Origin of the sequence: Ilumatobacter coccineus YM16-304 (assembly GCF_000348785.1) — a bacterium.
Classification (GTDB): Bacteria; Actinomycetota; Acidimicrobiia; order Acidimicrobiales; family Ilumatobacteraceae; genus Ilumatobacter_A; species Ilumatobacter_A coccineus.
The window spans coordinates 3620993-3677988 of the sequence record NC_020520.1 but is presented as its reverse complement, the minus strand read 5'-3'; the positions used below and the strand labels follow the sequence as shown (position 1 = coordinate 3677988).

At 66.9% G+C, this 56996-nt stretch carries 52 protein-coding genes, 1 tRNA gene and 1 pseudogene (2 of these 54 running past the window's edge); 22 read left to right on the top strand and 32 right to left on the bottom strand.

Annotation, left to right across the window (positions count from 1 at the left end; all coding sequences use genetic code 11):
• The 4 genes from rsmA to metG form a co-directional block, all read right to left on the bottom strand.
• Positions 1–290 carry the 5' portion of a 16S rRNA (adenine(1518)-N(6)/adenine(1519)-N(6))-dimethyltransferase RsmA gene (gene rsmA / locus YM304_RS16580; protein WP_015442866.1) on the bottom strand. Its footprint begins 544 nt before the window's first position, so only the first 290 of its 834 coding nucleotides appear in the window; its start codon is at positions 288–290; the stop codon falls past the left edge of the window.
• A gap of 34 nt (positions 291–324) precedes the next feature.
• Entirely contained in the window at positions 325–915 is a 591-nt protein-coding gene (locus YM304_RS16575; RefSeq protein WP_015442865.1) for a hypothetical protein, read from the bottom strand.
• A 126-nt stretch (positions 916–1041) separates the two neighbouring features.
• Positions 1042–1806 carry a TatD family hydrolase gene (locus tag YM304_RS16570; protein WP_015442864.1) on the bottom strand — a complete coding sequence of 255 codons (765 nt, stop codon included), beginning with the start codon at positions 1804–1806 and terminating at the stop codon, positions 1042–1044.
• A 304-nt stretch (positions 1807–2110) separates the two neighbouring features.
• Complete coding sequence (gene metG, locus YM304_RS16565) at positions 2111–3649, bottom strand: methionine--tRNA ligase (protein ID WP_154723505.1); 1539 nt, start codon at positions 3647–3649, stop codon at positions 2111–2113.
• 93 nt (positions 3650–3742) lie between these two features.
• Between metG and YM304_RS16560 the strand changes: the two genes are divergently transcribed.
• Positions 3743–4540, top strand: a complete 798-nt coding sequence (locus tag YM304_RS16560; protein WP_041298386.1) for a thioesterase family protein — start codon at positions 3743–3745, stop codon at positions 4538–4540.
• Between the two features lie 53 nt (positions 4541–4593).
• Here YM304_RS16560 and YM304_RS16555 read toward each other — a convergent pair whose 3' ends face one another.
• The 6 genes from YM304_RS16555 to YM304_RS16530 all read right to left on the bottom strand — a co-directional run bounded on the left by YM304_RS16555 (position 4594) and on the right by YM304_RS16530 (position 10096).
• Positions 4594–5406, bottom strand: a complete 813-nt coding sequence (locus YM304_RS16555) for an HAD family hydrolase (RefSeq protein WP_015442861.1) — start codon at positions 5404–5406, stop codon at positions 4594–4596.
• Positions 5403–6278: a 16S rRNA (cytidine(1402)-2'-O)-methyltransferase gene (rsmI, locus tag YM304_RS16550; protein WP_015442860.1), complete on the bottom strand. Its 876-nt coding sequence runs from the start codon at positions 6276–6278 to the stop codon at positions 5403–5405. The genes YM304_RS16555 and rsmI overlap by 4 nt, the downstream gene beginning before the upstream one ends.
• Positions 6275–6634, bottom strand: coding sequence for a DUF192 domain-containing protein (locus tag YM304_RS16545; RefSeq protein WP_015442859.1), 360 nt, complete (start codon positions 6632–6634; stop codon positions 6275–6277). Before YM304_RS16545 ends, rsmI begins: the two co-directional genes overlap by 4 nt.
• Positions 6635–6748: 114 nt before the next feature.
• On the bottom strand, positions 6749–7837 hold the full coding sequence (gene ychF / locus YM304_RS16540; RefSeq protein WP_015442858.1) for a redox-regulated ATPase YchF: 1089 nt from the start codon (positions 7835–7837) through the stop codon (positions 6749–6751).
• 128 nt (positions 7838–7965) lie between these two features.
• Positions 7966–8904, bottom strand: a complete 939-nt coding sequence (locus tag YM304_RS16535) for a DUF559 domain-containing protein (RefSeq protein ID WP_041298385.1) — start codon at positions 8902–8904, stop codon at positions 7966–7968.
• 121 nt (positions 8905–9025) lie between these two features.
• Positions 9026–10096, bottom strand: coding sequence for a hypothetical protein (locus YM304_RS16530; RefSeq protein WP_015442856.1), 1071 nt, complete (start codon positions 10094–10096; stop codon positions 9026–9028).
• A 385-nt stretch (positions 10097–10481) separates the two neighbouring features.
• Between YM304_RS16530 and YM304_RS16525 the strand changes: the two genes are divergently transcribed.
• Positions 10482–11501, top strand: a complete 1020-nt coding sequence (locus YM304_RS16525) for a PHP domain-containing protein (protein ID WP_015442855.1) — start codon at positions 10482–10484, stop codon at positions 11499–11501.
• Between the two features lie 18 nt (positions 11502–11519).
• Here the strand turns inward: YM304_RS16525 and YM304_RS16520 are convergent, their stop codons facing one another.
• Positions 11520–12680, bottom strand: a complete 1161-nt coding sequence (locus YM304_RS16520) for a serine hydrolase domain-containing protein (RefSeq protein ID WP_015442854.1) — start codon at positions 12678–12680, stop codon at positions 11520–11522.
• A 348-nt stretch (positions 12681–13028) separates the two neighbouring features.
• Here YM304_RS16520 and YM304_RS16515 point away from each other — a divergent pair, with 348 nt between their 5' ends.
• Positions 13029–13652, top strand: a complete 624-nt coding sequence (locus YM304_RS16515) for a VOC family protein (protein ID WP_015442853.1) — start codon at positions 13029–13031, stop codon at positions 13650–13652.
• A 37-nt stretch (positions 13653–13689) separates the two neighbouring features.
• Here the strand turns inward: YM304_RS16515 and YM304_RS16510 are convergent, their stop codons facing one another.
• Positions 13690–17550: an nSTAND1 domain-containing NTPase gene (locus tag YM304_RS16510; protein ID WP_154723504.1), complete on the bottom strand. Its 3861-nt coding sequence runs from the start codon at positions 17548–17550 to the stop codon at positions 13690–13692.
• Positions 17551–17592: 42 nt separating this feature from the next.
• Here YM304_RS16510 and YM304_RS16500 point away from each other — a divergent pair, with 42 nt between their 5' ends.
• From YM304_RS16500 to YM304_RS16480, 5 genes are all read left to right on the top strand, one after another.
• Positions 17593–18117, top strand: coding sequence for an RrF2 family transcriptional regulator (locus tag YM304_RS16500; protein ID WP_015442851.1), 525 nt, complete (start codon positions 17593–17595; stop codon positions 18115–18117).
• On the top strand, positions 18114–19121 hold the full coding sequence (locus YM304_RS16495) for a 3'(2'),5'-bisphosphate nucleotidase (protein ID WP_015442850.1): 1008 nt from the start codon (positions 18114–18116) through the stop codon (positions 19119–19121). Before YM304_RS16500 ends, YM304_RS16495 begins: the two co-directional genes overlap by 4 nt.
• 195 nt (positions 19122–19316) lie before the next feature.
• On the top strand, positions 19317–20210 hold the full coding sequence (gene cysD, locus YM304_RS16490) for a sulfate adenylyltransferase subunit CysD (RefSeq protein ID WP_041300350.1): 894 nt from the start codon (positions 19317–19319) through the stop codon (positions 20208–20210).
• A 78-nt stretch (positions 20211–20288) separates the two neighbouring features.
• Positions 20289–22190 carry a sulfate adenylyltransferase subunit CysN gene (gene cysN / locus YM304_RS16485; protein WP_015442848.1) on the top strand — a complete coding sequence of 634 codons (1902 nt, stop codon included), beginning with the start codon at positions 20289–20291 and terminating at the stop codon, positions 22188–22190.
• 78 nt (positions 22191–22268) lie between these two features.
• On the top strand, positions 22269–24080 hold the full coding sequence (locus YM304_RS16480; RefSeq protein ID WP_015442847.1) for an SLC13 family permease: 1812 nt from the start codon (positions 22269–22271) through the stop codon (positions 24078–24080).
• Positions 24081–24124: 44 nt separating this feature from the next.
• Here YM304_RS16480 and fcl read toward each other — a convergent pair whose 3' ends face one another.
• Positions 24125–25090 carry a GDP-L-fucose synthase gene (gene fcl / locus YM304_RS16475; protein WP_015442846.1) on the bottom strand — a complete coding sequence of 322 codons (966 nt, stop codon included), beginning with the start codon at positions 25088–25090 and terminating at the stop codon, positions 24125–24127.
• Positions 25091–25161: 71 nt separating this feature from the next.
• The gene (locus YM304_RS16470) at positions 25162–26133 is read right to left on the bottom strand and encodes a PD-(D/E)XK nuclease family protein (protein ID WP_015442845.1); all 972 of its coding nucleotides are present in this window, start codon (positions 26131–26133) and stop codon (positions 25162–25164) included.
• A 100-nt stretch (positions 26134–26233) separates the two neighbouring features.
• Between YM304_RS16470 and YM304_RS16465 the strand changes: the two genes are divergently transcribed.
• The 3 genes from YM304_RS16465 (at position 26234) to YM304_RS16455 (ending at position 27270) form a co-directional block, all read left to right on the top strand.
• On the top strand, positions 26234–26788 hold the full coding sequence (locus YM304_RS16465) for a LytR C-terminal domain-containing protein (RefSeq protein WP_015442844.1): 555 nt from the start codon (positions 26234–26236) through the stop codon (positions 26786–26788).
• Positions 26789–26814: 26 nt separating this feature from the next.
• On the top strand, positions 26815–27150 hold the full coding sequence (locus YM304_RS16460; protein ID WP_015442843.1) for a hypothetical protein: 336 nt from the start codon (positions 26815–26817) through the stop codon (positions 27148–27150).
• Between the two features lie 34 nt (positions 27151–27184).
• Positions 27185–27270: transfer RNA gene (locus tag YM304_RS16455), tRNA-Leu, on the top strand.
• 52 nt (positions 27271–27322) lie between these two features.
• On the opposite strand, the gene YM304_RS16450 is transcribed toward YM304_RS16455, so the two are convergent.
• Both YM304_RS16450 and YM304_RS16445 read right to left on the bottom strand, forming a co-directional pair.
• Positions 27323–28087, bottom strand: a complete 765-nt coding sequence (locus tag YM304_RS16450) for an enoyl-CoA hydratase/isomerase family protein (protein ID WP_015442842.1) — start codon at positions 28085–28087, stop codon at positions 27323–27325.
• Complete coding sequence (locus tag YM304_RS16445; protein WP_197536896.1) at positions 28084–28851, bottom strand: dienelactone hydrolase family protein; 768 nt, start codon at positions 28849–28851, stop codon at positions 28084–28086. The genes YM304_RS16450 and YM304_RS16445 overlap by 4 nt, the downstream gene beginning before the upstream one ends.
• Between YM304_RS16445 and YM304_RS25795 the strand changes: the two are divergent.
• The 3 genes and pseudogenes from YM304_RS25795 (at position 28852) to YM304_RS16430 (ending at position 31710) form a co-directional block, all read left to right on the top strand.
• Positions 28852–29786 (top strand): annotated as a pseudogene (locus YM304_RS25795) (TIGR03619 family F420-dependent LLM class oxidoreductase).
• Positions 29783–30457 carry a TetR/AcrR family transcriptional regulator gene (locus YM304_RS24130; protein ID WP_015442838.1) on the top strand — a complete coding sequence of 225 codons (675 nt, stop codon included), beginning with the start codon at positions 29783–29785 and terminating at the stop codon, positions 30455–30457. Before YM304_RS25795 ends, YM304_RS24130 begins: the two are co-directional and overlap by 4 nt.
• Entirely contained in the window at positions 30355–31710 is a 1356-nt protein-coding gene (locus tag YM304_RS16430) for an acyl-CoA dehydrogenase family protein (protein WP_083908424.1), read from the top strand. The genes YM304_RS24130 and YM304_RS16430 overlap by 103 nt, the downstream gene beginning before the upstream one ends.
• A 98-nt stretch (positions 31711–31808) precedes the next feature.
• On the opposite strand, the gene YM304_RS16425 is transcribed toward YM304_RS16430, so the two are convergent.
• From YM304_RS16425 to YM304_RS22875, 5 genes are all read right to left on the bottom strand, one after another.
• On the bottom strand, positions 31809–32012 hold the full coding sequence (locus tag YM304_RS16425) for a hypothetical protein (protein ID WP_015442836.1): 204 nt from the start codon (positions 32010–32012) through the stop codon (positions 31809–31811).
• Between the two features lie 41 nt (positions 32013–32053).
• Complete coding sequence (locus YM304_RS16420; protein ID WP_015442835.1) at positions 32054–32602, bottom strand: Asp23/Gls24 family envelope stress response protein; 549 nt, start codon at positions 32600–32602, stop codon at positions 32054–32056.
• Between the two features lie 3 nt (positions 32603–32605).
• Entirely contained in the window at positions 32606–33169 is a 564-nt protein-coding gene (locus YM304_RS16415; protein ID WP_015442834.1) for a hypothetical protein, read from the bottom strand.
• A gap of 45 nt (positions 33170–33214) precedes the next feature.
• The gene (locus tag YM304_RS16410) at positions 33215–33655 is read right to left on the bottom strand and encodes an Asp23/Gls24 family envelope stress response protein (protein WP_041298380.1); all 441 of its coding nucleotides are present in this window, start codon (positions 33653–33655) and stop codon (positions 33215–33217) included.
• 172 nt (positions 33656–33827) lie between these two features.
• Entirely contained in the window at positions 33828–34433 is a 606-nt protein-coding gene (locus YM304_RS22875) for a TetR/AcrR family transcriptional regulator (RefSeq protein WP_162142094.1), read from the bottom strand.
• A 129-nt stretch (positions 34434–34562) separates the two neighbouring features.
• Here YM304_RS22875 and YM304_RS24840 point away from each other — a divergent pair, with 129 nt between their 5' ends.
• Entirely contained in the window at positions 34563–37361 is a 2799-nt protein-coding gene (locus YM304_RS24840) for a flavin-containing monooxygenase (protein ID WP_015442831.1), read from the top strand.
• A 63-nt stretch (positions 37362–37424) separates the two neighbouring features.
• Here YM304_RS24840 and YM304_RS16395 read toward each other — a convergent pair whose 3' ends face one another.
• From YM304_RS16395 to YM304_RS16375, 5 genes are all read right to left on the bottom strand, one after another.
• Positions 37425–38354 (bottom strand): hypothetical protein, encoded by a 930-nt coding sequence (locus tag YM304_RS16395; RefSeq protein ID WP_015442830.1) that lies wholly within the window; start codon positions 38352–38354, stop codon positions 37425–37427.
• A gap of 68 nt (positions 38355–38422) precedes the next feature.
• Positions 38423–39133, bottom strand: a complete 711-nt coding sequence (locus YM304_RS16390) for a nitroreductase family protein (protein WP_015442829.1) — start codon at positions 39131–39133, stop codon at positions 38423–38425.
• A gap of 51 nt (positions 39134–39184) precedes the next feature.
• The gene (locus YM304_RS16385) at positions 39185–40231 is read right to left on the bottom strand and encodes a zinc-binding dehydrogenase (protein WP_015442828.1); all 1047 of its coding nucleotides are present in this window, start codon (positions 40229–40231) and stop codon (positions 39185–39187) included.
• Between the two features lie 9 nt (positions 40232–40240).
• Positions 40241–41284, bottom strand: a complete 1044-nt coding sequence (locus tag YM304_RS16380; protein ID WP_015442827.1) for a phosphotransferase family protein — start codon at positions 41282–41284, stop codon at positions 40241–40243.
• A 25-nt stretch (positions 41285–41309) separates the two neighbouring features.
• Entirely contained in the window at positions 41310–42608 is a 1299-nt protein-coding gene (locus tag YM304_RS16375) for an acyl-CoA dehydrogenase family protein (protein ID WP_015442826.1), read from the bottom strand.
• 93 nt (positions 42609–42701) lie between these two features.
• Here YM304_RS16375 and YM304_RS16370 point away from each other — a divergent pair, with 93 nt between their 5' ends.
• A complete protein-coding gene (locus YM304_RS16370; protein WP_015442825.1) occupies positions 42702–43382 on the top strand; it encodes a TetR/AcrR family transcriptional regulator in 681 nt (226 codons plus the stop codon).
• On the top strand, positions 43379–44134 hold the full coding sequence (locus tag YM304_RS16365; RefSeq protein ID WP_015442824.1) for an SDR family NAD(P)-dependent oxidoreductase: 756 nt from the start codon (positions 43379–43381) through the stop codon (positions 44132–44134). The genes YM304_RS16370 and YM304_RS16365 overlap by 4 nt, the downstream gene beginning before the upstream one ends.
• Positions 44135–44285: 151 nt before the next feature.
• On the opposite strand, the gene YM304_RS16360 is transcribed toward YM304_RS16365, so the two are convergent.
• Positions 44286–45887, bottom strand: a complete 1602-nt coding sequence (locus YM304_RS16360) for an MFS transporter (protein ID WP_162142093.1) — start codon at positions 45885–45887, stop codon at positions 44286–44288.
• 109 nt (positions 45888–45996) lie between these two features.
• Between YM304_RS16360 and YM304_RS22870 the strand changes: the two genes are divergently transcribed.
• On the top strand, positions 45997–46635 hold the full coding sequence (locus YM304_RS22870) for a TetR/AcrR family transcriptional regulator (protein ID WP_051071471.1): 639 nt from the start codon (positions 45997–45999) through the stop codon (positions 46633–46635).
• Positions 46636–46786: 151 nt separating this feature from the next.
• Here the strand turns inward: YM304_RS22870 and YM304_RS16350 are convergent, their stop codons facing one another.
• On the bottom strand, positions 46787–47854 hold the full coding sequence (locus tag YM304_RS16350) for an ABC transporter substrate-binding protein (protein ID WP_041298378.1): 1068 nt from the start codon (positions 47852–47854) through the stop codon (positions 46787–46789).
• A 56-nt stretch (positions 47855–47910) separates the two neighbouring features.
• On the opposite strand from YM304_RS16350, the gene YM304_RS22865 reads away from it, so the two are divergent.
• Positions 47911–48783, top strand: a complete 873-nt coding sequence (locus YM304_RS22865) for a sucrase ferredoxin (protein WP_015442820.1) — start codon at positions 47911–47913, stop codon at positions 48781–48783.
• 21 nt (positions 48784–48804) lie between these two features.
• Here YM304_RS22865 and YM304_RS16340 read toward each other — a convergent pair whose 3' ends face one another.
• Positions 48805–49485, bottom strand: a complete 681-nt coding sequence (locus tag YM304_RS16340) for a TetR/AcrR family transcriptional regulator (RefSeq protein WP_083908421.1) — start codon at positions 49483–49485, stop codon at positions 48805–48807.
• A 90-nt stretch (positions 49486–49575) separates the two neighbouring features.
• On the opposite strand from YM304_RS16340, the gene YM304_RS16335 reads away from it, so the two are divergent.
• Both YM304_RS16335 and YM304_RS16330 read left to right on the top strand, forming a co-directional pair.
• Positions 49576–50835 carry a cytochrome P450 gene (locus tag YM304_RS16335; protein WP_041298376.1) on the top strand — a complete coding sequence of 420 codons (1260 nt, stop codon included), beginning with the start codon at positions 49576–49578 and terminating at the stop codon, positions 50833–50835.
• A 106-nt stretch (positions 50836–50941) separates the two neighbouring features.
• Complete coding sequence (locus tag YM304_RS16330; protein ID WP_041300328.1) at positions 50942–52231, top strand: NAD(P)/FAD-dependent oxidoreductase; 1290 nt, start codon at positions 50942–50944, stop codon at positions 52229–52231.
• Between the two features lie 36 nt (positions 52232–52267).
• On the opposite strand, the gene YM304_RS16325 is transcribed toward YM304_RS16330, so the two are convergent.
• The 3 genes from YM304_RS16325 to YM304_RS16315 are packed head-to-tail and all read right to left on the bottom strand — an operon-like array spanning position 52268 to position 55517.
• Entirely contained in the window at positions 52268–53824 is a 1557-nt protein-coding gene (locus YM304_RS16325; protein WP_041300326.1) for an alpha-amylase family protein, read from the bottom strand.
• 11 nt (positions 53825–53835) lie between these two features.
• Positions 53836–54489, bottom strand: a complete 654-nt coding sequence (locus YM304_RS22860) for a uridine kinase family protein (protein ID WP_015442815.1) — start codon at positions 54487–54489, stop codon at positions 53836–53838.
• A gap of 59 nt (positions 54490–54548) precedes the next feature.
• Positions 54549–55517 (bottom strand): glycoside hydrolase family protein, encoded by a 969-nt coding sequence (locus YM304_RS16315; RefSeq protein ID WP_015442814.1) that lies wholly within the window; start codon positions 55515–55517, stop codon positions 54549–54551.
• Between the two features lie 269 nt (positions 55518–55786).
• Between YM304_RS16315 and YM304_RS16310 the strand changes: the two genes are divergently transcribed.
• On the top strand, positions 55787–56996 hold the 5' portion of the coding sequence (locus YM304_RS16310) for an ABC transporter substrate-binding protein (RefSeq protein ID WP_015442813.1). It continues 149 nt past the right edge of the window; 1210 of the gene's 1359 nt are visible here — the first part of the coding sequence; the start codon lies at positions 55787–55789; its stop codon lies beyond the right edge, outside the window.

Here is a 56996-nt window from a genome sequence, read left to right as displayed (position 1 = left end):
TCGACCACCGTGACGTTGCCGCACTCGGCGACGATCTCGGTGAGCAACGGCACGACTCCGCTGTCGACTTCGACGGCGGTGACCTCGGCACCCGTCTCGGCCAGCGCCAACGTCAGTGAGCCGAGGCCGGCTCCGATCTCGACGACTCGGTCGCCGGGGCCGACGCGTGCGAGGTCGGCGATACGGCGCACCGTGTTGGGGTCGGTGACGAAGTTCTGCCCGAGGTCACGACGCGGCGCGAGCCCGTTGTCGTCGAGGAGCTCGCGGATCGTGGGCCGGGAGTGCGTCATCGGTCGCGGTCGAAGCCGGAGCGGCTCGGACGGATCACTGGCGGACCTCGACCGGAATCGGTGCTTCGGTGAGGTCGGCGAGCTGCTCGAACTGGCTGGTGTGCAACACGATGTCGTCGGTCTGGGTTCGTGGTGCGAGCAGCGTGACGCACGTGATCGATCGACCGTTGTCGAGGTTGACCACCGTGACCGTGCGGCCGCTCTCGAGGTCGCGAGTGAGGCACGAGCGAACGCCGGGAATGGTGCTCAGGTAGGTGGCCGAGAGGCGGATCGGGGCGATGGCGGGCTGCGCCGGAATCGCGACGTCGGCGGTCGTGTCTTCCTCGCTGGCGATGGGGCCTTCCATGAAGGTCGGGTCGTCGTCGGGAGCTTCGGCCGGCGGGAGTTGCGAGCGGTTGCTCGTCGGCACCTCGCTGTCGACGGGAACCTCGTCGTTGATCGAGGCCGGCTGCGGGTTGATCACGTTGGGGTCGGCCGGCGCGGTCGCCACGACCTCGGTGCCGGAATCGTCGGCGGTCGACCGTTGGTAGAAGAAGAACGCCGGCAGGGCGACGAGGGTCACGACGGCGGCAAGCAGAAGGCGTCGGCGGTCGGTGTCGTACATCGGATCAGTCGTGGCGGCCATCGTCGCGAGGTGCCCCGACCGCCGCGGAGAGGGGCATCACATGGTACCCGAGGGGTGGTCGGCCGCTCGGGCAGGTGACCGCTGTCGCCCAGTGGTCGCCTGCCGGTTGCTCGGGGCTTGCCGGTGTCAGGCGGTGTGCAGGCGGCCGGCGAACGCGTCGTGTGTGGCGGCCACGGTGGCAGCGGCGAGCACGTCGAGGGGTTCGTCTCGGAGGTCGGCGAGGAACTGGGCGACGTGAGGCACCCACGCCGGGCGGTTCTTCTTGCCGCGGTGCGGGATGGGCGCGAGGTACGGGCTGTCGGTCTCGACGAGCATCTTGTCGGCCGGGCAGCGCAGCGCTGCCTCCTGGACGTCGCTCGCCGAGTTGAACGTGACGATGCCCGAGAACGACAGGAAGATGCCGCGTTCGAGCCCCCGGTCGGCGGCGTCGGGGCCGCCGGTGAAGCAGTGGAAGATCGTGCGGTCGGGTACACCTTCGGCGTCGAGGATCTCGAAGGTCTCGTCCCACGCGTCGCGAGTGTGGATGACGAGCGGGAGTTCGTGCTCGTGGGCGAGACGGATGTGCTCGGCGAACACCTCACGCTGGACGTCTCGGGGGGAGTGTTCGTAGTAGTAGTCGAGTCCGGCTTCGCCGATGGCGACGATGCCGGGTGTGTCGAGCAGGTCGGCGATCGAGTCGGTGCCGTGTGTGGCTTCGTGCGGGTGGAGTCCGACCGTGGCGAACACGTTGTCGTGGCGACTGGCGACGTCGATCGCGGCGAGCGACGTGGCCCGATCGCATCCGACCGTGACGAGGATCTCGACGCCCGTCTCCATCGCCGCGGCGACAGCGCCGTCGGGCCCGTCGGGAATGCGCTCGTCGTGGATGTGGCAATGCGAATCTATGAACACTTGATCGGCCTCCTCTGTCTGATCGGCCTCAGACCAGGTCGGTGCGTTCCACGTACGATCGGCCGATCGCCAGGCTTGGTCGCTGGCGCTCCCGGCGCCGGCCGCGTCGACATCGAGGCGTACGGTCTGGCGGCGGGTTTCGAGGCCGATGCAGCGAGCGCGGCAGCGAGTCGCCGTGAGGCCGAACAAGGCACAACAACTGAACGGGGCATCGGGGCCGACGCAGCGAGCGCCAGCGAGCAAGTCTGGCGTTCGGCCGATGAGACGTGTTCGGCAGCGGGTCGGTGTGAGGCCGAACAGAGCATTACAGTTTGATGCGGGGGAACAGGGGATCGCCCTTGGTGACCGTGGCGCCGGCGGGGTACTGGCCCCAGGTGGCGGCGTCGGGGAGTCGCTGTTCGAGGACGTTGCCGGTCATGCCGATGCGTTCCCAGACCGCTTGGGCGGTGTCGGGAATCGCCGGGGCGCAGAGGATCGCCACGATGCGCAGTGCTTCGAGGGCGTCGCCCATCACGGTGTCGACCTCGGGGCCGGGCTCCGACTTCCACGGCTCGTTCTGTTCGAGGTGTCCGTTGGTCGCGCGGATGAGTCCCCACGTCGCGTCGAGGGCGCGGCTGGGCTGCATGTCGGCCCACCACTTGGCGGTGTCGTCGAATGCGGTGGCGGCGGCTGCGGCGAGCGGGCTGTCGGGTGACGGTGCGGTGCCGACGCCGTCGCACTTCTTCGACACGACGGTGGCCACGCGGGCGGCGAGGTTGCCGAGGTTGTTGGCGAGGTCGGAGTTGTAGCGACCGACGAGGCCTTCGTAGGTGAAGTCGCCGTCGCTGCCGTACGGGGTCTCGGCGAGCACGTAGTAGCGGAATCCGTCGAGGCCGACGTCGTCGATGAGGTCGAGCGGGTTGACCACGTTGCCGGAGGTCTTGCTCATCTTCTCGCCACCCGACAGGAGCCAGCCGCCGATTGCCCAACTCTTGGGCGGTTCGACTCCGGCCGAGAGCAGCATGGCGGGCCAGTAGACGCAGTGTTGGCGCACGATGTCTTTGCCGATGAGGTGTGTGCCGGGCCACCAGTCTTCGTAGTTCTCGCCACCGGCGTCGGGGTCGGAGCCGAACCCGATCGCCGCGAGGTAGTTGGTGAGTGCGTCGAACCACACGTAGGTGACGTGCTTGGGGTCCCACGGGAGCGGGATGCCCCATTCGAGCGACGTGCGGCTGATCGAGAAGTCACGCAGCCCGCTGCGGATGAGGCCGAGCGCTTCGTTGCCGCGATGTTCGGGCTTCATCGCGTCGGGGTGCTTGGCGTACCAGTCGAGCAGGCGGTCTTGGAAACGGCTGAGGCGGAAAAAGTAGTTCTCCTCCTCGAAGTACTCGACGGGGCGGTGGTGGATCGGGCAGTTGTCGCCCTCGCCGACCACACCGGCGTCGGAGACGAGTTCGTCGTCGGAGTAGTACTCCTCGCACGCCACGCAGTACTTCCCGGCGAACGTGTCGAGTTCGATGTCGCCGGCGTCGTAGCAGCGTTGGAGCAGTTCGGCGACGGCCGCCTTGTGGCGTGGTTCGGTGGTGCGGATGAAGTCGTCGTTGGCGATGTTGAGCCGTTCCCACGCCTTGGCGAACTTGGGTGCGATCTCGTCGACGAATTCCTGGGGCGTCTGACCGTTGGCTTCGGCGGCTTGCTGGATCTTGAGGCCGTGCTCGTCGGTGCCGGTGAGGTACTTCGTCTCGTTGCCCATGAGCCGGCTCCACCGGGTGATCGCGTCGCCGACGATCGTGGTGTAGGCGTGACCGAGGTGAGGCTCGGCATTCACGTAGTAGATCGGGGTCGTCACATACGTCCGGGTCACGCACCGCACGGTAGTGCCATGGTCGTCCGCCGCCACGCTGCGAATGGTCGGTTCGGCTTGGAGGCGGCATCTCGGGCTTCGTACGTTGCTGTGATGAGCGATCGATTCGCACGAGCGACGGCAGTGCACGAAGTCGAGCGGACCGCGGAGCGGGTGCTGTTCGACGCCGAGGTGCACGATGGATGGGACATCGGTGGAAACGCCAACGGTGGGTATCTCCTCGCGATCGCCGGGCGGGCGATGGCGACGGCGATCGGCCGGCCGCCGCTGACGATCACCTCGCACTATCTTCGTCCGGCGCCGGCCGGGCCGTGTCAGGTCGACGTCCGGATCGTCCGGTCGGGACGCCGGTTGGCCACGGCGACGGCGACGCTCACGTTGGGCGGTGCGATCACGCTGCAGCTCGTCGGGACGTTCGGCGATCAGCAGGAGGGCGGCCCGGAGGTGTTGATGGAGGAGCCGGTCGACATTCCGTCGTACGACGAGTGCATCTCTCGGCCGCAGACCGCCGAGTCCCCGGCGCTCATGAGCAACCTGGCCTGTCGTATGGCTCCCGACGATGCCGGGTTCGGCGACGGTGAACCGTCGGGTGTCGCGATGGTGCGCGGCTGGTTCGATCTCGCCGCCGGTGAGCCGATCGATGCCTACGCGATCCTGCTGGCCTCCGATGCCTTCCCGCCGCCGGTGTTCAACACGGCGATTCCGGTCGCGTGGGTGCCGACGATCGAGCTGACCGTGCACGTCCGCGGTGTGCCGGTGCCGGGTCCGCTGCGGTGCCGATTCCGTTCGCGTTTCATCCGCAACGGTCTGATCGACGAGGACGGCGAGATCTGGGACTCGAGCGGCGCGCTCGTGGCGCAGTCGCGTCAGCTGTCGTTGATGCCACGCTGATCAGGCGCCGAGACCGTGACGGTCGGACGTCGAGAGGCATTGGGCCGAGCCGGTCAGCGTCGGAAGCGTCGCTGAGGTGGTCGGCCGATCGTGCGGCCGGCGGCGAAACCGGCCACGCCGATGCCGGTTGCGGCGATGCCCGACAGCGTGCGGCGCAGCATCGACTTGGTGCGCTGGCTGAAGATCACGATCGGCCAGCCGTCGGCCCGTGCGCGCCGTTCGAGCGCCGCATCGGGATTGACCGCCACGGGGTGACCGACCGCTTCGAGCATCGGCAGATCGGATGCCGAGTCGCTGTACGCGTACGACTGTTCGAGGTCGTAGCCGTTCCACTCGGCGAGCTCTTTCATGGCGTCGACCTTGCCGGTGCCGTAGCAGAACGGCCCGTCGAGTTCGCCGGTGTACACACCGTCGACCACCACGCTGCGGGTGCCGATGCCGCCGGTCATCCCGAGGGCGGTGGCGAGCGGTTCGACGATCTCCTGCGGCGCGGCGGAGACGATGAAGCAGTCGCGGCCCGCTCGACGGTGCCGGTCGACCAGCCGTTTCGCTTCCGGACGGACGCGGTCGATCAGCTTCGGGAGCACCTCGGCGTTGAGCGCGACGAGCCCGTCGCGTTCCATGCCCTCGACCGCACCGAGGATGCGCTTGCGGACTTCGTCGGTCGTGTTGTCACTCGCACCGAACAGCTTGAACAACGCGGCCCCGGTGGCGTCTTTGGCGAACTGGCGCGTCGGAACGAGCCCGGCGCGGCGAGCTTCGATGGCGAGCGTGAACGCCGACGACCCCGAGATGAGCGTTCGGTCGAGGTCGAAGAACGCAGCGCTGGTGTTGCCGGTGCCGGCGGTGAGTGTGTACTCGCTCATGCCAGGCCCACCGTGTCGTTGCGTCCCGCCGTGTCACCGCGGCCCGCTGTGTCGTTGCGGAGCGCGTTGGCGATCTCGTACACGTCGCGCTTGCGGCGACCGGTCGTGTCGCTCACTTCAGCTGCTGCGTCGCGAGCGGTCGCGCCGTCGGCCAGCAGTGCGGCGAGCGAGCGGCGCACCTCGTCGTCGGTCGCTTCGGCATCGTCGACCGGCGCACCGTCGAGCACGATCACGTACTCGCCGCGCGGTTCGCCGAGATCGACGGTGGCGAGCGTGCCGTGCACCGTCTCCTCGTAGAGCTTGGTGAGTTCGCGTGACACCGACACACGGCGGTCGGCTCCGCAGGCGGCGGCGAGGTCGGCGATCGACTTGACGACGCGCTGGGGAGATTCGTAGATCACGACGGTGCGACGTTCGGCCGCGATCTCTGCGAGGCGTTCGGTCCGGTCGCGACCCTTCCGGGGCAGGAATCCTTCGAACACGAAGCGGTCGGTCGGCAATCCGCTCACGGTCACGGCCATCACGGCGGCGCTCGGTCCGGGGACGGCACTGACGTCGTGACCCGCATCGAGCGCGGCGGCGACGAGTCGCTCACCGGGGTCGGACACGCCGGGGGTCCCGGCATCGCTGACGACGGCGACGTCGCGACCCGATCCGAGTACGTCGAGCATGTCGTCGATGCGGGCGTACTCGGTGTGCTCGTTGCAGACGGCGAGCCGCTCCGCTCGGATGCCGGCGTGTTGCAGCAGGAGCCCGGTGCGACGCGTGTCTTCGCAGCAGACGAGGGCGACGCGGTCGAGGATCTCGACGGCGCGCGGTTGGAGGTCGCCGAGGTTGCCGATGGGTGTCGCCACCAGCCAGAGCGTGCTCATGCCTGGTCGGCCGTGGTGGCGGTGGAGTCGCAGCGCACTTCGATGGTGTCGCCCACGCACAGACCCCACCGGGCGAAGGCCCCGGCCTCGGCTTCGATCACACTGCGCGCTCGGAGCATCGGGAGACCGACGCGGTGGCGCGGCATCTGCGCGGTTCGAACGACCACGCCGTCACCGTCGAGGAACGCGACGTCGATCGGGAACTTCATGCCCACCGTGTGCACCCACCGACAGGGGTCGATCACGTACGCGCCTTCGATCCCGGTGCGTCCGAGCAGGCCGCGTCGACGCTCGGTCCGAGTCGTTGCCGACTCTGCCGATGCGAGTACACGAGCCTCGCTGACCAACCACGACATGCTTCTGCATCCTAGAAGCGATGGTGCCGGGTCGGGTCGCGTTGCGGGGTTGCCGCGTCGGGGTGACGGTGGATCGTCTGACGAGGACGCACGGTCGGTCGGCCGCTGCCGGGGTCAGACGTTGAAGCGGAACTCCATCACGTCGCCGTCCTGGGCGATGTAGTCCTTGCCTTCGACGCGCATCTTGCCGGCTTCCTTCGCCGCGTTCCACGAGCCGAGTGCGAGCAGTTCTTCCCAGTTGATGACCTCGGCGCGGATGAAGCCGCGCTGGAAGTCGCCGTGGATGCGTCCGGCGCACACGGGTGCGGTCGAACCTTCCTTGAAGGTCCAGGCTCGCGACTCCTGCTCGCCGGTGGTCATGTACGTGCGCAGACCGAGGAGGTGGTAGGCGCTGCGGACCATGCGGAACAGAGCGCCTTCGCCGAGCCCGAACCCTTCGAGGATCTCCTTGCGTTCGTCGGGGTCTTCGATTGCTGCGGCTTCGGCTTCCATCTGGATGCACATGCCGATCACCTCGACGTTGTCGCCGGCGTTGTTGAACTCGTCGGAGACCAATTTCTCCTTCTCGGGGATGGAGTCGATGTCGTCTTCGCCGACGTTGACGACCGCGAGCACGCGACGGTTGGTCAGCAGGAAGTACGGGGCGAGCGTCTCCTTGACGTCGTCGCTGAGGCCGGCGCGATACAACGGGAGCCCCTCCGACAGATGGTCGAACGCGGTCTGGAGCGCTTCGGTCTCGGCGACCATCGACTTGTCGAGCTTGGCGGCCCGCTTCGTCTGGTGGAGCCGCTTCTCCACGGTCTCGAGGTCGGCGAGCGCCAGTTCGATCTCGACGATTCGCAGGTGTTCGAGCGGATCGGACGGCCCGACGACGTCGTCGTCGACGAACGCTCGGAGCACGAACACGATCGCATCGACCTCGCGAATGTTGGCCAGGAACTTGTTGCCGAGGCCTTCTCCGGTGCTCGCTCCTTCGACGAGTCCGCCGATGTCGACCACCTCGACCTGAGCGTGGATCGTCTTCTTGCTCTTCGACATCTCCGACAGGCGATCGAGGCGGTCGTCGGGCACCATGGCCACGCCGATGTTCGGGTCTTTCGTGGCGAAGGGGTAGGGAGCGGCGAGCGCGCCGCCACCCGTGAGTGCGTTGTAGAGCGAGCTCTTGCCCGCGTTGGGGAGGCCGACCAGTCCGAAGCGTTCCATGCGGCAGTCGAGGCTAACTGCGTCGTCTCGACTCTGGTCGGCGAGCAATGGTCTGGTCTGGGTGTACACCGTTTTCCGGAACGGAGCCGGACCAGACCAGAGCGAGCGAGCGAGAGCGAGTGCGAGTGTCAGGCGGCATCGGGGCTCGGCAGGCCGCCCCACCGGTCGACGGTCGCACGGATTCTCTCGGCGACGGTGGCCGGCCGTGACGTGATCGCTCGGTAGGTGAAGCGGAGCACGATCCAGCCGAGCGCGGTGAAGCCGGCGTCGCGCTCGCGGTCGCTCTCGAAGTTGTCGCGCTGGAGTCCGTGATACGCCCAGCCGTCACACTCCAGGATGATCGGCGTCCCGATGATTCGGAAGTCGACCTCGCGTCCGGCGATGACGGGATGGAAGACGACCGGGGGCAGCTCGAATCGGCCGATCAGACGCGCCATCGCTGGTTCGAGCACGGAGTCGGCGGGCATCTGGTCGATTGCCCAGTCGTCGATGGCATCGCGGAGCGCCGTGATGCCGGAGCGGCCTGGGCGAGCGTGTTCCACGACCACGGTCTCGAGCGCGTCGAGGGTTGCCAGATCGTTGGTGATGGCGTGCCCGACCGCTCCCGACACGGCTGGGCGATCGACCGCACCGAGATCGAGCAGCGTGCGCAACACGTTCGTGCACCGGATGCCGTCGATTCGATGTGGGGCGAGACGCACGAGATCGCGAGGGCGGTGAACGTCGACGCCGGCGAGTCGGGGTGCGGTGCGGGCTCGACTCGGGTTGTGCTCGTCGTGCGGCACGATGATGTCGACCGGCGCCGAGTCGAACCCTGGGATGCCGTGCAGGTGAGCGGCCGATCGGTGCGATGCGAGTGACCGGTCGCCGGCCGCCGCTGTCGCGGCTGCGATTCGCTGCTCGGGGGTGTCAGGGGTCCCGACGAGGCGTACGACGCCAGGATGAAGGGGGATCAGGGTTCCGGAGGCGATGGCCCGGTACCAGGCCGACTTCGACAAGCCAGATTGTCGCAACGTGACGACACCGTGTTGTCGGCGGGCGAGTGGGTCGAGAGATTTCAGTTCCACAGACGGCCAGTGGGTCACCTTGAACCGAAAGCGGAAATCACTCTGGTCTGGTCCGCCTTCGTCCCGCCTTCCGCTGTTCCGCCGGACCGGACCAGAGGCCGTGGCCGCGGGCGAAGGATGGTCAGGGTTGGAGGATGGTGAGCTGCATGCCGGGGTCGCCGAGCGACGCGGTCACGATCGTGCCATCGTCGAAGATCGTTGCTCCGGTGAGGCAGGGCATGATCGTGCCCGCCCGCTCGAGCTCGGCGCGTTCCCGTTCCTCGGTGGCCGGGTTGATCGGGTCGGCGTCGGCGCCGTCGATGATCTCGTAGGCGCGGAGTTCGTTGTCGAGGAACCCGCAGATGGCGAGTCGTCCGTCGGGGAGCGGGATCATCGCGGTGGGGGCGCGGCCGGGTTCGGTGGTGCGCGTCATGTCGGCTCGGTCGGCGAGCAGGTCGGCGCGTCCGATTCGTTCGATGTCGTCGACGGTGTCGTCGGCAGGGTCGGGGCCAGCGGCGTTGTCGGCGACCCAGATCTCGTCGCCGATGGCCGTGAAGGCCCAGGGGTTGGTGTAGCCGACGCTGATCACTTCGGGCTCCTGGTCGGCGGTGCCGTCGGGGTCGAGTGCGAGGATCGCTCCGCCGACTCCGGTCTCGCGGTCGAAGCCGGTGTTGCGTCCGACGCCGACGAGGATGCGGCCGTCGAGTTCGCCGAGCACCCCGCCGATCGCGCCCGACGACGCTTCGCCCGCGCTCCAGATGATCCGGGCGTTGCTGTTTGGTGTGTCGGTGTCGGCGTTGCCGCCGGTGATCTCGCCGACGACGAGTTCGAACGTGTCGGGCTGCGTCCACGCCGCGAAACGGCGACCATCGACGACGACCTGTCCGAGCAAGCCGCGTTGTTCACCGTCGGCGCCGACGGGAATCCGGGCGACGACGGTGGAGGTGACGGTGTCGTTGCCGACGCTGAGACGGTGGATCGTGCCGTCGAGCCGATCGATCCATTCGACGGCGGGCACGTCGAGGTCGTCGCGGGCGACGAGTCCGACGATGTCGCCGGGTGATGCGTCGGGCAGGTCGAACAGGAGCTCCGGCTCCCGGGACGTGTCGTCGGCGTCGCATCCGCTGCCGAGGATCGCGAGGGCGGCGAGTCCGACGAGCGCGCCGCCGAGACTGCCGACGAATCCCCGTCCGATCATCCGTTGCCCGAGCACACGTCGACGGTAGCCCTGCGACCGTCGACGGGGAGCTCACCCGACCCGTCCCGAATCGTCTCACGCCTGAGATCGGTCGCCATTCCGAATCGTCTCACTCGGTGGATCGGGCGCCGTTCCGAATCGTCTCACCAGCGCGTCGCACCTGGTCAGCGACACCACGCGACCGAGTGAGACGATTCGTGATGAGCCCTCGCCAGCGCGATGAGACGATTCGTGATGGGCTCCAACCGGCCCGCTGAGACGTTTCGTGATGACGTCCAGCCGGCCCGGTGAGACGTTTCGTGATGACCTCCAGCCGGCCCGGTGAGACGTTTCGTGATGAGCTTCCGCCAGCCCGGTGAGACGATTCGGGACGGCATCGATGGGAGTACCATCTGAGCTCATGACACCCGAAGCGGCACTGCTCAAGGTGATCCACTACCTCGATCGAGCGCACGAGAAGGGCTACAAGGCCAAGGCCTTCACCCGAGCCCTCGACGTGGTGCGCAACACGCCGCCCGACGAACTCGAGCGTCGAGCGGCGTCCGACACGCTGACCGAACTCGACGGCATCGGCTCGTCGACGGCCGCCGTCATCTCCGATGCGATCGCCGGTCGAGAACCGGCGTACCTGACCAACATCGAAGCCGAGTCACAGGTACCGATCACTCCTGCCGGGCAGGTCTACCGCGACGCGTTGCGCGGTGACTGCCACCTGCACTCGACGTGGAGCGACGGCGGGGCCCCCGTCGAAGCGATGGCGGCGACGGCGATGGCGCTCGGGCACGAGTACATGGTGCAGACCGACCATTCGGCTCGTCTCACGATCGCCCACGGGCTCAACGAGGAGCGCCTCGCCGAGCAACTCGACCAGATCGCCGCAGTCAACGCAGCGATCGCCGATGCCGGGCACGACTTCCGGGTGTTGTCGGGCATGGAGGTCGACATTCTCGAAGACGGTGCGCTCGACCTGTCGGACGAGATGCTCGGTCGCCTCGACGTGGTGGTCGCGAGCGTGCACTCGAAGCTCCGCATGGAGAAGCAGCAGATGACCGAGCGGATGTTGCTCGCCATCGCGTCGCCCCACGTCGACATCCTTGGCCACTGCACCGGACGGATGATCGGCAAACGGCCGCCGAGCGACTTCGACGCCGACTACGTGTTCGCGGCGTGTGCCCAGTTCAACACCGCGGTCGAGATCAACTGTCGACCCGAACGTCTCGACCCGCCTCGCGAACTCCTGCGTCTCGCGGTCGAACACGGCTGCTGGTTCACGATCGACACCGACGCCCACGCGACCGGACAGCTCGAATGGCAGCCGCTCGGTTGCGATCGCGCCGCCGAGTGCGAGGTCCCGATCGACAAGATCTTGAACACGCTCCCTGCCGAAGAACTCCTCGCCTGGACCGGCGCCGCCGCCTGACGCCCTACCAAGCGACGGTCAGCCGCCGGCGAACAACGCGCCGTACATCGCCATGAGCACACCGGCACCGCGGGCGTCGCCGGTGAGCGACGCCTCCATGCGGTTCATCACGTAGCTGAAGCTCATCTTCTGATCCATGTCGATGATCGCCAGCGAGCCACCCCAACCTCCCCAGAAGCAGACCTTGCTCTCGGGCGGGAGCGGCAGCATGGGGCTGGGCAGGCCGAAGCCCATCCCGAGCTTGAGTTCGGTGCCGAGCAGCACCTTGTCGAAGCCTTCGGCCTGCACGTCGAAGATGCGTTCGAGTCCTTCTGGCGAGATGATCTGCTTGCCGTTGGCCATGCCACCGTTCGCGGTGAGGGTGTGGATCGCAGCGACCGATCGAGCGTTGCCGTGCCCGCCGGCGGCCGGCACTTCGGCTCGTCGCCAGTCGATCGTCGACGAGTAGCTCGCGTCCATCATCGGGTTGGACAGCGTGCGCCAGGCGATGCTGGTCTCGTCGGGCATTTCCACGGACGGGTCCTGACCGAGCCCGAACGCCGGTGGGATGACGTGGGCGATGCGCTCGTCCGCTTCGGGCGGCGTGCCGATGTGGAAGTCGGCGTCGAGCGGTCCGGCGATCTCGTCGGCGAAGAACTGCCCGAGCGACCGTCCGTCGATGCGCTTCACGATCTCGCCGAGGAGATATCCCTGGCTGATCGCGTGATAGCCCGAACCCGACCCGGGCTCCCACCACGGCGCTTGGGCGGCGTGGAGCGTGACCAGCTTGTCGTGATCGAGCAGATCGGCGACCTCGAGTGGCTCGTCCCAGCCCGACAACCCGGCCGTGTGGCCCATGATGTGACGCGTGGCGACGTGCTCCTTGCCGCCGGCCGCGAACTCGGGCCAGTAGTCGGCGACCGGTGCGTACAGGTCGAGTTCGCCCCGGTCGGCGAGCAGCAGACAGCAGAGGAACGACATGGTCTTGGTGGTCGACCACACGTTGACGATCGTGTCGCGCTCCCAGTCGCGTTCGCCGTCGTCGTACGTGGCCGTGCCGCCCCACAGGTCGACGACGGTCTCGCCGCCGACGGTGGCGGACACGGAGGCTCCGACTTCGCCACCGGTCTCCCAGTTGGCAGCGAACGCGTCGCGCACCGCTTCGAATCCGGGGGCAACGGTTCCATGAATCTCGGTCATGGCGACACCGTACGCGTCCGGCAACCCGCCGCCGGACAGCGGAGCAACGCGCGCTCTGTCGAACGTCACGGTTGGGGGAGGCCTGAAGCGGTCATAGGATCAAGCCCCTTATGTCGAAGAAGACCAAGAAGCGCAAAGCACGTCTCCGCCGTTCCAAGGCGAACCACGGCAAGCGTCCCAACATGGGTCGCTGAGACTCGGCAACCGCCGGTCTCGACGCGTTCGACCTCGTAACCGAACTCATCGTCCAAGCGCTCGCGAACCGATCTCTCCCCGTCGGAGGTGGTCGAGGACCGGGCGCTTCGTCGCGTCTGGGCATCGGTCAATCGGGTCTGCGATGATCGGATCATGACGGCGCTCGTGGAATGGCTGACGATCTCCGGTGATGCCGAAGCATGGCGGTCGATCGGCCTGGTCGTCGCCGACGACGGGTTGATCCCGCTGCACGGCACGTCGCTGCGCATCATCGAGACGGCGCCCGAACGGACAGGTATTCGTGGATGGGCGCTGAGCGGCGTCGACACCGGGCTCGACGGAACGGTGATCGACGGTCTCGACACCAGGGTGGTCGAGCCGATGGGTCCGACGTTCGCCCAGCACGACCTCGGCGCGAGCGGTCTCGATCACGTGGTGGTGATGACCAACGACCTCGAGCGAACGTCGACGGCGATCGCCAACGCGACCGACTGTGAGCTGAAGCGGGTGCGCGAGGTGGGCACCATGAAGCAGGGATTCCACCGCATCGGTCGCGGTGGGCTGATCGTCGAGATCGTCGAACGACCCGAGGTCCCCGACGGTCCGGCCCGCTTCTGGGGTGTGGTCGTCAACGTCGAGGATCTCGATGCCGCGTGCGAACGGATCGGAACCGACCTGATCAGCGAACCGAAAGACGCCGTGCAGCCGGGCCGCCGCATCGCGACGGTGCGCGACGACGTCGGTCTCGGCCTCCCGGTCGCCCTGATGACGCCCTGACCGTCGAGCGTGGGGCGCCGCTTCGACCGACCGGACGTCACTCGTCGTCGGTCGACCGAAGGTCTCGAAACGGGATGCGTTCGGGAATGAGCCGTGACCATTCGGCCGGGGTGAGCGTGTCACCGCACCGGTCGAGAATGCGTGCGATCGCCTCGTCGGGGTCGAGCACCCAGCGGTTGATCCGCTCGTGTGGCCCGGCGCCGAGGACGTGGCGATCGTCGGCCGACAACGCCACGGCGTAGACACCCGCTTCGCCCGACGGGATCGCGGCGATCTCGACCGGATGGGTCGGCGACGAGAGATCCCAGAGCCAGACGTTGCCGTCGGTGGATCCGGCGGCGAGGCGTGTCCCCGATCGACTGAACGCGACGCTCATCACGTGCCCGGTCGGGCCCGAGACCCGAGCGATCTCCTGCACGCCGGAGCCGGTGAGGTCCGCTGTCGACCAGATCGACGCGGTGCGGTCGGCGTTCCCGACGACGAACCACGGTTTCGACGGATGAGCCTCGACACAGAGTGCAAAGCTGCTCCCCGTCGACCACGACACCGGGCTACTCAGCTGATCCTCATCGATCTGCCAGAGGGTCGCCCGGCCGGACTCCGACACGGCGCACAGCTGTCCGGCGGTCGACAGCGCGAGACCGAGGCCGGGCGGTTCGATCCGCTGCGAGGCGACCAGGCGAAAGCGATCGGCGAGGTCGGTTCGCCGCCAGACGTCGACGATGCCCGCCCGGTCGACGGCGGCGAGCGTCAGCCCGTCAGGCGAGTGTGTGATCGCCTCCACCAGTTCGTACATGTTGCTCTCGAGCCGCTCGAGGTCGGGCAGGACGTCTCCACTGGTCTCGGCGACGAACATCTGGCCCCGGCGTCCGCCGATGTATCCGACGCTCGCGTCGGTGGACAGCAACGTGGTCCCCGACAGCAACCCCGGACCGTCGGAGCCGTTCGACGTGAGTTCACGCACCACCGCGACGGGGCGATGATCGTCGTCGAGGGCCCACAGTCGAGTGTGATCTCGCGATCCGCTGAGGGCGTACCTGCCCGACTCGTCGAGCGTGAGCGACCAGATGCTCGCAGGCGGGCGATCGAGCGCGCCGGCGTCGTCGGGGCGCCTCCAGGTTCGAACGATGCCGTCCTCGCCGGCGGTGATCACGGTGTCTGCGGTGATCACCACGTCGGTGACGACGGCGGGATGTCGGAGCGGAGCGGGGATCTCGCTCCACGTCTCGGTCGACCAGAACCGTACGGTGCCATCCGAACTGGCCGACGCCAGCAGTGCCCCCTCGGGCGAGATGGCGAGCCCGTTGATCCACGACGCGCAGGGGACCTCGGTGAGCCGTTGCGAGTCTGCCGGAGCGGTCGGGTCGAGCGGGAGACGCACCACGTGGCCGTCGTAGAAGCCGGCGATGAGCGAGTGCAGTTCGGGGATCAAGAGCAGTGCCCCGCAGGGTGTCTCGCTCGGGCACCAGGTGCGATCTCTGCTCGGTGCCGAAGACGGCGCCGAGTCGAGGTCATCGACCCGGACGCGGCCCGAATGTGATCCGGTGGCGACGAGACCCGATGCAGCGGAGATGGTCAGCGTCTTGTCGTCGACCTCACCGACGAGCAGTCGTTCGACTCCCGAGTCGAGGTCGAGCGCGACGATGCGATCGGCGAACGCGACCACGGCCTCGCCGCTGGCCGAGGTCGTGACCGCGAGCGCGCCGCCGCCCGGGTCGTGCGTCAACGCTCGCGAGGCTCCGCTCGCGAGGTCGATCGCTTCGACGCCGGCGGACGAGACGACGAGCACGGTGTCGTCGACCAGCGCAGCCGCACCGATCTCGTCGGCGCTCGCCTCGCGCACGAGGCGTCGACCGCCGCGAGGATCGGTGACCGTGACACCGCCCACCGGGTTGTTCGCGACCACGATGCGGCCATCGGCGCCGACGAACGTGTGGAACGAACCGGGATCGAAGATGGAGCGCGGGCCGGGCAGCGACTCGGCGGTGGCCAGGAGCACGGCCGTCGCCTCCGAGGTCGCGGAGGTGCGGTACGCGGCGATCGCGACCTGGGCAGCGATCGACGGCTCAGACGAGGTCAGCAACGTCGACTGCATCGCCAGTTGTCGCGAGAGCAGCGCCGCCTCGGCCGCCTCGTCCTCCGCTCTCGCTCCCCGGCTGGCTTCGACGAACGCTCGGTGGAGCGGACTGAGTTGGCCGTGGGTGGTCGGTGAGCCGATCGCGTGGATGGCGTCGTCGAGCAACGAGCCACGCAGGAGGCCGTCGCGAGGGCGGCCCGTCTCGACCCACTGTTCGGTGGCGTGGCGGATTCGCTGGGCCGCGATCAGGTCGACGCGGGCGTCGTCGATCCAGACGCGTAGGCGCGGCCACGCTTGAACGAGCGACTCGTGTGTGATGCACACGATGTCGGCATCGACGGTGAGCAGGCGTCGACGGGCGAACTCGGCGATCACCATGCTGCGCTCGTGCGAGTCGATCGACTGGGCCCGGTCGAGGGTGAGGTGTCGTCTCGTCGGGCGACCGTCACCGTTCATCTGGACGAGCTCGATGAAGAGGTCGCGAATGACCTGAGCGTCGACGTGGGGGACGAGTCGTTCGTACGCGGCATCGGCGCTCTTGCCCATTGCGTGGTTGAGCCCGCCGAGTTCGGCGTAGCGCTCGAAGGTGAGCGTGTCGCCGTCGCGTGACTCGGCGAGCATCCAGAGCACATGCGACAACAGGGGGAGTGTTGCCGAACGGTCGAGCGCTCCGGGCCGGGTGAACTCGCGCATGATCTCCGCGTGCAGGCGAGGCTCGATGATCAGCCCGGCTCGCTCGGCCGGTCCGTAGATGCACTCGGTGATCGCCGAGACATCGGGAGGTCCCACGACCACGGGTCCGGCCGTCACACCGACCGCCAACGCCGGCACCGACGCGATCTCCTGGAAGAAGTCGGCTCGGGCAGCCACGACCAACTGGACGTCGGTGCGCCGCGCCAGTCGTTCGATCGCGTCGAGATACGTTCCGACGTCGGGTGCGTCGACAGCTGTGCGTTGGGTGGCCGGGTTGGTCGGCACCCGTCCGGTCGGAGCGAAGACCTCCTCGAACTGGTCGACGAACACGACGATCGGCTGTCGGCGTCGGTGAGATTCGGGTGTGGCCAGGATGTCGTCGATCGGGTCCAACCCGTCGTATGGGTGGATGCAGACGACCTTCGAACCGTCGTCGGTCGCTCGGGGAATCAGACCCGCTTGGATCAGCGAGGTCTTCCCGGACCCGGACGGGCCGAGCACGATCGTCGGCGTCGGAGGTTCGGTCGAGCGCGACGTCTCGATCCGCTCGGTGAGGAGATCGACGAGCTGCTGACGCCCGAAGTACAGCGACGCGTCGTCGGCCGTGTAGGCAGCGAGGCCGCGATAGGGATTCTCCGGCGAGTCGTGCCGGTCGGCGCCGGAGCGCAGGTCGTTGAGCCAACGCATCCACTCGGCGCGATCGGAGCGCTCGACCTCGAAGAGTTCGAGGAGGCGCTCGAAGTCGTCGTTGTCGCGCTGGTACGGCAGGTGCTTGCCTTTGCACCAGTCGTTGATGGTCGACGCCGGACGGCCGAGCTTGCGTTCCAAGAGGGCGTAGCTGAGCGACGAGTGCTTCTTGAGCCCGGTGAGGCGTTCGGCGAACTGTTCTTTCGACCCCCTCACTGCCAGAAACATAGATGACCGGACGCCGGCCATTCGCAGTTGTGGCGATCTGTTCGCCGAATTCCCGTCCGAAGTTGTCCGGACTCCGCCCGATTCTTCGACTCCGGACGAACGCCGTGGTGTACTCATCTCGTCCACATCGGGCGGATGTGGATGCAACCGGAGCTTCCGTTGCGCCGCACCCGTGTCGCGGTGCAACGGAAGCTCACCGGTTGGTTCGGTCATCGGCACAGTGCGCACAGCGACCTCAGATAGCGTCGGCCGGCGATGAGGATCTCGGAACGTGTCGACAACGCCGTCAGGGCGATGGCCGAACTCGCTGCGGCCGACGGCGTGCTCCTCACCGCCGAGGTGATCGGCTCGCGACAGGGTGTGTCGACGAAGTACCTGCACGACATTCTCCGTGACCTCAAGCGGGCGGAGCTCGTCCGGACCAAGCGTGGCCCCGACGGTGGGTTTAGCCTGTCGCTTCCCGCCGACGACATCTCGCTCGCCGACGTGTTCCGCGCGATCGACGGACCGCTCGCCGACATCCACGACGAGAGTCTCCGTTCGCTCAGCTACGAAGCACCGGCCGAATCGCTCCCGGTCGTGTGGATGGCGATCCGAGCGAGCCTGCGTCGTGTTCTCGAGACCGTCTCGCTGGCCGACCTCGTCAACGGCGAACTGCCCGACGAGGTGGTCGCGCTCGCAGCCGAGTACGGCAACGACACGCGGTACGCATCGGGATCCGACGCACCTGAAACCAGCCAGGGGCGCGGCCTGCCCTCCCACACCACGAGGACCCCATGAGCTCGATCAGCCCCGCCACCGTCGATGCAGCCGTTCGTGCCGTGCGCCGAGCCGCCATCGCAACGAGGTGGGCGCAGGGCCGTCTCGTCAGCGGGAACACACTGACCAAGAGCGACGACAGCCCGGTCACCGTCGCCGACTTCGCTGCGCAGGCGATCGTGTGCAACACGTTGGCCGAGGAACTCGGCGATGTGGCGGTGGTCGGCGAGGAGACGCCCGACGACCTGGTCGATCGGCCCGACCTGCTGGACGGAGTCGCGTCGCTCGTCGCCATGGGCGTCGGGACGTCGAACGTCACGGCGACCGATGTGATCGAAGCGGTCGGGCGAGGAGCGTCGGACGCGCCGCGCGACGGCACGTATTGGACGCTCGATCCGATCGACGGCACCAAGGGATTCGTTCGTGGCGACCAGTACGCCATCGCCCTGGCGTTGATCGAGGGCGGCCGCGTCGTGTTCGGCGTGCTCGGCTGCCCGAACCTGCCCAACCCCGACGGAACCCGGGGAGCGCTGCTCGTCGGCTCGGGGGAGGGCGCCGTGATGTACCCCCTCGACGACGCTGCTGGGGGTGATGGCGTCAGCGCTTCGGAGGGACGACCGATCCGTGTCGACGCCGCGGCGGTGCTCAGCGAGGCGCGCTTCTGCGAATCGGTCGAGTCGGGCCACTCCGACCAGACGCACTCGGTCGCGATCGCCCAACGGTTGGGCATCACCGCAGAGCCGTATCGCATCGACAGCCAATGCAAGTACGCCGCCGTCGCTCGTGGCGACGCGTCGATCTACCTCCGGCTGCCGACCCGTGCCGACTACGTCGAGAAGATCTGGGACCACGCAGCCGGCAAGTTCGTGGTCGAGTGCGCCGGGGGCGTGGTCACCGACGTGGCCGGTGCGCCGCTCGACTTCTCCCACGGCAAGTTGCTGCAGGCCAACCGGGGCGTGGTGGCGACGAACGGCCGATTCCACGAGCAGGTGCTCGACGCGGTCGGCGCCGTCCTCGACCTCTGACCGAACCAGACAACGGTCGACAGCCGATCCGTCGCTCTTCTAGAGCGTCGCTCTTGCAGAACGTTGCTCTTGCAGAACGTCGCTATTGCATATTGTCTACCGAAACGGTAGACAATATGAACTATGAGCGCATCCTCGAACCAGACGAGTACCGCGACCGGTGATACGGCAGCGGGAGGACTCACCGCTGCACGCCTGACGCACCTGCAACGGCTCGAGGCCGAGGCGATCCAGATCATGCGTGAAGCCGTGTCGGAGTCCAACCGGCCGGCGATGCTCTACTCGATCGGCAAAGACAGCTCGGTGATGTTGCACCTCGCCCGCAAAGCGTTCTTCCCGAGCATCCCTCCGTTCCCGCTCGTCCACGTCGACACGACGTGGAAGTTCAGCGACATGTACGAGTTCCGCGACCGCACGGCGGCGGAGGTCGGCATGGACCTCGTCGTGCACCAGAACCCGGAGTGCGTCGAGCGGGGCATCAACCCGTTCGACCACGGCTCGTCGGTGCACACCGACATGTGGAAGACCCAAGGGCTGAAGCAGGCCATCGACCTCAACAAGTTCGACCTCTGCTTCGGCGGCGCTCGACGCGACGAGGAGAAGTCGCGAGCCAAGGAGCGAGTGTTCTCGATCCGCTCGCCGCAGCACCAGTGGGATCCGAAGCGCCAGCGCCCTGAACTGTGGCGGATCTACAACGGGCGCCGCAGCCCGGGCGAGTCGCTGCGGGTGTTCCCGATCTCGAACTGGACCGAACTCGACGTGTGGCAGTACATCCACCTCGAGCAGATTCCGATCGTGCCGTTGTACCTGTCGGCGCCGCGCCCCGTGGTCGAGCGTGACGGCACGCTGATCATGGTCGACGACGATCGCTTCCAGTTCCGGGAGGGCGAGACGCCCGAGATCAAGTCGGTGCGCTTCCGCACCCTCGGCTGCTACCCGCTGTCGGGTGCGATCGAGAGCGAGGCGACCACGCTGCTCGACGTCGTGCAGGAGATGCTGCTCGCCACCACGTCCGAACGCCAGGGCCGTCTCATCGACACCGACTCCGACGGTTCGATGGAGAAGAAGAAGCAGGAGGGCTACTTCTGATGCTCATCTCCCTTCCCCACCCGTCATCCGGTGTCAGACACCGAATGACCGCGACGATCGACTCGAGGAAGCACTGACATGGCGCACTCATCTGAACTCATCGGCGAAGACATCGAGGCCTACCTCACGTCGCACCAGTACAAGTCGCTGCTGCGCTTCATCACCTGCGGCTCGGTCGACGATGGCAAGTCCACGCTCATCGGCCGCCTGCTGTACGAATCGCACCTGGTGTTCGAAGATCATCTGGCGTCGCTCGAAGCCGACTCCGCTCGGGTCGGCACGCAGGGCACCGATCTCGACTTCGCCCTGCTGCTCGACGGGCTGACCGCCGAGCGCGAGCAGGGCATCACGATCGACGTCGCGTACCGCTTCTTCTCGACCGAGAAGCGCAAGTTCATCGTCGCCGACACGCCGGGCCACGAGCAGTACACGCGCAACATGGTCACCGGTGCCTCCACGGCCGATGTCGCGGTGATTCTCGCCGACGCTCGCAAGGGCGTGCTCACGCAGACCCGTCGACACAGTTACCTCGTGTCGCTGCTCGGGATCGAGAAGGTCGTGGTGGCGATCAACAAGATGGATCTCGTCGACTACGCCGAGGACACGTTCGACACGATTCGCCAGGAGTACCTCGACTTCGCCGGGCAGATCGGGCTGAGCGACATCACGTTCATCCCACTCTCGGCGCTGAAGGGCGACAACGTCACCGAATCCAGCGCGAACACGCCCTGGTACGAGGGGCCGTCGCTGATGGAGTTCCTGGAGACGGTCGACGTCGAAGCCCATCCCGAGACCCAAGCGCTGCGGATGCCGGTGCAGTGGGTCAATCGGCCGAACCTCGACTTCCGTGGCTTCTCGGGGCAGATCGTCGGCGGCAGCGTTCGCCCGGGCGATCCGATCCGGGTGCTTCCGGCCGGCACCACCAGCACCGTCGACCGCATCGTCACGATGGACGGCGACCTCGACGAGGCCATCGCCGGCCAGTCGGTCACGCTGACCCTGACCGACGAGATCGACGCCTCCCGTGGCGACGTGATCTGCGCGGCCGACGCCCCGGCCGAGGTGGCCGACCAGTTCGAGGCGCACATCGTCTGGATGCACGAAGACGAGATGCTCCCGGGTCGTCCGTACTTGATGAAGATCGGTGCCCGCACGGTCGGCCTCACGATCGACAACCCGAAGTACCGGGTCGACGTGAACACGCTCGAACACCTCGCCGCCGACACCCTGTCGCTGAACGAGATCGGTGTCTGCAACATCGGCCTCGACCGCGCCATCCCGTTCGACCCGTACGAAGCCAGCCGCGACATGGGCGGCTTCATCATCATCGACAAGCTCACTCAGAACACCGTCGGTGCCGGACTGCTGCACTTCGCGTTGCGTCGCTCGCACAACATCCACTGGCAGGACGTGCGGGTCGACAAGGCGGCCCGGTCGGAGATGAACGATCACCGCCCGGGCGTCGTGTGGCTGACCGGTCTGTCGGGATCGGGCAAGTCGACCGTGGCCAACATCGTCGAGTCGAAGTTGCACGCGATGGGCGTGCGCACCTACCTGCTCGACGGCGACAACGTGCGCCACGGTCTCAACCGCGATCTCGGCTTCACCGACGCCGATCGCGTCGAGAACATCCGTCGTATCGCCGAGGTGACCGGCCTCATGGTCGACGCCGGCCTCGTCGTGCTCGTGTCGTTCATCTCGCCGTTCCGAGCCGAGCGACAGTTGGCGCGAGACCGTGTCGACGACGACGAGTTCATCGAAGTGCACGTCGACGCGTCGCTCGAACTCGCCGAGTCGCGAGATCCGAAGGGTCTGTACGCGAAGGCGCGTGCCGGTGAGCTGTCGAACTTCACCGGCATCGATTCGCCGTACGAAGCACCCGAGCAACCCGAGGTGTACGTCGACACGGGCACCACGTCCCCCGAGGACGCAGCCGACCGGATCATCGAGTCGTTGCGCTCCAAGGGCATCGTCACCTGAGTCGAGCGGCCATCCGGCCGCAACGAGTCCGACGCCGACACCGGTCGGTGACGGCGGCCCCGAGAAACGAGAGAACCGATGAGCGCTGATGCGTGGATCACCTTGGTGGCGATGATCGTCACGGTCGGTGTGTTGCTGCTCGACCGGTATCCGCCGGTCTTCGTGCTGGGCGGAGCCGTGGGCGCGCTGATGTTCGCCGACGTCATCGACACCGACATCGCGCTCAGCGGTCTGTCGAGCCCGGCACCGGCCACGATCGCCGCCCTCTACGTTCTGGCGGGAGCGGTGACGGCGACGGGCACGTTCGCCAACGTCGTCGACCGTCTGCTCGAACGCAAGAACCCGGTCGTCGCCCTCGCGGCGGCCACGGCGAGTATCTCGTCGGTCGTGCCGAATACACCTCTCGTCGCGATGTTCGCACCGCGCGTCGTGAGGTGGTCGCAGCGGCACGGCGCCAACGCCTCGCGCTTCCTGCTCCCGCTGTCGTTCGCCAGCATTCTCGGGGGAGTGGTCACGCTCATCGGTACGTCGACCAACCTCGTGGTGTCCGATCTGCTCGAGCAATCGGGTGCCGAGCCGCTCCACGTCCTCGAGATCACCGCCGTCGGTCTCCCGGTGGCCGTGATCGGCATTGCGCTGCTCGCCACCGTCGGCCAGCGCCTGCTCCCGGAACGCGTCGCAGCGGTCGACTCCATCGACCGTCGCGGCCGCGAGTTCCAGGTCGCGGCGCGTGTCGTGTCGGGAGGTCCGCTCGTCGGTCGCACGATCGCGGACTCCGGTCTTCGCAACCTCGACGGCGTCTTCCTGGCGCTCGTCGAACGCGGCGGGTCCGCAGGCGGCATCAGCGGCTCGGCGACCGACGACGACGCGGCCGGCGACTCGCCCACGGCGCTCGCGGCGTCTCCCCACACCGTGCTGCTCGCCGGCGACGTCTGCTGCTTCGTCGGCGAGGTCGGGCGAGTGGTCGACCTGCACGCGTTCGACGGGCTCGAACCGCTCGAAGAGCAACACGTGGCGAGCGCCCAGGGCGCCGGCACGATGATGTTCGAAGCGGTGATCGCTCCCGCATCCGAACTCGTCGGCGCCACGTTGAAGTCGGTCGCCTTCCGCGGCCGGTACGGGGGAGCGGTCATGGCGATCCACCGCGCCGATGGCGACCTCGGCGGCCAACTCGGTCGGCGAGTGCTCAAGGCCGGCGACGTGTTGCTGGTCCTCGCCGACGAGTCGTTCGCCCGACGCTGGAGGAACCACGCCGACTTCTCGCTGGTGGCCGCGGTCGACGAGTCTCCACCCGAGCGGCGCAGCCACTCGCTGCTCGTCGTTGCCGCCACGATCGGCCTCATCGTCGTGGCGACGGCCGGGGTGTTGTCGCTGTTCGAGGCCGCCGTGGCCGCGGCGATCGTCGTGGTCGCCGGTCGAGCGATCTCGGTCAGCGAGGCCTGGCGGGCGATCAATCTCAATGTGACGCTGACCATGGCCGTCGCGATCAGCCTCGGCGGTGCGGTGTCGTCGAGTGGTCTGGCAGCCGAGGTCGCGAGCCTCGTCGCGAACGCCGATTCGCTCGGCTTGGGTGACGTGGGCCTCGTCGTTGTGACCATGCTCGCCACGCTCGTGCTCACCGAGTTGCTCACCAACACCGCTGCCGCCGCGCTGATGGTGCCGGTCGCGCTCTCGGTCGCCGCCGACGTCGGAGGCGATCCGCGAATGCTCGCCATCGCCGTGCTCATCGGCGCGTCGTGCTCGTTCCTGTCGCCGGTGGGGTATCAGACGAACCTGATGGTGTACGGCCTCGGCGGCTACCGCTTCACCGACTTCACCCGGGTCGGTCTGCCGCTCACCCTGTCGACGCTCGTGACCTCAGCCATCATCCTCCCCATCGCCTACACCTGACCCGTGTTCCCTTCGGACCAGGCCGGAGGGAGACGCGCCGGTGTTCAGATGCCGCGGAGGTCGCCGGCGGCTTGTTCGAGGAACCAGTCGTAGGTCGACTTGATGCCGGCCTCGAGTTCGATCGACGGCGACCAGCCCAGACCGCGGAGCTTCGACACGTCGAGCACCTTGCGCGGCATGCCGTCGGGCTTGGTGGCGTCGAACCGGAGTTCGGCGTCGGGACAGACCACGTCGCGGATCTTCTCGGCGAGTTCGCGGATCGGCAGGTCTTCGCCGGTACCGACGTTGACGTGCCCGGCCTGGCTGTAGTGGTCCATCAGGTAGAGGCAGGCGTCGGCCAGGTCGTCGACGTGGAGGAACTCGCGCATCGGTGAACCGGTGCCCCACACTTCGACCTCAGGCTGGTCGGACGTCCGGGACTCGTGGAACTTGCGGATGAGTGCCGGGAGGACGTGGCTCGACGTGAGGTCGAAGTTGTCGTTCGGGCCGTAGAGGTTGGTCGGCATCGCCGAGATGAAGTCGCGGCCGTACTGCTCGCGATACGCCTCGCACATCTTGATGCCGGCGATCTTCGCGATGGCGTACGCCTCGTTGGTCGGCTCCAGCGGCCCGTTCAGGAGTTGATCCTCGTTGATGGGCTGGTTGGCGTGGCGCGGGTAGATGCACGACGACCCGAGGTACAGGAGCTTGGTGACGTCGCTCTCGTGCGCGGCGTGGACCACGGTGCCGTGGATCATCATGTTGTCGTAGATGAACTCGGCCGGTCGAGTGCTGTTGGCCATGATGCCGCCCACCGTTCCGGCGACGAGGAACACGTAGTCGGGGCGGTTGGCGTCGAACCACTTCGACACCTCGAGTTGGTTGCGGAGGTCGACCTCGTCACGCGTGGCGGTGACCACGTCGGTGAACCCGTCGGCTTCGAGACGTCGGACGATCGCCGAGCCGACGAGGCCGCGGTGGCCTGCTACGAAGACCCGAGCGTTGCGGTCGATGGGCGCGTTGTTCGCCATGGCATCACGCTATCCGAGGCGATTCGCGGGTGGCGGGCGGCGTTCGGTCGGCGCTGTCCAGCGGCGCGGTCTCAGACGTCGTCGATGCCGTCGAGGTAGGCGCGGCCGTCGTCGCAGCCGTCGGCGAGTGGGCACCAGCGGCAGCTGACACCGGTGCGCCTCACCGGGGTGCGGCCGGCGTTGAGTTCGACGATGGCGTTGATGCCGTCGAGCGTCCGTCGCACGGCCGATCGCAACATCCGCTCCGACACGTCTTCGGCGTGCGCTTCTCCGGCGTCGAGGTAGAAGGTGGCGACCTTGCGCGGCGGCACCTCTCTCGCCAGCGTTTCGAGCAGGGCGTAGAAACCGAGGTCTTGGCGATGTTGCGGACGAGGGCGGCCGGTCTTGAGGTCGATGATGACCTTGCGGCTCTCGCGATGTGCTGGGCGGCCGAACACGAGGTCGACCTTTCCCGACAGCACGATCTGCCCCGCGTTGGGCCAGCGCACGGACGACTCGGTCATCGGGTTCCACTTCTTCGACAGCGGCGGGAAGTCCTCCATGAACTTGGTGACCCGGTCGATCGTCTGCCCGCGGACGTCGGCGTCGTCACCGGCCGACAAGGTGTCGATCCACTGGCCGATCCCGCGTTCCTCGTCGGCCAGACGGGCCATCGCCTCGTCGACCAGATCGGTCGGCGTGGGTTCGCCGCGCCACGTCAGCATGAGCTGGATCGCCCGGTGAGCGATGGTGCCCTTCGCGTTGGCGGGAGACCACTGGAAGTCGTCGGGGACGAGGTGGTGCTCTTCGCAGTCGAGCACCGAGGCGATCTTGTGCTTGCTGATCCACAGATCGGTGCGGTCGTCGAGCCGGCTCGCGAAGTGGTCGAGGGCCGCTCGCATCTCGTCGCGCAGGGTGGCGATCAGCTCGGGATCGAACACCACCGGATCGCCCGAACGCTTCAGCGTCTCGAGCGTGCGGAGCTGGGTCGGGGTCAGCGCGTCGAGGCCGGAGGGAGCGGTGTCGTCACCGACCGGCTCGGCATCGGCGAAGGCGTCGGGCATGCACCTGCACCATACCGAGCGACGGTGCGGCAGCCGGGGAGGAAGTCGACGATGGTTCGCGTGCTCCGGGCGGCCCGGTCGATAGTCTCAGCGCGTCGCCATGAGCCGGATCGCCATTCTGAACATCATCCTCGGCGGTATCGCGGCGAGCCTCGTCACCATCCTCGTCGTGCTCGAGACCAACGAGGATCCGCCGGCGCCGACCACGACCACCACGTCGACGACCACGACCACCTCGACGACGGTTCCGCCGACGACCTCGACGTCGACGACCACCTCGACCACCACGACGTCGTCGACCGCGCCATCGATCGTCCCGCCCTCGACCGAGGCACCCGACGACCGCTTCTTCGTGGGCATTCTCGTGGTGAACGGCACGACCGCGGGCGAGCGAGTGCAGCCGGCCGTCGACCGGTTGCGCAGCGCCGGCTACGGCCAGGTCCGCGGGACCGGCGGCGCCGTGGTGGCGCAGCAGACCGTGATCTACGCGATCGACGAGACGTTCCGTGCCGAGGCCGACGTCGTGGCCGCCGACCTCGGCTACGAGCCCGGCGAGATCCCGATCGAGCTGTTCGAGGACGCGCCGCCCGTGTCGGGCGTGCTCGAAGCGAAAGTCATCGTCTACCTGGGGCCGGAGCCGCTCCCGGAACTCTGAGACAGGGCTCTGCGCATCATGGATGCATGGAGTTCGCCTCGACCGTCGATTTCGCACACGCCGCCCGTCGCCTGACGCGCGCTGCGGTTCGGCGCGGTCTCGTCGGGCCGAGCTTCCGGTGCCCGCCCAGGCTGGTGGGTGTCGATCGGTCGATTCGCCGGCGGCGTGATGCCGATGGTGGGGGAGCGGTGGTGGCCGTGCGAGTCAAGGGTCGGCCTCGGGAGGCGGTGCTCGCCGACATGATCGAAGGCATCGTCGCCACCAACGAGCTCAAGCCGCCGGTGGCTGATCGGGTACGCACCGAGCTGTGGCAGGTCATCGCCCCGGTCTCGTTCTCCGACGACAAGCTCGGCGCAGCCTGACGCGGTTCGTCCACGTAGCCTGAGCCTGCATCCGGCCCGGGTGGCGAAACTGGCAGACGCGGGGGGCTTAAACCCCCCTTCCACTCGCGTGGAGTGCGGGTTCAAATCCCGCCCCGGGCACGTACACGCCGGTGTCTTCGATTGCGACGCTGGCGCGGTAGGGAGTGCGTTCTCAGCGGCGAGTGAAGCGTGGTGGCCGGCGTTGGGCCGTGGCCGTAACACCTTCCACGAAGTCGTCGGTGGCGCGCAGACGGGCCTGTTCTCTGGCCTCGTGGGCGGTTGCCACGGCGATGCGGTCGGCGAGGTCGGCGCGGAGAGTTGCACGAATCGATTCGACTGCGAGCGGAGCAGCGGCCGCGATCTCGGACGCGAGCGCGGTGGCTGCATGGAGGACGTCATCGTCCGGAGCGAGGGCATCGACCAGTCCGATGCGCGTGGCCTCGACGGCGTCGATACGACGGCCGGTGTACAGCAACTGTGCTGCCATCTGCTGTCCGACGAGTGCGGGGAGTGTGACGGACAAGCCGAATCCGTGGTGAAAGCCGAGCTTTGCGAAGTTGACGCTGAACCGGGCGTCGGGTGCGGCGACGCGGAAGTCCGCGGCGAGGCAGAGGCCGACTCCGCCGCCGATCACGGCTCCTTGTACTGCTGCGACGATCGGCTTTCGTGTGCGGAAGAGCCGCACCGCCGCCGCGTACAGATCTTCGGCCGTGTATCCGGAGTTGGACGAGGTCAGGTCCGCTCCGGCGCAGAAGTGCTTGCCTTGCGCACTGAGCACGACGACTCGGCAGTCATCGTCGTCGTCCATGGTCTCGAGCGCATCAGCGATGCCGGCGATCATGTCGAGGGAGAAGAAGTTGTTGGGCGGCCGTTGCAGGCGGACGTGTCCGATGTGTCCGGGTTCTCGTGACACGTCGATCGCGTCCTGATCGCTCATGACGGGAGCCCTTGCTGCTGTGGCTGGAGGTTGCGGTCGAGCAGATCGAACAGGCGGGCCCAATGGCGTGCTTCGCCGACGGGATCGTGTGCGGGGCGGTCATCGAAGGCGAAGCCGTGGTGCATGCCCCAGTAGCGCTCGACGCGTCCGCGTGCCTCGGTGTTCTGCATCGCGGCTTCGAATCGGTCGATCATGTCGAGCGGGACGTAGTCGTCGTGTTCTGCCGCTGCGATGTAGAGCTCACCGTCGATTTCGCTGAGCCGGGTGTGTGGAGAGTCGGCGCTGTCGACGTGGAGACGGACTCCGTAGAACGAGGCGGCCGCCTTGACTCGTTCGGCATACTCGGCGGCGATCCAGACGGCGAACGGGCCGCTCATGCAGTAGCCCACGACGCCGACCCGTTCGGCGTCGGCATCGACGTCGCTTTCCGCTGCCTGGAGCAGTGCTGCGGCGTCTCGACCGACCATGCGGTTCCCGACGCCGCGCATGAGTTCGCTCATCCGGGCGAGTGAGTCCTTGCTCGAGAAGTCGAGTTCGAACGAGTCCACTTGTCGGTAATAGAGGTTCGGGAGCATGACGAAGTAGCCGTGGGCGGCGATTCTGCGCGCCATCGCGTGGAGCAGTTCGCGTTTGCCAGGGGCGTCCATCAAGAACAGCACGACGGGGTGCGGGCCGCCGGACTCGGGGTGAACGACGTAGGTCTGCATCGTCCCGTCGTCCGTTGCGAGGTCGAGGTGGCGTTCGTTCAGCGTCGTGTCCAGCACATGCGGAACTCTAGACGAGTGAGCGGACCGATTCGACATTGGTGTCAATTTCTGTTCTATCCTGGGATGATGTCAGATCGAGCAGCGTCGACGGCCGGTATCCATCTCCCTCAGGCTGGTCCGGCGGCGTCGGGTGAGGCGATGCGCCGTGTGGCGGTGCTCGCCGAAGAGTTGGGCTACGCAGACGTGTGGTTGAGTGATCATCTCGTCGTGCCGACGGATGCGGTGTACCCGCCCTCGGCGTACGTGTACGAGCCGCTGGTGGCGATGGCGTGGGTCGCCGCAGCGACGAATCGGGTCCGCATCGGGACCACGGTCCTGGTGCTCCCGATGCGTAATCCGCTCTTCGTCGCCAAAGCGCTCGCGTCGATCGATCAGATGAGCGGCGGACGGGTGATCCTCGGAGCGGCGGCTGGTTGGAGGCGGAGTTCGATGCACTGGGCGTTCCCTTCGACGAGCGTGGAGCCCGAACGGACGAGGCCCTCGAGATGATGCGACGGGTGTGGACCGACGACCACATCGATGCCGACTACCCGGTTCACGGTGCGCGGTTCCGTTCGATGCGAGCGCTGCCCCAGCCGGTCGGTCATCTGCCGATCTGGATCGGCGGGCATGCCGGCGTGGCGATCGATCGGGCGATCCGGGTCGGCGACGGCTGGCACGGAGCGTTCCTCACACCGGACGAGACCCGCACTCGAGTCGCCACGTTGCGGTCGGCTCGCCCCGAGTCCGACTTCACGATCTCGATGAGGACACGTTGGGATCCACTCGTCGACGACCGCGACGAGATCGTCGCCGAACTCGAGCAGTACCTCGACATCGGTGTCGATCACTTCGTCGCCGAACCGAGCCAGCGAACCCTCGACGGATACCTCCAATCGGTCGAAGCGTTGGCCGAACTGTTCCGCTGCGCCGGTGTCGAGATGGCGACGTGACAACTCGAACTCGCGGGGGATTCGAACCGACCGGCGTCTCGGCCGACCGACGAACTGCACTCAACGCGACCCCAGGCCGGAAAGCCGCCGCCACTCGAGCGAAGCTGTTGACCGCAGCAAGAACGGTGTTCGCTCGGCACGGCTACATCGACACCACCGTCGAACTGGTCGTCGCCGCGGCGGGGCTCGCCCGGGGCAGCTTCTACACCTACTTCGACTCGAAGACCGATCTCTTCAAACACCTTGCTGCGACGATCGACGACGAATTCGACCGCGACGTCGTGAAGTTCGATCGCCGACGGGCCGGCGACCCGATCGAGAATCTCGACCGCTCCAACCGCAACTACCTCGACTTCGTTCGACGCAACGCCGATCTCTATCAACTCGCCGAGCAGGTCGCCAGCCACGATCCTGAGATCGCGCAGGCGCAGCTGAGGTCTCGGCAGCGGCACATCGCTCGCGTCGAGTCGTCGATTCGGCGGTGGCAGACCAACGGCTACGCCGACCCCGACGTCGACCCCGCCGTCACCGCCGCCGCACTGGTTGCGATGATCGCCGGTTTCGCCCGATGGAACCACGTCGCCGGCGACATTCACGACCACGGCGAAGCCGCTGCAGCCATGACTCGCATCTGGGTCAAAGCGTGCGGCCTGCGAGGAGTAGCCCCATGAGTTCACCGTCCACAGCAGATCAGGTCCGAAGCGAGGTCAGCGCATGGCTCGCCGAAGCGTGGGATCCCGACATCGGGCTCCTCGACTGGCGCGAGCGGCTCGTTGCATCAGGTTGGGCGGTGCCGTCCTGGTCGAGTGAATGGTATGGACGCGGGCTGCCTGCCTGGGCCGACACCGTCGTGGCCACCGAGCTACGTGCGGCCGGCGCCGTCGGCCCGCCGCTCGGCAGCGGCATGAACCTCGCAGCGCCTACGCTTGCCACACACGCATCCGACGAGCTCAAACGTCGCGTGCTTCGGCCGACCCTCACCGGCGAGCTGACCTGGTGCCAGTTGTTCAGCGAGCCAACTGCCGGATCCGATCTCGCCGGCCTCAAGGCCACCGCCGTCCTGGACGGTGACGAATGGATCGTCAACGGTCAGAAGGTGTGGAACACGAGCGCGCACCACGCGGACTTCGGCATGCTGGTCGCCCGAACCGACTGGGATGTTCCCAAGCATCAGGGCATCTCGTATTTCGTCCTGCCGATGAACCAGCCCGGCGTGGAGGTCCGACCGATCCGCCAGATGAACGGCTATGCGTCGTTCAGCGAGGTCTTCCTCACCGACGCGCAAATCCCCGCATCGAATCAGGTCGGTGACCTCGGCGAAGGATGGCGCATCGCACGCACGACCCTCGCGCACGAACGCAGCTTCGCCACGATGCGCAGACCGCAGTTCGGCCGCGACGGGCTTCCGCAAGGACGCGTGATCTCCGAGGCCGCTGCGGAGGCGGACGAGTACTTCAGCACCTACGTCTGGTATCCGCAGCGTGCCGGGCGAGCCGACCTGGCGATCGAACGAGCAAGAACGCTCGGCGTCGCCGACCGTCCGATCGTGCGACAGGCAATCGCCGATCTGATCTCATTCGTTCGCGTCAACGAATGGACCGCCGCCCGAGCGCGAGCGGCCCGGCTACTCGGGCGGCCGCCTGGTGCCGAGGGCTCGCTCGGCAAGTTGGCTGCGTCAGAGGTGGCGCGCCGCGCCGCGAACGTGCACACCCTCATCGGGGGCGCGGGCGGCATGATCACCGACGCAGGTCGACCTCACGACACGACCATCGCCGAAGTCCTCGTGTCAACCGTCGCGCAATCCATCGCCGGCGGAACCGACGAGATCCAACGCAACATCATCGGCGAGAACGTCCTCGGGCTGCCACGCGAACCAGGAGCCGACAGGGACCGGCCGTTTCGAGACGTCGTCCGCGACGGATGACACCATCGCGTCGACCTCCGACGCTGCCAGAGCACGGTCGTGGGTGAGAGTCCTTGTCGGCGTCGGCAGCGGTTGTCTCAGTGTCTGATACTGCCGGTTCAGCGTTGCTGGAGCCGTTGGAGCAGACCGATGACGAAGTCGGGCCGTTGGAATATCATGCCGACGAGCCAGCCGGCGAGGGCGAGGCCGAGGACGAGAAGGACGGCGAGGCCGCCGAAGGCGACCCAGACGATGGCAATGATTGCGCCCAGCGCTGCGCCGATGAGTCCGGTGTTGCGGATGATGTTGGTGGGTTCGTCCACGGTGTGGCTCCAGTCGGTTGTGACGGTTGGTTCGGGTGCGGTCAGCGGACGCGTGGCGGGCGGGGGTCGAATTCGACGGTGATGGCGATGGCGATGTCGGGGACGCCGAGGTTGATCCAGAAGCCGGTGTCGAGCCGCTCGTGGGCTTGGGTTTCGATGTCGGCGAGATCGCAGCGATCGTCGACGCGGATGGTGGCGTGGATCTTCTTGGCGGTGGGCATGACGGCGGCGGAGCCTGTGACGCCTTCGATCTGGCGGAGTTCGTGCTCCACCGAGCGCAGGGTTGCGCGCCCGGTGAGGTGTGTAGCGCCGTCCTCGTTGGATCCGACTTCGAGCATGCGAGAGGTGCCTTTCCGGGCGGGGGCGAGTTGGGCAGCGATGAGGATGATGCCGCCGATGGCCAGCGCGGCGCCGATGAGTGCGATCTGCCATGCAGCCCGGTCTGGGGCGAAGAGGTTGCGCGTGGTGTCGGCGAGGTTGGCGCGCCAGGTGTCGCCGTCGACCTCGGTGGCTTCGAGCGCGAGGAACACGCCGAGTGCGGTGACGGCGGCGATGAATGCGAGTTGTGTCGCCCGGCGGATGAGAGTCATGGGTCAGCGAGCGCGATGGCGCGACTTGAGCTTTCGGACGTCGATGACGTCGACGCTGCGCAGCGTGCAAGGGAGGCTGCGTTCGGACAGGAGGCCGGTGACCGCCGCAGTGTGCTCTGACACGGTGCCGGTGGCAGACGTGTCGGGAGTGACGAGGCGCAGGTCGACCTGACCGCGGCGCGTGACGCTGACGGTCGCGTCGACCCGTCGGTCGATCGGCTCCAGGTGTCGTTCGATGCTGGCCGCGAGTGTGTTGCGGTCGATACGCAGGCGGCGTTGACGTGTGCCGACGCGAAACGTGCCGTCGTCGCGTGTTCGTCGCCCGGCCAGCAGCCAGGCGACGAACAACACGACTCCCCCGATGATGAGGGTCACCGCGATCAGGATCGCGGGGCCCTCTCTCAGTGTCGATCGAAAGCGGTCGGTTCGTGTGGCGACCGTGTCCGTGTCGACGACTGGCTTCCAGCCGAAACTCAAGCTGAGCCACTGAGCTGCGATGAGCACCACCAGCGCGCACGTGGCGAACCCGACGAGTCGGGTGATGGCGCGGTACCAGGCGATGGTCATCGGTTCAGGAGGGACAGTGGATGTCGAGCGAGATTTCGGCCGGGACTACTGGACGCGGGATTCGGCGGGGGTGTCGTCGTCGAAAAGCATGTCGTCGACCTCGATGTTGACTTCCTTGACGATCAGGCCGGTGCCGTTCTCCACGCGGGCGATCACGTTCTCTCGGACTTCCTGGGCGAGGGTCGGGATCGGGAATCCGTAGCGGACCATGATGACGACGTCGATGGCGGCTTCCTTCTTGCCGACCTCCACGTTGACGCCCTGCGCGAGGGACTCCTGGCCGGGCTTGGCGCGACCCAGGAGGCGGCGGAACGACTTGCCCATGCCGGCGACGCCGTCGATCTCGCGTACCGCCTGACCGGCGAGCTTGGCAACGACACCGTCGGCGACGGTGGTGATGCCCTTGTCGGTCTCGAGGGTGAGACCCGTGTTGGTGTCGGCGCTGCTCGTCTTGGCGTCGGTGCGGGTTTCGGTGGCGGTGGCCATGGCGGTGTGCTCCTTCGGAAGGTCCACTCATTGGTGAGCGGTGTTTGGTTGACATGGGCTCTAACGACGTCCGGTTGCGGAAGTCGCGCAGAAATCTCGATTTCTTCTCTCAGGCGGAGCCGGATTGACTCGCTTGATGCCGAGGGACCGCGGAGCGGCGGCTGGAACCTGGTCAGGACTCGGGATCGTTTGCGATGAGTTCGAGAACTGATCGGAACGCGTCGGCGGCAGCGGCTGCGTCTCCCGATCGAAGCGCGGTGTACGCGCCGCCGGTGGCGGCGGTGAGCAGCAGCTGCCCGGCCTTGTTTGCATCGACGTCGCGGGCTGATCCGTCAGCGATCGCCTGCTCGACGTCGGCGACGAAGTGAGCCTCGACGAGTGTCATCCAGGGGCCGAACTCGGGTTCGAGTTCGCGAGCCGAGGTTGCTGACTCGAAGCCGAGGACGAACGCCGCGCGTACCCGGATGGGGGCGGTTCGGCCGAGTTCGGCGAGTCGGTCCGCTTTGGCGCTCAGCACCTCGATGCCGGTCATGTCGCTCGTGCGTTCGATCTCGAGGCTCTGGCGATAGCTGGTGCGTATGAGGGTCTGGGCGAGGCCGAGCTTCGACCCGAATCGAACCCTCACCATCTCGCGGCTGTAGCCGGCTCGACTGGCGATGAGCGCAGCGGTGGTGGCGTGGTAGCCGTGTTCGACGAACAGGGTGGCGGCGGCGTCGAGCAAGCGCTCGCGGGAGGTCGCAACCCGTTCTGCTTGGCTTGCTCGAGCACGTGCGGCCACATCGGAAGCGTGCCACATCGGAAGCGCACGGCCAACTTATTTGCATCTACGCAAATAAAATGTCAAGATGGCCGTGCATGCCGGTCCCTGCCTGCTCGACCGTGCCTCCTCTCTCGAAGGGAACTCCCGATGCTCAACTCGAACAGCCCGCTCGCCGAGGTGCGTGCGAAGTACGACGCCGAGCGCGACAAGCGCATCCGCCGAGACGGCAATGATCAGTTCACGCCGATCGCCGGCGATCTCGAGGAATTCGGGGCCGACCCCCACGCCGACGGGAGCACCCGGACCGAGCCCATCACCGACTGGACCGAGGTGGTGATCATCGGAGCCGGCTTCGGAGGACTGACGGTTGCGGGGCGCCTCAAGGCGGCCGGGGTGACGGACCTGCGGATCGTGGAGAAGGGCAGCAACGTCGGGGGAGCGTGGTACTGGAACCGCTACCCCGGAGTCCAGTGCGACATCGAGTCCTACATCTACCTCCCGCTGCTCGAGGAGACCGGCTACATGCCGTCGCTCAAGTACGCGTTCGGCGACGAGATCCGCCAGCACTGCGAGCGCATCGCCCAGCATTTCGACCTGTACGACCAGGCGGTGTTCTCCACCGAGGTCACCGAAGTCGCATGGGATCCGGCCGCAAAGGAGTGGACGGTTCACACGAGCAACGGCGATGCGATGCGAGCACGGCACGTGGTGATGGCCAACGGTCCGTTGAACCGACCAAAACTGCCGGGCATCCCGGGCATCACGACGTTCGGCGGCCACATGTTCCACACGTCGCGCTGGGACTACGAGTACACGGGCGGCAATCAGCACGGAGGACTCGATCGCCTCGCCGACAAGAAGGTCGCAGTGGTCGGTACCGGGGCGACGGCGCTGCAGTGCATCCCTCACGTCGCGGAGGGCGCCGAGCACCTCTACGTCGTGCAGCGCACACCGAGTGCGGTCGATGAGCGCAACAACAAGCCGACCGATCCCGAGTGGGTGGCGTCGCTCGAACCGGGCTGGCAGCGCCACCGAGCCGACAACTTCTTGGCACTGTGGTCGATGCGAGACGAACCCGAGGATCTCGTCGACGACATGTGGTGCGACCTCCGACGTCGGGTCTCGAGCGACATCGTGCCCAAGATCGCCAGCGGCGAAGCGACGCTCGATGACGTCCCCGAGCTTGCGGAGCGGGTCGACTTCGAATCGATGCAATCGATCCGAGACCGCGTCGAGCGGCTCGTCGAGGACCCCGAGACGGCCGAGATGCTGAAGCCGTACTATCGCAAGCTCTGCAAGCGGCCGGCCTTCCACGACGAGTACCTCCCGACGTTCAACCGGGAGAACGTGACCCTCGTCGACACCAACGGGCAAGGTGTCGAGCGAATCGACGAGACCGGTTTCGTCGTCGATGGCGCCCACTACGAGGTCGACTGCATCATCTTCGCGACCGGGTTCGAAGTCGGTACGACCTACACCCGCCGTTCCGGCTACGACATCGTCGGCACCGACGGCGTTCGTCTCTCCGAGAAGTGGGCCGACGCACCCAGCACGTTCTTCGGAATCCAAGCAGCCGACTTTCCCAACCTGTTCTTCACCAGCTCGATCCAGGGCTCCACCGGCATCAATCTGACGCAGACACTCGACGAACAGGCGCAGCACATCGCGCACGCGATCGGCCGCGGTCACGAACTCGACGCGCAGGTCATCGAGGTGACGGCCGACGCCGAGGCAGCCTGGGTCGAACGAATTCGCCTGTCGGGCGTCGAAACGAGGCGCGACTTCCTCGGGTCGTGCACCCCCGGCTACTACAACGGCGAAGGTGGCGAAGGCGGCGCGAAAGGGTTCTGGGAACACGAATTCGCCGGCACGGCGCTCGACTTCTTCGAGATCCTCCGTGATTGGCGTGCGACGAAACACCTTCCCGGCCTCCTCGTCGACGGCAAGGCATTGGAGGCGACACCCGACGACGACCGGCACGTTCGTTCGCTCGAGTCGGTGCACGTCAGGCTGGCCCCTGAGATGCGGCGCATCATCGAGGCCAGGGCCTCGCACGCCCGCCCACCCCTGCCAGAACTCGGCGTCGACGTGGCGCGTCAGGGGTTCGCCGCTGCCGCCAAGGCCGGTCGGTCGGGCCCCTCCATCGAAGAGGTGCGAGACATCGAGATCGAATCGGCCGAGGGGTCGATCCCTGCCCGGCTCTACGTCGACGGCGCCTCGGCGAGCGACGTCATCGTGTATTTCCACGGTGGTGGGTGGACCGTCGGTTCGGTCGACGACTACGACGCGCCGATGCGCCGGCTCGCGGCGACGACCGGCGCCGCCGTCTTGTCGGTCGGGTACCGCCTCGCTCCCGAAGACCCCTTCCCGGCGGCCGTCGACGATGCCTGGACGTCGCTTCGCTGGGCCGCAGCGCACATGGATGAGCTCGGTGGCGAGCGAGGTTCGTTGACCGTCGCCGGAGACAGCGCTGGGGCCAACCTGGCAGCCGTCATGGCGCTGCGCGCTCGTGACCACGACATCGAACTCGCCGGTCAGGTCCTGCTGTACCCGAGCGTCTCGGGAGACGCCGAGGCGCCGTACCTCGACGAGTTCTCGTCGCCATTCCTCACCAAGGCCGAGATCCAGTGGTTCTACGACCAGTACGTGCCGCGCCGCGATGACCGCACCGACCCCGACTTCGCTCCCTTGTTGGCCGACTCCCACGCGGATGTCGCTCCTGCGTTGATCGTGACCGCAGAGTTCGACCTCTTCCGGCAGGAAGGGGTGCGCTACCGCGATGCCCTCCGTGCAGCAGGTGTCCCGGTGGTGTACCGCGACTATCTCGGCGCCATGCACGGATGGTTCACGGTCGCTGACGGCAGCCACCTCGCCGAGAAGGTCCACCGCGACATCGCCGAGTTCGTCAGGGAGAACGCCGGCGATTCCGCAGCCGCCGGTCGGTGACCGCTCAGCACCCGCAGGACACTCGAGTCGGATGACGGGTTGGCCGCAGGCGATCAGCCTCGGTCAGAGCAGCTTCTTGGTGAAACTGTCGGTGATGAAGAAGTCGTAGGTCTTGCGTCGGATCTTCTCGACGTACGCCCGGTTCACGCGGCCGACGACTTTGATGAGCTTCATGTCTCGCTGGATGCCGTCGAGTTGATCGAGCACGTGCTTGCGATCGAGCGGCTCTCCGACACCTCGTTGCTCCATTCCGGCGTTGAAGGTCTCGATGATGGCGTCGAGCCAACGCTCTTGTCCGAGGCGGACAGCACTGAGCGCTGAGTGAGCCAGATTGCCGTTCGGGGTGCGGAAGTCGCGCATCACCTTCTCGGCGGCCTTGACCGCCACGGGCCGAAGCACGGCGGGGAAGGCGCTCTTGAACACGCCCAATCGGTAGTCGGGCTCACCGTCTGCGTGAAAGACGAACGGCGTACCGCAGTCGAACAGCGCGAGTCGCTCTCCATCCCACGCGAAGTTCGACAGTTGCGAGTCGATCACTTGGCGACCATCGACGAGCGCGTCGAGCGCTGCATCACGAACGGCGACCAACATCGGATGATCGACGACCGGGTCGGTCTCCTCCAGGATCTTCTCGACGAGCTGAGAACGAGAGAACAACGGTTGGATCAAGAACGGGACGAGTCGACCGTCGGGACCTCCTTCGACGATTCGTTTCTCGGTGGGGGCGATCGCCACGAACCGTGCCAACGAGTCTTCGTACGCGCGGAGGAAATCGAACCACTCGTCGATCTCCTCGCGCGTGACGCACGAGCCGAGTCGCTTGACCACGGCGACCGGTTCTTCTGCCGGATGGGCGACCGCCACGCCGGTCTCGCCGTAGCCGATGACCTTCAGCGTCCCGAAGCTCCTCGACGCGATCGCGGTCTGTATCTCGATTTCGAGCGCAGCCAGGTCGTCGTCGGTCACCGTTGGAACTGGGGCAGGAAAGCTCATCGGTCAGTCATCCTTGCATGGGTTGGTTGTCGGGTGTCGGCTCACGTGGATCGGTCTGTCACGTAGCGTCAGGTCGCGTCGCCGGGCGGCTCGACCGGCTGCTTCCAGCGGTTGAGATAGGTCACCTCGCGCGCCGGGCGACGGGGTGCCGGGCTGAAGGTGTCGCCGGTGTAGTAGGCGACCGGGAGCAGGCACACCTGGGTCACCGTCGGCGGAATACCGAGGACGTCCGCGACGTCGGCCTCGTGTTCGAGATGGAACGTCGTCCACGCCGAGCCGAGGCCTCGTGCGCGAGCGGCGAGTTGGAAGCTCCACACGCCCGGAAGTACCGACCCGTAGTACGCGGCGGTGGCACCGAGCGCTTCGGCGGGCGGTGGACGATCGAGGCGCAGTGCCAGCACGAGCGCGGGGACATCGGCGAGGTGCTCGATCAGGAACTTGCCCGATTCGATGACTCGTTCGGCGCGCTGATCCTGCGTGGCTTGGGAGTGTCCGTCGAGGTACGGGGCGCCGACGGCGACGTATCGTTCGGCGATCTCCTGCTTGGTTGCTGGGTCTTCGATGATCATCCATCGGTTGCGTTCGAGGTTGCCTCCCATCGGTGCGTGGCTGGCGACATCGATGCACTCGAGGATCTCGTCGTGGGGTACAGCTCGGCTGAGGTCGAGCCGTCGACGGACCTGCTTGGTCGTCTTCAAGAGGCGGTCGGCTTCGGCGAGATCGAAGCCGGTCCGCGGATGGCGCGTGCCGGGTGTGGAGTTCGGGTCGTTGTCGGTCATCGGTGGTCCTTCAGGTGTGGCTGGGCGAGGGTGTCACGGCGTCGGGCTGGCTCAGAGTTCGAACAGGATCTTGAGCACACCGTCGTCGCGGCTGTCGAACAGGCGATATCCCTCGGCTCCTGCGGAGAGTGGCATTCGGTGGGAGAACAGGCCCTCCGCTCGGAGCCGTCCGCTCTCCAGCAGCGGCAGCAGCGATGGCCAGAGTTGGGGGACCGGAGCCACGCCGGCCCGCACGGTGAGGTTGCGGTAGATCAGTTGTGCCATGTCGAGCCCGGTGCCACCCTGCGGCAGGCCGATGAACGATGCGGTACCGCCGCTGCGCATGAGGCGCGGAACCGAGGCGATCGCGGCGGCTGCTCCGGATGCTTCGAAGCACCGGTCGACGAGACGGCCGCCGGTCAACTGGCGAATCGCAGCAACCAGATCGTCGCCCGGCGGTAACGCACTGGCACCGAGCCCAGCAGCATGGTCGCGGCGCCCAGCGACCGGGTCGATCGCGATGACCTGCGCTGCGCCACTGAGGTGGGCGAGTTCCACACCGAGCAGGCCGATCGGCCCAAGGCCGACGACGGCGACCGTGTCGCCCGGCGTGATCTCGCACCGGTCGATCCCGAATTTGGCTGTGGCCATGGCGTCGGTGAGGAGGAGTGCCTGCTCGTCGCCGAGGTGATCGGGAATCGTGCGAATCGTGCGATCGGCGTTCGGGACCTGGACGAACTCGGCTTGCCCTCCTTGGAGTCGCGTCGAACAGCCGAATGCTGTTGTGGCCGGGCATTTTCCGATGCCCGAGCGGCAGGCACCACAACTGCCGCAGCCGGTGCCACCAGCGACGAAGACGCGGTCGCCGACTGCCGAGTTGTACACCATCGGTCCTGCTTCGACGACTTCGCCGATGAACTCGTGCCCGACGCAGAACGGGTCGAGCCCGGTCGTGTAGTCGACGCTGCCGATCGCGTCGCCGTGGTAGATGTGCAGATCCGATCCGCAGATGCTGCACATCTGGACCTTGACGATGACGCCGTTGTCGACGGTCAACTCGGGGTCGGCGTAGTCCTCGTAGCGAATGTCGCGTGGACCGTTGAAGACGAGTGCATTCATGGTGTCCTTTCAGGACTCACGGATGAGCCGGTCGGCCTTGCGGAACAGGCTGAGCGTGATGGCGTGGAGGGTGTCGCCCGTGGCCTTCGCAGCCTTGCCTGCGATCGCGCGAGCGTGGGTGCCCTCCAAGATGATGCCGGTCTTGTAGCAGGCGAGGACGCCGTACCAGGCAGCCGCCGAGACGTCGCGCCCCGAACGTTGTGCGTAGCGGGCGACGAGGTCATCGACCGGTGGGAACGCCTGGACGAGGTCGGCGCCGGGTCCCACGCTCGCCTGGTCGTCGTGAGTGCGGAACGCGATGATCAGGCCCAGGTCGATCAGTGGATCGCCGATCGTCGCGAGCTCCCAGTCGACGATCGCCGCCAACTGTGGGCCGTCATGTCGGTACATGACGTTGGCGGTGTGATAGTCGCCGTGGATGATGCCCGGCGCCGAGTTCTCCGGGCGATTCGCATCGAGCCAGTTCCCGACCTCGTCGACGCCCGGAATGTCGGGCACCCACTGGTCGCTGATCTCGCGGTAGCCCGCCAGCTCCTTTCGCCAGCGCCCGACCTGTCGTTCGAGGTACCCGTCGGGTCGGCCGAGGTCGCCGAGACCGACCTGCTCGTGATCGACCGTACTGAGCGTCGCCGCGCCATCGACGAGAGCGAGACCCATCTCGCGTTGCATCGTCGGGTCGGACCGGTGTGGCTCGGGGAGCCCCGCTGCCGCGTTGAAGCCGTCGACCGGCTCCATCAGGTAGAAGCTCGCGCCGAGCACCTCGACATCGGATTCGCCCGCGATGAACCCCGGGTGCGGAACGTCGGTGCCGGCGAGCGCTGCGAGCACTCGAGATTCGCGCCGCATCGTCTCGTCGCTGTTCGCCCGCTTGTGGACCGGCGGGCGCCGCAGCACGTAGTCGCGACCGTCTCGTCGGAAGCGGACCAGCACGTTCTGCGTGCCGCCCGTCAGCAAGGCGACGTCGGTGAGGTCACCGGACCCGAGGTGGTGATCGTCCATCCACTGGCGCAGGCGATCCAGGTCGACGCCGTCGACGGTCTCGTTCGGATTCATGACTGGTCGGTCTGCAGTCAGACGATCAGTGATCGGCCGCCTCGCGCTCGAAGTACGCGGCGTACTTCTCCCGAGCGGCAGCCTTGCGGGCCGGGATGTGAGCGCTCGGCCAGAGCCCGTCGACGGGCTTGTGTTCGCGGAGGACCTGGCGGGCGACGGTGGTCTTGTGGACCTCGGTGGGGCCGTCGGCGAGCGCCATGACCTCGGACGCGATGAGCATGCCGGTGAAGGGCATCTCGTTCGACACGCCGAGTGCGCCGTGCAGATGCATCGCCCGCAGTGCGACGTCGTGGTACACCTTCGGCATCGCGACCTTGACGGCGGAGATGTCTTTGCGGACCTTGCGGTAGTCGTTGTACTTGTCGATGCGCCACGCCGTGCGAAGGACGAGCAGTTTGAACTGCTCGATCTCGATCCACGTGTCGGCGATCTGCTCCTGCACGACGCCGAGCGAGGCGAGCGGGCCGTTGCGAGTCTCACGTGACAGCGCTCGTTCGCACATCATCGCGAACGCTGCTTCGACCTGGGCGATGGTGCGCATCGCGTGGTGGATGCGACCGCCGCCGAGGCGGGTCTGGGCGATGGCGAACGCGGCGCCCGGGTCGCCGAGGAGGTGGTCGTTGCTCACGCGGACGTTGTCGTAGTGCATGTAGGCGTGGCTGCCTTCCGCTTCGGTCTCGTTGCCGATCCCGGTGTTGCGGATGATCTTCACGCCCGGCGTCTCTGCCGGGACGATGAACATCGACATGCCTTCGTACGCGCTCACGTCGGGATTGGTGACCACCATGACGATGAAGAAGCTGGCGAACTTGGCGTTGGACGAGAACCACTTCTCACCGTTGATGACCCACTCGTCGCCATCCTTCACGGCGGTGGTGGTGAACATGGTCGGATCTGCGCCGCCCTGAGGTTCGGTCATCGAGTAGCACGAGCTGATCTTGCCGTCGAGCAGCGGTTGGAGATAGCGCTCCTTCTGGGCGTCGCTGCCGTAGTGGGCGAGGATCTCGGCGTTGCCGCTGTCGGGGGCCTGACAGCCGAACACGGTCGGTGCGAACCGGGACCGTCCGAGGATCTGGTTCATCAGCGCGAGCTTGACCTGTCCGTAGCCGGGGCCGCCGAGTTCGGGGCCGAGGTGACAGGCCCACAGCCCGCGTTCGCGGACCTGTTCTTGCAGCGGGGTGATGAGCTCCAGGCCGGCGGTGTCGGACTTGTCGTAGGGGTCGTCGAGTACGAGGTCGAGAGGCTGCACCTCGTTGGTGACGAACTCGTCCATCCAGTCGAGGTGTTCTTGAAATTCGGGGTCGGTCTCGAAATCCCAGGCCATGGCGTTCTCCAGTCAGTTCGGTCGCTCAGTCAAGCGATCGGTATGTTAACACACCTGTTTCAAAATGGCGACTTGCTGTGTTACGGTTGCCGAATGGACGGCAACGGCGCGAGTGGACGGGACGCACTGATCAGCAGTGCTCGGCATCTCTTCGCCGAGCAGGGCATCGACGCCGTCTCATTACGCGAGGTCGCCCGCGCGGCGGGTCACCGCAACACCAACGCGGTGCAATACCACTTCGGGGATCGCGATGCGCTCGTCGCAGCGGTCGTCGAACCGTTCGAGCACGATGTCGGCGCCCGACGAGCCGCACTCGTCGACGTCCTCGCCTCGGAAGCGGTTCCGCCGATGCGTTCGATCGCCGGTGCGCTGGTGCGCCCATCGGCGGCAATGCTCGAAGCGCCGGAGGGGCGCGCACACCTGCGCATCGTTGCCGAACTGATCGTCGACATGGACCGGTTCAACGCATCGACCGGTGGCGCCGACAACCACCTGGTCGAATGGGATCGTCTGGCCCGTTCGAACATGGCCGACACCACGCTCCCGCTGCACCGTCGCTACGCCGCCATCTCGCTCTGCTTCGGCGAACTCGGACGGCGGGCTGCCACCCGCCGCCGTCCGGATCACCGTCTCTTCGTCAGCGACCTGATCGACCTCGTGACCGGCGTCCTCCTCGCCGACGTGTCCGATGAGACGCGACAACTACTCGACGAGCGAGAACGACAACGCACACAGAAGCAACTCGACACTCCCACCGAAAAGGCAGCACCATGACCGACGAACTCCTGGACTTCACGGGCCAGGTCGCACTCATCACCGGCGGCAGCCGCGGCCTCGGCCGGCAGATGGCCCTCGCCCTCGCCGCCCGAGGCGCCGACGTCGTCGTCACCAGTCGCAACCTCGACGCATGCGTCGAGGTCGCCGGCGAGATCGAGGCGATGGGGAGACAAGCCCTCCCGTACGGGTGCCACGTTGCGGACTGGGATCAGATCGATGGACTCGTCGAGGCGGCCTACGAGCGATTCGGCAAGGTCGACGTCCTGATCAACAACGCCGGCATGTCGCCGCTGTACGACAAGATCAGCGATCTCTCGTCGGAGCTGTTCGACAAGGTGGTCGGGGTCAACCTCAAGGGGCCGTTCCGCTTGATGGCCGTCGTCGGCGAGCGGATGGTCGCCGATGGTGGCGGATCGATCATCAACGTCAGCAGCATCGCGTCCGAGCGTCCCATGCCTGGAGCCGAACCGTACGGTGCCGCCAAAGCCGGGTTGAACGCGCTCACCCGTTCCTTCGCGTTCGCGCTCGGCCCGGCGGTGCGAGTGAACTGCATCCTCGCCGGACCGTTCCTCACCGACATCTCGGATCACTGGGACATGGACGCCTTCGAGAAGGACGCGAAGATCAACCAGGCGCTGCAGCGCGGTGGCGAACCCGACGAGATCGTCGGCGCAGCCCTCTACCTCGCCAGCCGCACCAGCTCGTTCACCACCGGCACGCTCATGCGCGTCGACGGCGGCGGCCGATAGCTCGCGCGGCGGGCCGGTCGGCCTGCTGGCCAAGAGAAACGAACCGAGCGGTGGGCCTCGGCGAGTGCGGTCGAGGCTCGACTGCCGTCGCCGAACCGATCGACGGTCGGCGACGGCGGCCCGAGCGTGCTGGACGGGGGCTGTCAGGAGGTCACGTTCGGGCGGGGACGAGCAGCTCGTCGGTGGTCGCGATGACGTTGTTCGTGGCGGTTGCGGGAATCAGTCGGTGTGCGACGACCGCGGTGACGGCGGTGAGACCGGCTGCGATCCACATGGCGGTTCCCCAGCCGTCGATGAAGCCCTGCTGGGCCGCTGTGATGATCTGTGGCGCGGCGTCGCCGGCTTGGGCGGCTGCGGTGTAGGCGCCGCCGATGCCTTCTTCGACCATGTGGCCGAGTTCGGGGTCGAGGGTGTCGGCGGTTGCGGCGACACCGGATCGGTAGCCGGCGGCGAGCACCGAGCCGATGAGTGCGACGCCGATCGCACCGCCGACCTCGCGGACGGTGTCGTTGAGCGCCGACGCCACGCCCTGCTGGTGGGCGGGGAGTGACTCGGTGATCGCGGTCGTGGACGGCGTCATCGCGACGCCGAGACCGAGGCCGAGCAGGAGCATGCCAGGTAGGACGTCGAGGTAGGCGGGCGATGCGGGGAGCACGGCCAACCACACGAGGGCGCCGGTGACGACGAGCAGGCTGGCGACCATGGTGCGGCGGTAGCCGAAGCGGGCCGAGATGTTCGGTGCGATCGGTGCGGCGGCCATCAGCGTCGCGATCATCGGGATGAGGGCCACCGCGGAGCGGACGGCGCTGAAGCCGAGTACGGCCTGGAGCAGTTGGATCATCACGAGGAACATGCCGACGATCACGGCGAACATCACGGTCAGCGAGAAGGCCCCGGCCGACAGCGTTCGGTTGGAGAACACGCGAACGTCGAGCAGCGGGTTTGCCTCTCGTCGTTCCCAGGCGACGAAGCCGACGAGCGCAGCGATGCCGACCATGAAGCCGGCGACCGTGATCGGCGCGACCCAACCCTGTTCGGGGCCTTCGTGGATGCCCAGCACGATGCCGCCGATGGCGAGTACCGACAGGAACGACCCGATGAGGTCGAAGCGGCCTTCTTGGGCTTCGCGGGTGTCGGGGACCTGGGTGAGCGTGATGACGAGTGCGGCGATCGCGATGCCGATCGGGGCGGCGAACACCCAGGGCCAGGTGACGTTGTCGACCACGAGGGCGGAACTGAGGAGTCCGATCACGCCGCCGCCGCCGGCCACGCCGGTCCAGATCCCGATCGCTCGGCCTCGCTCGTCTGCGGGGAACGCTGCGGTGATCGTGGACAGCGTGGCGGGCATCACGAGCGCGGCGGCCACTCCCATCGCGACTCGCAGTCCGACGAGCACCCACGGGTCGCCGGCGAATGCGGAGGCGAGGTTGATCGCGGCGAAGCTGACGAGGCCGACGACCAGGACGGTTCGGCGACCGATGCGATCGCCGAGCGCGCCGAGCGGTAGCAGGGTGGCGGCCAGGGCGACGGTGAAGCCGTTGATGATCCACAGGAGTTGGCCCTGCGAGGCGCCGAGGTCAGCGGCCAACGCCTGCTGTGCGACGTTGAGTCCGGAGACCGAGACCATGATCGCCAACAGTCCGAGGCAGGTGGCGATCAGGATCCAGCGACGCTGGCTTGCGGAGGTCTCGACGACCTCGACTTCGTGGTGTGACGCCGGGTCGGCGTGGTGGGGGGTGGTTGGGTTCGACATGGGTGGCTTTCGAGAAGGGGAATGCGGCATTCCGGAAATGTGTATTCCGGTAGCATAGACATGGCTGCTTCCGGAAGTCAACACTTCCATAATGCGCTATCGTGTGCACATGGATCCCGCCGCTCCCTCCATCAGCCCGTCCGACGGCCGCGTCGCCGGCGCCGACGACATCGACCGTCGTCCGGCCGCTGTCCGCGGTCGTAAGCGTGACGAAGATCGAACGGGAGCGATCCTCGAAGCTGCCCAAGCCGTGCTGCTCGAGCACGGATTCGACCGATTCCGCATCCAGGACGTCGCAGCTCACGCCGGTTGCGGTACCGGCGCGATCTACCGCCGATGGGCCAGCAAAGAAGACCTCTTGGCCGACGCGATCCGCACCATGCCAGACCCGACGGTCGAAGCGACCGATGACCCCGTCGCCGACCTGCACGCCCTCATCGTCGGCAAGCTCGCCGACATCTGCAGCGAACCCGATCTCGTCTCCGGACTCGTCGCCGCCATGCGCGCGCACCCCGTCATCGACGCCGCCGTGCGCAGCCGCTATACCGTCCCGGTGTTCATCGGCGCGATCGGTCGCATCATCGGACCCGATCACGAGCACACAGACCTGCTCGCCGAACTCGGGCCCGCCCTCGTCTTCCACCGGGCGATCTTCACCCCCGACACCCTCGACCCTCACGCGGTCGCCGACGAAGTGATCGCACTCACCCTCGCCGTACGCGACCAAGGAGTCGTGAGCGACGGCTGATGCCCGCGCCGCCGACTACGGAAGTCGGCAGCGGGAGGCAGCGCGCCTGGCCGGACTGCTTCGCTTCACGTGCAGAGCAGGAGGTAACGCAGCTCCGGATGCGGCAGGAGCGTTCTGTTCGATCCGGTGCGTGCGTTCGTTTCGACGGGCGTCAGAGTCCGATCGACGTCAGGACGGTGTCGAGGACGTACGGCAGGCTGCGGGACGTCTCGTACAGCGTCGCGAACGTCTGGATCGGGTCGTAGCTGACCACATTGCCCGCTTGAACCGCCGGAAGCTGCTGGAACAACGGGTCGTCGAGTAGTTCGTTCACGTCGAACACCGAGAAGTCGTACACGACGATCCAGTCAGCCGGCGCGAGGTCGCCCATGCGCTCCTTCGACAGGTCGGTCGGCACGTCGACGTAGGAGATGCCGATCTCGTCGAGCGCTCGTGCGATTCCGGCACCGTGTTCGGGCGTGTACACCGTGAAGTTGCCATCGCGGCCGTTGGTGATCAGGGCGAGGGTCAATCCGCCGTCGGGGACGCGCTCCGCGATTTCGGCGATCCGTGCCTCGACGTCGGCGATGGCCGCCTCGGCCTCGGCCTCGCGGTCGAGTGCCTCACCGAAGATGCGCACCGGTTCGCGCCAGTCGGCCGGATAGTCGTACGCGACGACCGGAGCGATCGCCGCCATCGTGTCGTTCGACTCCACCGAACCGATCTGACCGACGATCATGTCGGGATCGAACGTGGCGAGTTCTTCGAGGTTCACCTGCGGTCGGTTCAAGAAGCTCTGCACCTCGCCCCAGTACTCTTGGTTCCACGGAGCGAACGACATGTCGCCCGCAGCGTTCACCGGGAAGAACGCCGCAGCCGCGTGCGGCACCACGCCGAGACTCAACAGCGCATCGATGTCGGCAACGCCCGACACGGCGACCACCCGTTCGGGCTGCTCGGCGATCTCGGTGCTGCCGAGTGCATTGTCGACGGTGCGAGGGTACGCCGGCTCGGCCGGCGCGGTGGGCGCCGTGTCGGGGGTGGTGTCGGCCGTCGTCGTCGGAGCGACGGTGCTGTCTGGTGCTGCCGTCGCGTCGGTCGGTTCCGTTGTCGGTGCCGCGTCGTCGGCAATGGTCGTTGCGAGTTGGAAGTCGGGGAGCCCCTGACCGCCGCCGCTGCTGGAGCAGCCGGCCGCGGTGACGATGGCGAGCGTGAGGACGGTGGCGAGGGGGCGATGCACGGGCCGATGATAGGGGTGCTTTACGAATCGCGGCACTATTGCCTACCCTGGGCGCAATGACGCCGGCCCCCTCCAGTGATTCCGGGCCGACGGCGACGTCGTTTCCGATCGATCGTTACTGCGCCGACCGGAGTCGGAGCTGTGGGGAGCCATGCGCGGGTACGCCCGGGCTGGACCGGCGATTTCTCCTGGTCGGTGCTCCCGGACCCTGGCCAGCGGAGGCCGTCGACTACGCCGAGGGCATTCAGGCCGAAGCTGTCGCGGCACGAGCCCGTCTCGTGCTCGTCCGGCATCCGATGCTCACCCGAGCGCACCGGGCGGTGGTCGCCGACGGCGGCATCGACTGGTACGAACGCGCCGACGAGGGAGCGCTCGCGATCGAGTCACCGCTCGACGGGCCGATGCTCGCGGTCTGCACGCACGCCCGGCAGGATCTGTGCTGCGGTCGCTACGGCGCGAGCCTCGTGACGGCGTTGCGTCCGCATCTGCCGGCCACGCTCGAGTGCAGTCATCTCGGCGGTGATCGGTTCGCCCCGAACGGCCTGATGCTCCCCTCCGGCATTCTGCTCGGACGTCTCGATGCCGTGAGTGCGCCCGATCTGGCGTCGACCATCCGGTCGGGGTCGGTCGACCCGAGGATGTTCCGGGGGAGAGGTGGGCAGGCTCCCCACGACGCTGCCGTCGAGGCCGAGATCCGGCGTCACACGGGTGTGCACGACCTCGACGTTCCCGTCCGTGTCGAGTGGGACGAAGCCGAGGCGAGCTTCACCGGCAGGGTGGGCGACGTCGCCGTGAGCGGAACGCTGTCGCCCGGAACTCGCTACTCGGGTCGCCTCACGTGCTCGGCAGAGACCGATGGGTACCGTCACGCGGTCGACGTGACCGTCAGAACGTCGAGTCCGGGCCGAGCTTCGACGCCGGCCGTGTGACGGTGCGGTCGGATCGAACACTCATCGTCGTGCGTCGATCTGCAGGAAGGCCTGCGCCGATTCGATCGTGGCGTCGATGAACGTCGCATCGGTGTCGGTCGCGATGCGCGTGCCGGGAACACTGGCGCGCAGACGCGTCATGGCGATCGTCTGGTCGATCACGTAGCCGATACCCGCTCCGGGGTCCGGCCGACCGATCTCGCTGCGGCGGGCCCACAGCAGATCGAAGACTCGATCGACCATGTGCATCGCACCCTTCTCCTCCTGCGCGGCGATCTCGGGGTCGACGAGGGCCAGTTGGAGGCGCGCCTTGGTGACCCCCTCCGCCTGGCGCATCCCGCGCAGCGAGAACTCGGCGAATCCACGAAGCACGTCCAGGAACGACGCGCCGACCCAGCGCTCGGGGTCGGTGGCGTCGTCGGTCGTGACGATCCACTCGGCGACGAATCGGTCGACCATCGCATGGATGAGCGCCTGCTTGTTCGTGAAGTGGAAGTAGACCGACCCGACCGACACGCCCGCACGTTCGGCGATGGCGTTGACGCTGAGCGCGTCGATCGTCGAAGTGCCCAGCTCCGCCTCGACGGCATCGAGCAAGGCGGCCTGTGTCTGCTTGCTTCGATCCTGCTGCGTCTCGCGCGCCCACCGCAGGTCGGCGATCCACGGAGACCGTGGCTTATCGCTCGTGCCAGAGGTGCGCATCTCACCGAGGGTAGCCACAACTTGAACCCAAATTCAGTTTCGGGTATCGTCCCGCGCCGATCCTGAACCGTGCACCGAAAGGCCCACACCATGACCGACATCGATGCGAGCCTGGAGAACGCGGCGACCGCGTTCGTCGAGGGGGTGCAGTACACCGACGCCGAGCAGTGGCATGCGAGCGCGGCCAAGATCCGCGCGGAGGATCCGGTGCACTGGCTGGAACACGACGACTTCAACCCCTTCTGGGTGGTGTCGAAGCACGCCGACGTGATGAACGTCGAGCGTCATTCCAACGTCGAGTTCCTCGCCAACCCGAGAGGGATCCTCACTACCAAGGCCGGCGACGCTCAGCGGGAGGCCGAAGGAGGCCACCGCATCAAGTCGCTCGTGGTGATGGACGGCGACGAGCACAAGTCGATCCGCGACCTCGCTGCGAGCTGGTTTCGGCCGAGCAACCTTCGCAAGATGGAGAGCCGCCTCGACGAGCTCACCGCGCGGGCGATCGCCAAGCTCGAAGCTGCCGATGGTGAGATCGACTTCGCCACCGAGGTCGCGATGGAGTATCCGCTGCAGGTGATCCTGGCGATGATGGGCCTGCCCGAGAGCGACTACCCGCGGATGCTCAAGCTCACGCAAGAGCTGTTCGGCGCCGAGGACCCCGAGCTCGGGCGCAACGCCGACGACGTCGCGGCGGGGCTCGAGGAGACGGTCATGGAGTACTTCGCGTACTTCACCGCTATCACCGAGGACCGCAAGGCCAATCCCACCGACGACTTCTGCTCGGTCGTGGCCAACGCCGAGATCGATGGTGAGCCCATCGGCGTCATGGAGCAGCTCGGCCTCTACGTGATCCTGGCCACGGCGGGGCACGACACGACCTCGCACTCGATGACCGGTGGCCTCCACGCGCTCATCGAGCATCCCGAGCAGCTCGCCCGCCTGCAGGACGACCCCGGCCTGTTGGACAACACGGTCGACGAGATCGTGCGGTGGACGTCGCCGGTCAAGCACTTCATGCGCACGGCCACCTGTGACTACCCGCTCGGCGGCAAGACCATCCGGGAAGGTGAAGACGTGTTCTTGTCGTACTGGTCGGCGAACTTCGACGAGGACGTCTTCGAGAATCCGTGGTCGTTCGACGTCGGACGCAAGCCGAACAGCCAGATCGGCTTCGGGTTCGGGGCGCACTACTGCCTCGGAGCGATCCTGGCGAAGATGGAGATCAAGAACCTGTTCGCTGCCCTGGCGCCGCGCATCAAGTCGATCGAACTCGCGGACGGTGCTGCGCTCAGCCGCTCGGCATTCGTGAGCGGCTACAAGCACCTGCCGATCCGCTACGAGCTCACCTGAGCGAGCCGGGCTCGGCTCCGGGTTCGACGTGCGTACGCTCCGACCTCATGGCATCCGAGTCGAGAACGTCGAAGCATCGTGGACCCGACGAGATGACGGGCCGACCATGAGCGACTCGTCCGTCGCGCGTCCGCACGTCGTGATCGTCGGCTGCGGATTCGGTGGCCTGGCCGCTGCCCAGTCGCTCGCCGACACCGAGGTCGACATCACGGTCGTCGATCGAGCGAATCACCACACGTTCCAACCGCTGCTGTACCAGGTGGCGACGGCCGGATTGAACCCGTCCGACATCGCTCAGCCGATTCGTCACATTCTCCGCAAGCAGGCCAACGCGGCGGTGCTCCTCGACGAGGTGGTGTCGGTCGATCTCGACTCGCGGACGATTCAGACGCCCGACCGCAGCATCTCCTTCGACTACCTCGTGCTCGCCACCGGGGCCACGCACTCCTACTTCGGTCACGACGAGTGGGCGGTCCACGCGCCCGGCCTGAAGTCGATCGACGACGCGCTCGACATCCGGCGGCGGATCTTGCTCGCGTTCGAACGGGCCGAGGCGGCCGACGACCCGGCCGAACGAGAGCGTCAGATGACGTTCGTCGTGGTCGGCGCCGGACCGACCGGAGTCGAACTCGCCGGAGCCGTCAAGGAGATCGCGACGAGAACGTTGCGCAGCGACTTCCGATCCATCGACACGACGACCAGCAAGGTCGTGCTCGTCGAAGCCAGCGACCGAGTGCTCGGCGCGTTCCCCGAGAAGCTCTCCAGCTCGGCCGAGCGCCAGCTCGTGAAGCTCGGGATCGATGTCAGGACGTCGACGCCGGTGACCGACATCGACGAGCACGGCGTCACCACCTCGGCCGGGACGATTCCGGCGGCAACGGTGCTCTGGGGTGCGGGCGTGGCTGCCTCACCACTGGGCCGTGACGTCACCAGCGGCACCGATCGCGCCGGACGCGTCGAGGTCACGGGCCAACTGACCGTCGCCGATCATTCGAACGTGTTCGTGATCGGAGACCTCGCGCACGCCGTCGTCGACGGCCGACCGGTGCCGGGCGTCGCTCCTGCCGCACAGCAAGGTGGCCGACACGTCGCCCGCTGCATTCGGGCCGACCTCGCCGACGAGCCGCGCCCGACGTTCGCGTACGTCGACAAGGGATCGTTGGCCACGATCGGTCGCTCGAAAGCAGTGGCCGACCTCGGCCCGAAGCTGCGGTTCGGTGGGTACCTCGCCTGGCTGATCTGGTGGCTCGTGCACATCTGGTCACTCGTCGACTTCCGTTCGAAGCTGCGAGCGATGTCGGGATGGGGATGGCAGTACTGGACAGGCCGCAGAAACGCCCGGCTGATCACCGGACTGCGGAGCTCGCGCCCGATGGCCCGCCGTTCGGGCGGCTGACCACCAGGCGACGGGTCGGGCGGCGGCAGCGGATCGTCAGTCGTAGCCGAGGATCTCGGTGTGGCCGTCGTGTTCGTGGGTGATCGTGAACCTCTCGGTCGCCAGGTCGGCGTCGAGCAGTGCGACGGTCGAGCCGTTCTGCCAGCGCAGCTGCAGTCGAGTGTCGTCGGTCGGCACGACCTCGAAGCGGCCGTCGAACGCGGGGGACGCGTTGCGGAGACGGATCATCTCCAGTTGGTCGAGGACGATCGGCCGAGCGAGGCCGGCTTCGACGTCGGCGGCGCTCAGGTTGGTGCGGTTGATCTCCTTGTGGCCGTCGGCGCCTGCACGATCGGCGGCCTCGACGTCGTTGGCGCCGGCGAACAGATCGAGGTACCAGACCTGTGGGGTGCCGGGCACGAACAGTTGGATCGCGCGTGCGAGGCGCAGCCTGGCGTCGCTCTCGCCGAGCGCGCTGAAGAAGGTGGCGTTGACCTGGTAGTAGGAGACCTTCGTGCCGTCGGCGCCGTAGAGGTTCTTCACTCTGCCGCCTCGCTCCAGGAGCCGTGAGATCATCGCCTCGATCGTCGCGTCGGGCAGCAAGCCCTGACCGGTCGGACCGCCCTTGAGGTCGATCACCGGAATGCCGTCGTGGCAACCGAGCATGTTGACGGTGGCGATGTCGCGCTCGATGATCTCGTCGATCCAGCGAAGAAGATGCGTGTTGCTCGCCGAATCGATCGCATCGATGACGAGCCCGGGGAAGAAGAAGTCGTAGACGGGGTAGTCGCGATCCGACAGTTCCTCGTGGATCTTGGTGCCGTACTCGCCGTGGATCTCGGGAAGCAGGACGAGGCCGTTCTCTTCGGAGATGGTCCGGAGCCGGTCGAGGTGGTCCCACGTGCCGGGGGTATTGAAGAAGTTGGTGTCACCGACCGCCTTGTGGAGGTACGCGAAGGCGTCGAGGCGCACGATCTTGGCGCCGTATCGGGCCAGCTTCTCGAACGTCTCGCGGTAGAACGTCCAGACCCGAGGTGACTCGGCGTTGAGGTCCATCTGGCCGAGGTAGGAGCGCTCGCCGTCGATGGTCTCGACCCGTTGGTAGAAGGTGTTCCAGTAGAACCGGTCGGAGCCGTCGGGGAACCGAACCTGCAGGATGGGCAGGCCGGGCTTGCGCATGAACAACCGGTCGAGGTGCTCGGGAGACGGGACGACGTGTCCGTCTGCGTGGAGTTCGCCTTCACCCTCCCAGAACTCGTTCCAGTCGATGAAGAAGTCGCGGAACGCAGAGTCGTCACCGTGCTTCAGCAGGTCCTGGAACTGCGGGGATCCGACCGAGAGGTGGTTGAGCACCATGTCGAACTTGAGCATGATCCCGAGTTCGTCGAGCGCCGCGAGGTCTTCGGCTGACGCGAGGTCGGAGTTCAGGTCGTAGTCGATGATCGAGAATCCTCGGTCGAGGTCGCTGTTGAAGATCGAGGGGAGCACGTAGAACAGACCGAACGCGTCGGTGAACTCGGGTCGCTGGAGCATCCGCACCGTGCCCGCGAGATCGCCGTCGATGCTGTCCGGGTACGCGTTGAGCATCACGCGGTTCGGGAGGCTGGCCTTCATGCCCGCGTGCGTCACGAGACCGGGATCACGTCGTAGTCGCGGGTGATGACGAAGTCGGCGAGTTGGCGGTGGCCGGCGATGATCTTGTGCTCGAGCTCGAGGACGTTCTCGATGAACGGATCGCCGACCTCGCTGCCGCGGTTGCGCTTCTGGCGGTGCTCGAGCGTGTCGAGTCGGTTGCGGGCGATGAACACTCGCGTGTCGACGTGCTTGAGCAGCGAGGTGTACGTGCCTTCGGCGATGACGACCTCGACGCCACGGAGGTCGATGGTCTCCTCCTCGACGGAGTTCGCGTCGTAGTCGATCAGCGGTTTGACGATCTCGTCGGCGCCTTCCAGGGCGTCGACCAGGTTCTGTTCGAGCAGATCGAGACGAACTTCGACGTGCGGGCCGAGCCAGGTGTCGTCGTCACGCCGCTTCGCGTCGTTCGACTTCGGAGGTAGGACGAAGTAGTCGTCCTGCCCGAGCAAGACCGCGGTGAGGTCGTGCGCTGCGAGTTCGTCGGCGATCGCTTTTCCGGTCTCGGACTTCCCGCTCCCGGATTCACCGGCGACCGTGATGACGTAGCGGCTCGGCGCATTCGTGATCGCATCGATGAGGTCGGGAACGATCGCCTGGGCTGCTCGGACGTGGTGCTCCTCGACCACGATGACGTCGCCTTTCATGATTGATGATCCCTTCGAGAGTCGCTGGTGTTCAGGAGTGGGTTTTCAGGGGCGAATGGTCACGAGACGACGAGATCGGAGACGACGAGCGAGCCGTCGGCGCGCACTGCCACTCGGCGAGGGGCGGTGAGGTCGCCGACGAAGGCGCCTGCCTCGTCCGCCCGGTTCCACGCCATGAAGTGAACCGTGTCGTCGCTGGTGCGGTGGATGCGGCCAGCGTAGGTGGATCCGAGCGCGTCGGCCTCGAGGACGCCATCGCCGATCATGGAGAACGGCCCGAACGGGGAGTCGCCGACGAGGTAGTACGTCCCGGTGCCAGGCCCGTCGGACCGGCGCTGCGGGCTCTGCGTCTCGACGTCGCTGCAGAAGACGAGATACCACCGGTCGTCGATCTCGATCAGCTGGGGTACCTCCAGTTGGCCGAACCCCGACGGCATCTCGATCGGCGGCAGCACCTCCCAGTCCGTCAAGTCGTCGGACAGCCGTGCACGGCCGATCACGCCGCGGTCGAACCGCTCGCCCCGCTTCGATCGTGCCGTGACGAACACGTCCATCTGACCGGTCGCGGGGTCGGGAAGGAGCCACGGGTCTCGCCATGCTTCGTCGTGCCACAGCTCGTCGGACAGCTTCTCGTAGAACTCGGGATCGGCCTCGATGATCGGATGCGGGCGGCGAGTCCAGTGGTGGAGGTCGTGGGACGTCGCCACACCGATGCGCTGCACCAGCCCGTCCTCGGCGTGGGAGGTACCGGTGTACATCATCAGCCACGCGTCGCCGTGTCGAACCACGCTCCCCGTCCAGGTCGACTTGTCGTCCCAGGCATCGACGTCGGCGGGGCCCAGCGCGTCCTGCACGACGGTCCAGGTGTGGAGATCGGTGGAGATCGCATGGCCGATCGAGGCGTTCCAATGTCGCAGATCGGGGTCGCCGAGCGACTTCGGCGCCTTGAGAAAGAAGACGTGGTGTTCGGCGCCGTCGGTGACGAGCCAGAAATCCCAGATCCAGTGGTCGTCGAGTTTGAGAGTCATTGGTCAACCTTGTTCGGAAGCGGAATGGTCATCGAGGGGAACGAGTTGTTGCGCGGGCGGCAGTTTGGTGGCATCGCCGCAGGCAGTGACGGTCGACACGCGTCGCAGCGTGAGTGTAATCGATTACATCGACCACGCAAAGTAATAATTCGACTTGACAAGCGTCACGTGAACCTGCAATGTAATCGATTACATTCTCGAAGTCGTCAACGCAGTTGTGGGCGAAGCGGGGATGCATCACACCAACAAAGATCCCATAGGGGGAAACCATGAGATCCACGAAGCTTTTCCGCGTTGCAGCCGTCACGGCGTGCTTGGGGCTCGTCGCCGCTGCGTGTGGCAGCGACGACGACAGCTCCGCCGGCGACACGACCGCCGCCTCTGCCGACTCCACCGGCACCGACGAGCCCGCCAACTCGGGCGAGACCGTCGGCATCACGATTCTCGGCACGCTCAAGGCCGAGATCGAGGAACCGTTCGCAGAAGCGGTCGAGGCCTACAACGCCTCGCAGAGTGCCTACGAGCTCGAGAGCCTGCCGCTCGGCGGCGGTGAGTTCCTGCAGACCGCCACCGGCCTGTACTCGAGCGGCAACGCTCCGACCATCATGGTCATGCAGCAGGAGATCCCCGAGTTCCAAGATCGGCTGCTCGACCTGGCCGGCACCGCTGCGATCGAGGCCGCACTTCCGGGCACCCTCGACCTGGCCACGCTCGACGACGGCCGCATCGTCGGCGCCCCGCAGACCATCGAGGCGTACGGCCTGCTCTACAACCAGGCGGTGCTCGACGAAGCCGTGGGTGGCACCTTCGACCCCGCGTCGATCGCCACGCGATCCGATCTCGCCGCACTCTTCGAGCAGATCGATGCACTCGACAGCACCCAGGCGGCCATCCAGGTGTCGCCGATGGACTGGTCGCTCGGCGCCCACCTCACCAACTCGATGTATGCGGCCCAGTCGGCCGATCGCGGGGAGCGCCTCGCGTTCATGGACGAACTCAAAGCCGGCTCGGTCACGCTCACCGACGATCCGGTGTTCACCGGCTGGCTCGACACCGTCGACCTGATGCTCGAGTACAACCAGTTGAAGTCGTCGCCGCTCGACGGTGACTACGACCCAGCGGTGCTCGCTCTGTCGAGCGGCGAGGTCGGATTCTGGTTCATGGGCAACTGGGCGGTTCCGAACCTCCTGGAGGCGGCTCCGGACGGCTCGTTCGGCATCCTGCCGCTCCCGGTCAGCGATGATCCCGCCGACTACGGCAACACGCAGGTCGCCGTCGGCGTGCCGGCGTACATCGTGGTCGACGCCGAACAGTCCAGCGCCGAGCAGCAGGCGGGCGCGATCGACTTCATCAACTGGCTCACCACCACCGATGAGGGCAAGGTCTTCTACAGCGAGAAGTTCGAGTTCCTGCCGGCGTATGCCGACATGGCTGACCCGACGGCGTCGATGAACCAGCAGATCGTCGACTACGCCTCGA

Coding starts and splice junctions, on each gene's coding strand:
- YM304_RS16560 (WP_041298386.1), top strand. CDS start 3,743: ATGAGCGATCGATTCGCACGAGCGACGGCAGTGCACGAAGTCGAGCGG.
- YM304_RS16500 (WP_015442851.1), top strand. CDS start 17,593: ATGAGGATCTCGGAACGTGTCGACAACGCCGTCAGGGCGATGGCCGAA.
- YM304_RS16420 (WP_015442835.1), bottom strand. CDS start 32,602: ATGACTCTCATCCGCCGGGCGACACAACTCGCATTCATCGCCGCCGTC.
- YM304_RS16555 (WP_015442861.1), bottom strand. CDS start 5,406: ATGAGCGAGTACACACTCACCGCCGGCACCGGCAACACCAGCGCTGCG.
- YM304_RS16410 (WP_041298380.1), bottom strand. CDS start 33,655: ATGGCCACCGCCACCGAAACCCGCACCGACGCCAAGACGAGCAGCGCC.
- YM304_RS16395 (WP_015442830.1), bottom strand. CDS start 38,354: ATGAGCTTTCCTGCCCCAGTTCCAACGGTGACCGACGACGACCTGGCT.
- YM304_RS16460 (WP_015442843.1), top strand. CDS start 26,815: ATGGAGTTCGCCTCGACCGTCGATTTCGCACACGCCGCCCGTCGCCTG.
- YM304_RS16360 (WP_162142093.1), bottom strand. CDS start 45,887: ATGTCGAACCCAACCACCCCCCACCACGCCGACCCGGCGTCACACCAC.
- YM304_RS16370 (WP_015442825.1), top strand. CDS start 42,702: ATGGACGGCAACGGCGCGAGTGGACGGGACGCACTGATCAGCAGTGCT.
- YM304_RS16335 (WP_041298376.1), top strand. CDS start 49,576: ATGACCGACATCGATGCGAGCCTGGAGAACGCGGCGACCGCGTTCGTC.
- YM304_RS16375 (WP_015442826.1), bottom strand. CDS start 42,608: ATGGCCTGGGATTTCGAGACCGACCCCGAATTTCAAGAACACCTCGAC.
- YM304_RS16415 (WP_015442834.1), bottom strand. CDS start 33,169: ATGACCATCGCCTGGTACCGCGCCATCACCCGACTCGTCGGGTTCGCC.
- YM304_RS16325 (WP_041300326.1), bottom strand. CDS start 53,824: ATGAAGGCCAGCCTCCCGAACCGCGTGATGCTCAACGCGTACCCGGAC.
- YM304_RS16430 (WP_083908424.1), top strand. CDS start 30,355: ATGGAACCACGTCGCCGGCGACATTCACGACCACGGCGAAGCCGCTGC.
- ychF (WP_015442858.1), bottom strand. CDS start 7,837: ATGGAACGCTTCGGACTGGTCGGCCTCCCCAACGCGGGCAAGAGCTCG.
- rsmI (WP_015442860.1), bottom strand. CDS start 6,278: ATGAGCACGCTCTGGCTGGTGGCGACACCCATCGGCAACCTCGGCGAC.
- YM304_RS16525 (WP_015442855.1), top strand. CDS start 10,482: ATGACACCCGAAGCGGCACTGCTCAAGGTGATCCACTACCTCGATCGA.
- fcl (WP_015442846.1), bottom strand. CDS start 25,090: ATGGCGAACAACGCGCCCATCGACCGCAACGCTCGGGTCTTCGTAGCA.
- cysN (WP_015442848.1), top strand. CDS start 20,289: ATGGCGCACTCATCTGAACTCATCGGCGAAGACATCGAGGCCTACCTC.
- YM304_RS16390 (WP_015442829.1), bottom strand. CDS start 39,133: ATGACCGACAACGACCCGAACTCCACACCCGGCACGCGCCATCCGCGG.
- YM304_RS16315 (WP_015442814.1), bottom strand. CDS start 55,517: ATGACTCTCAAACTCGACGACCACTGGATCTGGGATTTCTGGCTCGTC.
- YM304_RS16385 (WP_015442828.1), bottom strand. CDS start 40,231: ATGAATGCACTCGTCTTCAACGGTCCACGCGACATTCGCTACGAGGAC.
- YM304_RS16470 (WP_015442845.1), bottom strand. CDS start 26,133: ATGCCCGACGCCTTCGCCGATGCCGAGCCGGTCGGTGACGACACCGCT.
- YM304_RS16465 (WP_015442844.1), top strand. CDS start 26,234: ATGAGCCGGATCGCCATTCTGAACATCATCCTCGGCGGTATCGCGGCG.
- YM304_RS22870 (WP_051071471.1), top strand. CDS start 45,997: ATGGATCCCGCCGCTCCCTCCATCAGCCCGTCCGACGGCCGCGTCGCC.
- YM304_RS16365 (WP_015442824.1), top strand. CDS start 43,379: ATGACCGACGAACTCCTGGACTTCACGGGCCAGGTCGCACTCATCACC.
- YM304_RS16380 (WP_015442827.1), bottom strand. CDS start 41,284: ATGAATCCGAACGAGACCGTCGACGGCGTCGACCTGGATCGCCTGCGC.
- YM304_RS16450 (WP_015442842.1), bottom strand. CDS start 28,087: ATGAGCGATCAGGACGCGATCGACGTGTCACGAGAACCCGGACACATC.
- YM304_RS16495 (WP_015442850.1), top strand. CDS start 18,114: ATGAGCTCGATCAGCCCCGCCACCGTCGATGCAGCCGTTCGTGCCGTG.
- YM304_RS16480 (WP_015442847.1), top strand. CDS start 22,269: ATGAGCGCTGATGCGTGGATCACCTTGGTGGCGATGATCGTCACGGTC.
- YM304_RS24840 (WP_015442831.1), top strand. CDS start 34,563: ATGCTCAACTCGAACAGCCCGCTCGCCGAGGTGCGTGCGAAGTACGAC.
- YM304_RS22865 (WP_015442820.1), top strand. CDS start 47,911: ATGACGCCGGCCCCCTCCAGTGATTCCGGGCCGACGGCGACGTCGTTT.
- YM304_RS16340 (WP_083908421.1), bottom strand. CDS start 49,485: ATGCGCACCTCTGGCACGAGCGATAAGCCACGGTCTCCGTGGATCGCC.
- YM304_RS16545 (WP_015442859.1), bottom strand. CDS start 6,634: ATGTCGTGGTTGGTCAGCGAGGCTCGTGTACTCGCATCGGCAGAGTCG.
- YM304_RS16515 (WP_015442853.1), top strand. CDS start 13,029: ATGACGGCGCTCGTGGAATGGCTGACGATCTCCGGTGATGCCGAAGCA.
- YM304_RS16520 (WP_015442854.1), bottom strand. CDS start 12,680: ATGACCGAGATTCATGGAACCGTTGCCCCCGGATTCGAAGCGGTGCGC.
- YM304_RS16575 (WP_015442865.1), bottom strand. CDS start 915: ATGGCCGCCACGACTGATCCGATGTACGACACCGACCGCCGACGCCTT.
- YM304_RS22860 (WP_015442815.1), bottom strand. CDS start 54,489: ATGAAAGGCGACGTCATCGTGGTCGAGGAGCACCACGTCCGAGCAGCC.
- YM304_RS16330 (WP_041300328.1), top strand. CDS start 50,942: ATGAGCGACTCGTCCGTCGCGCGTCCGCACGTCGTGATCGTCGGCTGC.
- YM304_RS16510 (WP_154723504.1), bottom strand. CDS start 17,550: ATGACCGAACCAACCGGTGAGCTTCCGTTGCACCGCGACACGGGTGCG.